The organism is Streptomyces sp. NPDC051738, from assembly GCF_044453205.1.
In the GTDB taxonomy this organism is placed as follows: Bacteria; Actinomycetota; Actinomycetes; order Streptomycetales; family Streptomycetaceae; genus Streptomyces.
Genome location: NZ_JBITCM010000019.1, coordinates 57,672 through 115,342 on the forward strand (window position 1 = coordinate 57,672; position 57,671 = coordinate 115,342).

General features: G+C 73.8%; 8 protein-coding genes (2 of these 8 cut by a window edge). All 8 read right to left on the bottom strand.

The features are described 5' to 3' along the window. Positions 1-11,511: the 5' portion of an SDR family NAD(P)-dependent oxidoreductase gene (locus ACIA8X_RS35630; RefSeq protein ID WP_399460028.1), read on the bottom strand. 1,086 nt of this gene lie to the left of the window's left edge; 11,511 of the gene's 12,597 nt are visible here — the first part of the coding sequence; its start codon is at positions 11,509-11,511; the stop codon falls past the left edge of the window. A gap of 45 nt (positions 11,512-11,556) precedes the next feature. Further along, a complete protein-coding gene (locus ACIA8X_RS35635) occupies positions 11,557-29,334 on the bottom strand; it encodes an SDR family NAD(P)-dependent oxidoreductase (RefSeq protein ID WP_399460029.1) in 17,778 nt (5,925 codons plus the stop codon). Between the two features lie 76 nt (positions 29,335-29,410). Beyond that, positions 29,411-51,520: a type I polyketide synthase gene (locus ACIA8X_RS35640; RefSeq protein WP_399460030.1), complete on the bottom strand. Its 22,110-nt coding sequence runs from the start codon at positions 51,518-51,520 to the stop codon at positions 29,411-29,413. 205 nt (positions 51,521-51,725) lie between these two features. Next, positions 51,726-52,934 (bottom strand): glycosyltransferase, encoded by a 1,209-nt coding sequence (locus tag ACIA8X_RS35645; protein WP_399460031.1) that lies wholly within the window; start codon positions 52,932-52,934, stop codon positions 51,726-51,728. 86 nt (positions 52,935-53,020) lie between these two features. Beyond that, positions 53,021-54,349, bottom strand: a complete 1,329-nt coding sequence (locus ACIA8X_RS35650) for a UDP-glucose dehydrogenase family protein (RefSeq protein WP_399460033.1) — start codon at positions 54,347-54,349, stop codon at positions 53,021-53,023. A gap of 35 nt (positions 54,350-54,384) precedes the next feature. Next, a complete protein-coding gene (locus tag ACIA8X_RS35655) occupies positions 54,385-55,923 on the bottom strand; it encodes a GMC oxidoreductase (RefSeq protein WP_393460568.1) in 1,539 nt (512 codons plus the stop codon). 75 nt (positions 55,924-55,998) lie between these two features. Then, positions 55,999-57,462: an NAD(P)/FAD-dependent oxidoreductase gene (locus ACIA8X_RS35660; protein ID WP_393460565.1), complete on the bottom strand. Its 1,464-nt coding sequence runs from the start codon at positions 57,460-57,462 to the stop codon at positions 55,999-56,001. A 95-nt stretch (positions 57,463-57,557) separates the two neighbouring features. Continuing rightward, positions 57,558-57,671: the final stretch of a DegT/DnrJ/EryC1/StrS family aminotransferase gene (locus ACIA8X_RS35665; RefSeq protein ID WP_393460562.1), read on the bottom strand. The gene runs 1,089 nt beyond the window's last position; 114 of the gene's 1,203 nt are visible here — the last part of the coding sequence; the start codon falls outside the window, past its right edge — the gene reads right to left on this strand; the stop codon is at positions 57,558-57,560.

Here is a 57,671-nt window from a genome sequence, read left to right on the forward strand (position 1 = left end):
ATCAACCCCGTCGAGTACAGCGGCCAGCGCCACTCGGTCGGAGACGTCACACGCCTCAACGCTGACCCGGGCCCCGAACTCCTCAAGCTCCGCGAGGAGTTGGGCGGCACCCGGAGCCTCGGGCCCGCGCCGGGAGACCAGCAGCAGGTCCCGTACTCCATGAGCGGTGACCAGATGCCGGGCGACCTCCGCGCCCAGGCCGCCGGTACCACCCGTGATCAGCACCGTGCCCTCGCCACTCCACGGCGACGGCACCGAGAGGACGACCTTCCCGACATGCTTGGCCTGCTCGATCAGCCGCAACGCCTGGCGAGCCCTGGCCAGGTCGTACGAAGTCACTTTCAACGGCCGCAGCACACCCTGGTCGAACAGCTCCAGCAGAGCCGCCCACATCCCGGCGATCCGGTCCGGACCCGCGTCGAGCGTGTCGAACGCCTGGTAGCTGACTCCCGGGTTGGCGGCTGCGACCTTGTCCGGGTCCCGGATGTCGGCCTTGCCCATCTCGACGAACCGGCCACCGGGCCGCACCAGCCGAAGCGACGCGTCCACGAACTCCCCGGCCAGAGCATCCAGCACCACATCGACACCCGGCCGGAACCGCTCCTCGAACTCAGTCGTCCGCGAGGAGGCGATCCGCTCCTCCGGGACACCCAGCTCACGCACCACCGGCCACTTCGGCTCACTCGCCGTCGCGAACACCTCGCCGCCCAGATGCCGGGCCAGCTGCACGGCGGCCATGCCGACACCACCGGCCGCAGCGTGAATCAGGACGGACTCGCCTTCCTTGAGCCCGGCGAGGTCCACAAGCGCGTAGTAGGCGGTCAGGAACACGATCGGCACCGACGCCGCCTGCTCGAACGACCACCCCTCCGGCACCCGCGCCAACAACCGCGCATCAGTCACAGCCGACGGAGCGAACGCCCCGTCCAACAGCCCCATCACCCGGTCACCGACAGCAAGTCCGCTCAGATCCGGACCCACCTCGACGACCACACCGGCACCCTCATGCCCCAGCCGCCCCGCATCCCCCGGATACATGCCCAGCACATTCAGCACATCCCGGAAGTTCACCCCCGCCGCCCGCACCGCCACCCGCACCTCACCGGGGCCAAGGACACGCGGCTCCTCGGAGATCGGCGCCACGCCGTCCAGGCGACCGCGCTCCCCGACCTCCATGCGCCACGTCATCCCCGCAGGAACGACGGGCGGCACGAGGACGCCGCCGGTGGCCATCCGGACGAGGCGCGGTGTCCAGGCCTCGCCGTCGCGCAGGGCCAGTTGGGGCTCGTCGAGGGGGGAGAGCCGTTCGGCGAGGGCGCGGTACGAGGCCGCGGTGCCGTCGACGTCGGCGAGGGCGATGCGTCCGGGGTGCTCGCTGATCGCCGACCGGACCAGGCCCCAGGCGCCGGCGCCGGTCAGGTCCGGGGTCTCGGTGCCGGTGGCAGGGCGCAGGGCGACCGCGCCGGTGGTCAGTGCCACCAGCGGGGTGTCAGCCCATCGCTCGTGCGCGAGCCAGGTCCGCATGGCACCCAGGAGATCAGCAACCGGACTTGGGACTTCACCAGAGTTGGCCGTGACGGTCAGCCCGACGACCGAGGGCGCGGGCTCGCCCGCTTCGACCGCGGCGATGAGGGCGTCCAGGTCGGCGTAGTACCTCGTGGGCACGCCCGACTCGCGCCACGCCGTCATGTCGGGGGCGCCGACTACGGCCCAGTGGCCGGTGCGGGCGGTCTCGGGGCGGTTGGTGGGCGTGGGGACCCAGTCGAGGCGGTACAGGTCGTCCGGGCCGGTGGCGGCCAGGGTCAGGTCGGCTGCGGACACGGGGCGCAGCACCAGCGAGTCGACCACGGCGACGGGGCCGCCCGCCGCGTCGGCGACGTGCAGTGTGTACGCGTCGGATCCGCGCGGTGTGAGCCGGGCCCGTACGGCGCTCGCGCCGACGGTGTGGAAGGAGGCACCCGACCACAGGAACGGCAGCAGCGCGCCCTCTCCCTGCTCCGCGCGCAGGGCGAGGGCGTGCAGCACGGTGTCGAGAAGCGCCGGGTGGAGCCCGAAGGCCGTCGCCTCGCCCGCGGCCGGCTCGGGGAGGGCCGCTTCGACGAAGAGGTCATCGCCGGACGTCCACACACGGGCCAGGCCGCGGAAGGTGGAGCCGTAGGAGAGTCCGGACCGGTGCAGCTGCTCGTAGAGGTCGTCGAGGGGGAGTTCGCGGGCTCCGGCGGACGGCCAGGTGCGCAGTTCGGCGGCCTCGGCGGGGGTGGCCGCCGCGTTGTCGAGGCGGCCGGTGGCGTGCAGGGTCCAGGGCAGGCCGGGGGCCGCCTCGTCGGGCCGGGCGTACACATGCAACGCGCGGCCTCCCTCGCCGTCCGCCGCCGGGGGCTCGACGGTGATCTGCACGGCGACGCCCGCGTCGGGCGGCAGGACGAGCGGCGCCTGGAGGGTGAGTTCGGCCAGTCGGCCGCAGTCGGCGCGGTCGCCGGCCTGGAGGGCGAGTTCGACGAACGCCGTACCCGGTACGACGACGTTGCCGGCCACGACATGATCGGCGAGCCACGCATGGGTACGGACTGACAGGCGGGACGTCAGCAGCAGTGTGTCGGAGCCCGCCACGGTGACGGACGCGCCGAGCAGCGGGTGCTCCGCGGCGGCGAGACCGAGGCCGCCTGCGTCGGCGGCGGCACGGGCCGGTTCCAGCCAGTACCGCTGCCGTTGGAAGGCGTACGTCGGCAGCGGCACCCGGTGCGCACCACTGCCCTCGAACAGGGCGGCCCAGTCGACACGAGCCCCCCGGACGAAGAGTTCGGCAAGGGCGGTGACCAGCGTCTCGGCCTCCGGGCGCCCCTTGCGCAGCACGGAGAAGGACCGCCCGGCCGCCGGGTCGACGAGCCCGCTCAGCACCGGATCGGGGCCGATCTCCAGCAGCCGCCCCGCGCCGAGCGAGCCGGTGGCGGTCCGCAGCGCGTCGTGGAAGAGGACGGGACGGCGCACTTGCTGGACCCAGTAGGAGGGGGAGGTCCAGTCGGTCTCGCCGACGGTCTCACCGGTGACCGACGACGCGGCCGCGACGACGGGACGCCGGTAGGTGATCTGCTCGGCGATCGCGGCGAACTCGTCGAGCATCGGCTCCATCAGCGGGGAGTGGAACGCGTGCGACACGCGCAGGCGGGTGACCCGGCGACCACGCTCGCGCACGGCGGCCATGACCCGCTCGACACCCTCCTCGGTGCCGGAGACAACGACGGCGGCCGGTCCGTTGACGGCGGCGATCGACACGTCGTCGGAGCTCAGCAGCTCGGCGATCTCCTCCTCGGCCGCCTCCACGGCGGCCATCGCACCACCCTCCGGCAGCGCCTGCATCAGACGTGCCCGAGCAGCCACCAGCCGTACGACGTCCGGAAGTTGGAAGACCCCGGCCGTGTACGCGGCAGCGTACTCACCGATCGAATGGCCCAGCACCACATCCGGAGCCGCACCCCACACTCGCAGCAGCTCCACCGACGCGACCTGCACCGCGAACAGGGCTGCCTGTGCATAGCCCGTGCGGTCCAGGAGAGCGGCCGCCTCGGAGCCGTCCTCGGCGAACAGCACGTCCCGCAGCGGGAGCGGGAAACCGTCCGCGCCGGCCAGCTCGGCCTCCAGCAGCGCGACCGTCCCATCGAAGACGCGCGCGAACCGCGGATACTGCGCGTGCAGTTCACGCCCCATCCCCAGGCGCTGACTGCCCTGACCCGTGAACATCCACGCAGTACGACCCTCGCTGACGACCCCCCTCACGGCAGGCTCCGCGAGCCCCGACCGCAGGGCGTCCCCGTCCCGCCCGAGAACCACCGCCCGGTGCTCCAGGGCCGCACGGGTCGTGGCCAGCGACAACCCGACGTCCGCGGGGGCGACGTCATGGGCATCGAGATGCGCGGCCAATCGCGCCACGCCGACGTGCAGGGCTTCGGCCGTACGGGCCGATACGACCCACGGAATCACCGGAAGGGCAGCCGGAGAGCCGGGCTTGCGGGGTGAAGGGGCGGTGGGGGCTTCTTCGAGGATGACGTGGGCGTTGGTGCCGCTGATCCCGAAGGACGACACACCTGCCCGACGCGGCCGCTCACCACGCGGCCACGCCCGCTCCTCGCGCAACAGCTCCACCGCACCCGTCGACCAGTCCACATGCGAGGACGGCTCATCAACATGCAGCGTGCGCGGCAGACGCTCACGGCGCAGCGCCATCACCATCTTCACCACACCCGCCACACCCGCCGCCGCCTGCGCATGCCCGATGTTCGACTTCACCGAACCCAGCCACAACGGCTCATCATCCGTCCGGCCTTGTCCGTACGTCGCCAACAGGGCCTGCGCCTCGATCGGATCACCGAGCCGGGTGCCCGTGCCGTGCGCCTCGACCGCGTCCACCTCAGCGGCATCGACTCCCGCGGCGGCCAACGCCTGCCGGATCACCCGCTGCTGCGACGGCCCGTTCGGCGCGGTCAGCCCATTGGACGCACCATCCTGATTGACCGCGCTGCCCCGCACCACCGCCAGCACCGGACGGCCACCGCGGCGGGCATCCGACAACCGCTCCAGGACGAGAACACCCCCGCCCTCAGCCCAACCCGTCCCATCAGCACTGTCGGCAAACGACTTGCACCGCCCGTCACCAGCCAGCCCACCCTGCCGCGCAAACTCCAGAAAGATGCCCGGCGTCGCCATCACCGTCGCGCCACCGGCCAGAGCCAGATCGCACTCACCCGAGCGCAGTGCCTGAACGGCCAAGTGAAGGGCGACCAGTGCCGACGAGCAGGCGGTGTCCACGGACATCGCCGGACCCTCCAGCCCCAGGGCGTAGGCCAGCCGACCGGACGCGACGCTGGGAGTGCTGCCGGTCAGCAGGTAGCCCTCAGTGCTGCCCTGCGGATCGTCAACCGTGCCGCTGCCGTAGCCGTTGGCGGAGACACCGGCGTAGACACCCGTCGACGTGCCACGCAGCGACATCGGGTCGATCCCCGCGTCCTCCAACGCCTCCCACGCCGTCTCCAACAGCAACCGCTGCTGCGGATCCATCGCGAGCGCCTCACGCGGCGAGATCCCGAACAACTCCGCATCGAACAACGCCGCGCCCTCGACGAAACCACCGACCGCCGCAAGCCCCTCCAACAAGGCAGGATCCCAACCACGATCCGCCGGCAACGCCGACAACCCATCCCGCCCCTCAGCGACCACACCCCACAACCCCTCGGCCGAAACCGCACCACCCGGGAAACGACACCCCATCCCCACAATCGCAACCGGCTCATCCAAAGCCGTACGCGTAGGCGGTTGTGAGGGAGCCTGCGCGGTGATCTCGCCGAGGACCTGTTCGAGGAGGTAGTCGGTGAGGGAGTTCGGGTTCGGGTGGTCGAAGACGAGGGTGGCGGGCAGTGTGATGCCGGTGGCGGAGCCAAGCCTGTTGCGCAGGTCGACGGCGGTCAGCGAGTCGAACCCGAGGTCCTTGAAGCTGCGGGTCTCGTCCACGGACGCCGCCGAGGCATGGCCGAGCGCTGTGGCGACCTGCGCCCGGACCAACTCCACCAGAGCCCTGCGCTGTTCGACCGGCGCCAGCCCGGCGAGCCGGCGGGCCAGTTCACCGCCGGCTGCGGTGGTTGTGCCGACGGTACGGCGACGTGCCCTTACCGGCACCAGCTCGTGCAGGACGGCGGGCAGGGCACCGTGGCCGGCCGCGCCGAGCGCCGAGGTGCGCAGGGCGACGGGGACGGCGATCGGCTCGTTCACGAGCAGGGCCGCGTCCAGCAGGGCCAGGCCCTCACTGGTGTCCAGCGCAGGGAAGCCCTGCCGCACCATCCGCTCCAGCTCGGCCTCGCCCAGCGTCCCGCCCATACCGTCGGCGTTCGCCCACATCCCCCAGGCCAGCGACACGGCGGGAAGCCCCTGAGCGCGGCGCGTGATCGCGAGGGCGTCCAGGACGTTGTTCGCGGCCGAGTAGGCGGCCTGACCGGCATTGCCCACCACCCCCGCGAACGACGAGAAGAGAACGAAGGCGGACAGATCACTGTCGACCGTCAACTCATGCAAATGCAGCGCCGATTCGGCCTTGGCCGCCAGCACGCCGGCCAACCGCTCCGGCGTCAGATCAGCGACCAGACCGTCATCGAGTACGCCCGCCGCATGCACCACGGCCGACAGGTCGACCCCGTCGAGCACGGCGGCCAGCGTCTCCCGGTCGGAGACGTCACATGCCCGGACTCGGACGCGAGCGCCCAACTCCTCCAATTCTGCGAGGAGTTCAGCAGCGCCCGGAGCCTCCAGCCCGCGCCGGGAGACCAGCAGCAGGTCCCGTACGCCGTGCGCGGTGACCAGATGCCGGGCGACCTCCGCGCCCAGCCCACCGGTACCACCTGTGATCAGCACCGTGCCCTCGCCGCCCCACGGCGACGGCACCCGCAGCACGACCTTCCCGACATGCTTGGCCTGCCCGAGCAGCCTTAGGGCCTCGGGAGCCCGCCCCATCTCAAACGCCGTCACGGGATTCGGCCGCAGCGCGCCCTGCTCGAAAAGCTCCAGCAGCGCCGCGAACATCTCCGCGATGCGATCGGGGCCCGCGTCGATGAGGTCGAAGGAGGTGTAGTCGATGCCGTGCTCGGCCCGCACCTGCTCGGCGTCGCGGATGTCGGTCTTGCCCATCTCCACGAATCGGCCACCGGGACGTACGAGCCGCAGCGAAGCGTCCACGAACTCACCCGCGAGCGAGTCCAGCACCACATCGACGCCCGGCCCGAACCGCTCCTCGAACTCCGTCGTACGGGACGAGGCGATGCGCTCCTCCGGGACCCCCAGTTCGCGCACCACCGGCCACTTCGGCTCACTCGCCGTCGCATACACCTCGGCCCCCAGGTGCCGGGCAAGCTGCACCGCAGCCATCCCCACACCACCGGCAGCGGCATGGATCAGCACCGACTCCCCCGCCTCCAGACCGGCCAAGTCCACCAGGGCGTAGTAGGCCGTCAGGAACACGATCGGCACCGACGCCGCCTGCTCGAACGACCACCCCTCGGGTATCCGGGTCAGCAGCCGGGCATCGGTGGTGGCCATCGGAGCGAACGCCCCGTCCAGCAGACCCATCACCCGATCGCCGACAGCAAGCCCGGTCACCCCAGGGCCCACCTCCACGACCACACCGGAACCCTCATGCCCCAGCCGACCGGCATCCCCCGGATACATGCCGAGGACGTTCAGCACGTCCCGGAAGTTCACCCCAGCCGCCCGCACCGCGACCCTCACCTCACCGGAGCCAAGGACACGCGGCTGCTCAGCGACCAGCCCCACACCATCCAGCCGCCCCTGAGCCACCACATCCATCCGCCACCCGACGCCCACCCCCACAGCGGGAAGGAGGACGTCATCGCCGGCCATGCGGGCGAGGCGCGGCACGCGTGCCGTGCCCCGACGGATCAGTACCTCACTGTGCGTCTCCGGGACGCCCGCGAGCGTCTCCCAGGACGCGGAGTCGAGGTCGAGGTCGGCGAGGGCGATACGGCCCGGGTGTTCGGTCGAGGCCGTGCGGATGAGGCCCCGGACGGCGGCCGCGGCCGGGTCGGTGAGGGGCTCCTCGTGGTCGGCCGGGCCGGAGAGCACGGTCAACAGGCGGGTTCCGGAGAGGCGGGGCTCCCGCAGCCACTCCTTGAGCGTGTCGAGTGCCTCGGTGACCGTCTCACGGACCGACCGTGCGGCTGTCTCGATGGGCAGGAGGACGGTGCTCGGCGGTTGCGTGCCGGCGTCGAGTGCTGTGCGAAGTGCGTCCAGGTCCGCGTACGACGTGCCGTACCGGGCTGTCCGTCCATCCGGCAGTTCGCCGAGGACACTCCAGTCGGCCGTTCGGGCCTCTCCGGGCTCGGTGAGGGGACGCCACTCCACTCGGAACAGCGCGTCGCGGACGAAAGTATCGGTGGCCTCCGGTTCCATGAGGGTGACGGGGCGCAGCAGGAGGCTGTCGATGGTGGCGAGGGGTTCGCCGTTCGCGTCGGCGACCCGAAGTTCGACCGTGTCCTCGCCTCGCCGCGTCACGCGGACGCGGACTGAGGACGCGCCCACGGCCGACAGCTCCACACCCGACCACAGGAACGGCAACCGGGCGACGCCGTCCTGCTCCCACAGGCCCAGGACATGCAGCACGGTGTCCAGGAGCGCCGGGTGCACGCCGAATCCCTCGCCGCCACCGGCGACCCCGTCGGGCAGCGTGGCCTGCACGAACCAGTCGTCCCCGGAACGCCATACCGCTTCCATGCCACGGAACGCCGGGCCGTACGAGAGTCCCGCCGTGTCCAACCGCTCGTAGAGGCCTTCGAGTTCGAGCTGTTCCGCTCCCCGCGGCGGCCACACGCGCAGGTCCCACGGCTCTCCCGACGGCGCGGCTTCGGTGATGGTGCCCGACGCGTACAGCGTCCAGGGCAGTTCGTCGGCCGTGTCGTGCGGGCGGGCGTGGATGCGCAGGGCTCGGTGGCCCGCGCCGTCCGGGGGCTCGACGCCCACCTGGAGTTCGACGGCCCGGTCGGCCGGGACGGCGAGTGGGGTGTGGAGGGTGAGTTCGTCGACGCGGTCGCAGCCGGCGCGCTCCACTGCGGCCAGCGCCAGCTCCAGCAGCGCCGTACCGGGGACGATCACCGTGCCCGCCACGACGTGGTCGGCGAGCCAGGGCTGGTCGGCGACGGACAGCCGCGCCGTCAGCAGCATGGTGTCCGTGTCGGCGACGGACACGGCGGCGCCGAGCAGCGGATGGCGGACGGGGCGCAGGCCCAGGCCGGCCGCGTCGACGGCGGTGCGCGGCGCTTCGAGCCAGTAGCGGCGGCGCTGGAACGCGTACGTCGGCAGGGGCACCTCGCGTGCCCCCGTGCCCGCGAAAACGGCCGCCCAGTCGACCGGCGTACCGCGTACGAACAGTTCGGCGACGGCCGCGAGGGTCGTCTCGCGTTCGTCCCGGTCACGGCGCAGCACGCATGCGGCGGGGGTCGTGTCCACCAACGCGGACAGGACGGGATCGGGGCCGATCTCGAGGAACCGTGCGACGCCCAGGTCATCGACGGCCGTGCGGGCCGCGTCGTGGAAGCGTACGGCCTCGCGGACCTGCCGTACCCAATAGTCCGGAGTCGTCCAGTCGTCGGCGTCGAGCGCGGCGCCGGTGAGGGTGCTGACGGCGTGGAGCGTCGGGCGGTGGTAGGTCGCCCGGGCGGCGATGCCGGCGAATTCCGTCAGCATCGGTTCCATGAGCGGGGAGTGGAAGGCGTGCGAGACATGCAGTCGGGTGGCCCGGCGGCCCTGTTGGTGTGCCGTCTCGACGAGTTGCCGTACGGCGTCCTCGTGGCCGGAGACGACGACGGACGTGGCGCTGTTCACGGCGGCGACGACGGCGCCGTCCGTGAGGAGTGCGGTGACCTCGCTCTCGGTTCCCTCGACCGCGGCCATGGCGCCGCCCTTCGGCAGGGCCCGCATGAGTCGCGCGCGGGCCGAGACCAGCCGTACGGCGTCGGGCAGTTCGAGGACGCCGGCCGCGTGGGCGGCGGCGAACTCGCCCACCGAGTGGCCCAGCACCACCTCGGGTCCCGTGCCCCATGAGCGCAGCAGCCGTATGAGGGCGACTTGCAGGGCGAAGAGGGCGGACTGGGCGTAGCCGGTGTCCTGGAGGGTTTGTTCGTCGTCGCCGAGGAGGACGGTGCGCAAGGGCTTTGCGAAGGCGAGTTCGGCGTCGAGTAGTTCACAGACTTCGTCGAGTGCGGTGGCGAACTCGGGGAAGGTGGCGGCGAGTTCTCGTCCCATGCCGGGGCGCTGGCTGCCCTGGCCGGTGAACATCCAGGCCGTACGGCCCTCGGTCGCGGCGCCCCTGATCACGGGTTCGGCGAGCTGGGCGCGGAGGCCGGTGAGGTCGTGGCCGAGGACGACGGCGCGGTGGTCGAGGGCGGCGCGGGTGGCCGCGAGGGAGAACCCGGTGTCCAGGGGGTCGGCGTCGACGGAGGCGAGGTGGTCGAGCTGGGCCCGCAGGGCGTCGGAGCATCGCGCGGTCACCACCCAGGGGATCACCGGCAGATCGACCGTCATGGCCGGGGTGGCCGGGGTGGCCGGTTCCTCGGCGTCCTCGGGGGAGGCGGAGGCAGGGGCGGGTGCCTCTTCGATGACGACGTGGGCGTTCGTCCCGCTGATGCCGAACGACGACACACCCGCCCGCCGCGGACGCTCGCCCTGGGGCCAGGCGCGCTCCTCGTGCAGCAGCCGCACCGCACCCGACTCCCAGTCCACGTGGGAGGACGGCCGGTCGGCGTGCAGGGTGCGCGGCAAGCGCTCCGCACGCAGCGCCATCACCATCTTCATCACACCGGCCACACCCGCTGCCGCCTGCGTGTGCCCGATGTTGGACTTCACCGACCCCAGCCACACGGGAGCACCGTCGCCCTCGCGCGCCTGGCCGTACGTGGCCAGCAGCGCCTGCGCCTCGATGGGGTCGCCGAGCCGGGTACCGGTGCCGTGCGCCTCGACCGCGTCCACCTCGGCCGCCGACACACCCGCGTTCGCCAACGCCTGCCGGATCACCCGCTGCTGCGACGGCCCGTTCGGCGCGGTCAGCCCGTTCGACGCACCATCCTGATTGACGGCCGTACCCCGCACCACCGCCAGCACCGGACGACCCCGACGGCGTGCCTCACTCAACCGCATCAACACCAGCACGCCCGCACCCTCGGCCCACCCCGTGCCGTCCGCCGCATCGGCGAACGCCCTGCAGCGGCCGTCGACGGCCAGCCCGCCCTGCCGGGAGAACTCCACAAACGTGGCCGGCGACGCCATAACGGTGACACCGCCTGCCAACGCCGTATCGCACTCCCCCGACCTCAGCGACTGACACGCCAGATGCAGCGCCACCAAAGACGACGAACACGCCGTGTCCACCGTCACCGCCGGGCCCTCCAAGCCGAACACATAAGCCACACGCCCGGAGAACACACTGCCCGCGTTGCCGTTGGCGAGCAGTCCCTCGACCTCGTCAGGGGTCGCCAGCAGGCGGGAGGCGTAGTCGTGGTACATCAGCCCCGCGAACACGCCCGTGCGCGAGCCGCGCAGCGACAGCGGATCGACCCCGGCCCGCTCCAGCGCCTCCCACGACGTCTCCAACAGCAACCGCTGCTGCGGATCCATCGCGAGCGCCTCACGCGGCGAGATACCGAACAGCCCCGCGTCGAACTCCGCCGCGTCGTGCAGGAAGCCGCCCTGCCGCGACGACGACTGCCCCGGGCCGTCCCCGAACAGGGCCGTCAGGTCCCAGCCACGGTCCACCGGGAAGCCCGACACACCCTCGCCACCGGACGCCACCAGGTCCCACAGCGCCTCCGGCGAGTCCACCCCGCCCGGGAAACGGCATCCCATTCCCACGATCGCGATCGGCTCGTGGTCCCTGGCCTCGACCTCGCGCAGCCGCCGCCGGGTCTGGCGAAGGTCGGTGGTGAGCCGCTTGAGGTACGTCAGAGTCTTGTCGTCAGTGGGCACGAGATTCCTGTCCCTTGTCACCTGGGGGCACGCCAAGGCCCGGCGTCAGCCCTCGAGTTCCCGATCGATGATCGCGAACATCGAGTCCAGCGAGGCGGAGTCGATGTCGTCGTCGTCCTGCTCGGTTCCTGCTGTGCTCGGTTCGTCGTCGAGGCGCGCCGTCATGGCCCGCAGTCGGTCCCGCAGTTCCCTGCGCACGGCCGCGTCCTGACCGGCCATCGCCAGGACGGCCGCCTCCCATCGGTCCAGGTCGGAGAGGCTCTGCTCGGCGCCGCCTTCGGCGCGGTCGAACTCGGTGCGCAGATGGGCGGCGAGGTCGGCCACGGTCGGGTGGTCGAAAATGAGGGTGGCCGGCAGCTGCAACCCGGTCACGGTCTTCAGGCGGTTCCGCAGATCCACCGCCGTCAACGAGTCGAAGCCCAGCTCCTTGAACGCCCGGGACGCGTCCACCGACCCGGCCGAGGCATGCCCCAGCACGCCGGCCACCTCGGCCAGCACCACGTCCAGCACCACACGGTCCCGCTCCACCGACCCCAGCCCGCGCAGCCGCTCGCCCAGGCCACCGCCACCGGCGGTGCCACCCGAGGCGGCGACTGCCCAGCGCCGACCCGCCCTCGGCACCAGGTCCCGCAGCACGAACGGCACCTGATCGCCCGCCAGCGCCGAGGTGCGCAGGGATACGGGCACGGCGTTCGGCTCGTTGACGACCAGCGCGGCATCGAGCAGGGCCAGTCCCTCGTCCGTCTCCAGTGTCGGGAAGCCCTGCCGCGCGAGCCGCTCCAAGTCGGCTTTGCCCAGCGTTCCGCCCATGCCGTCGGCGTTCGCCCACATGCCCCACGCCAGCGACACGGCCGGGAGGCCCTGAGCACGACGGGCCACCGCCAAGGCGTCCAGAACGTTGTTCGCGGCCGAGTACGCCGCCTGACCGGCGTTACCCACCACACCCGCGAACGACGAGAACAACACAAAGGCGGACAGCTCGCGGTCGGCCGTCAACTCATGCAAGTGCAGGGCCGATTCGGCCTTGGCCGCCAGCACGCCGGCCAACCGCTCCGGCGTCAGTTCGGCGACCAGGCCGTCGTCGAGTACGCCCGCCGCATGCACCACGGCCGACAGGTCGACCCCGTCGAGTACGGCGGCCAGCGCCTCCCGGTCGGTCACGTCGCATGCCCGCACATCGACATCCGCGCCCAACTTCTGAAGCTCCGCCTGGAGTTCGGCGGCAGCGGGAGCCTCGGGCCCGCGCCGGGAGAGCAGGAGCAGGTCCCGTACTCCATGAGCGGTGATCAGATGCCGGGCGACTTGCGCGCCCAGGCCGCCGGTCCCGCCCGTGATCAGCACCGTGCCCTCGCCACTCCACGGCGACGGCACGCGCAGCACCACCTTCCCGACGTGCTTGGCCCGGCCCAGCAGGCGCAGTGCGTCCGCGGCCCTGGCCAGGTCGAAGGACGTCACGTTCACCGGCCGCAACGCGCCCTGCTCGAACAGCTCCAGCAGCGCCGTCCACATCCCCGCGATCCGGTCCGGACCCGCGTCGATCAGGTCGAAGGAGGTGTAGTCGATGCCGTGCTCGGCCCGCACCTGGGCGGCGTCGCGGACATCGGTCTTGCCCATCTCCACAAACCGGCCACCCGGACGCACCAACCGCAACGACGCGTCCACGAACTCACCCGCGAGCGAGTCCAGCACCACATCCACACCCGGCCCGAACCGCTCCTCGAACTCCGTCGTCCGCGACGACGCGATCCGCTCGGCAGGGACCCCCAGCTCACGCACCACCGGCCACTTCGGCTCACTCGCCGTCGCATACACCTCGGCCCCCAACTGCCGCGCGAGTTGCACGGCCGCCATGCCGACGCCACCGGCCGCCGCATGGATCAGCACGGACTCGCCCGCCTTGAGCCCGGCCAGATTCACCAGCGCGTAATAGGCCGTCAGGAACACCACCGGCACGCTCGCCGCCTGCTCGAACGACCAGCCCTGCGGCACCCTGGCCAGCATCCGCGTATCCGCGACCGCTGTTGGTGCGAACGACCCGTCCAGCAGCCCCATCACCCGCTCACCGACAGCGAAGTCCGTTACATCCGGGGCGACTTCGACGATCACGCCCGCGCCTTCCAGGCCCATACGGCCCGCGTCGCCCGGGTAGGCTCCCAGCACATTGAGCACGTCGCGGAAGTTGACGCCGGCGGCGTGCACGGCCACCCGTACCTCACCGGCCCGCAGCGCGCGCGGCTCCTCGGGAATCAGCGCCGCGCCGTCCAGGCGGCCCCGCCGCCCGACGTCCATGCGCCACGACATCCCCTCTGCCATGACCGGCGGCACCAGCAGTCCGTCGGACGCCATCGTCGTCAGGGTGGGGAGCCAGACACGGCCCTCGCGGACGGCTAGTTGAGGTTCCTCGCCGCGAGAGAGGTGATGGGCCAGAGTCCGGTGGGAGGCGGGGTCGCCGTCCAGGTCGGCGAGGAGGAGACGGCCGGGGTGCTCGCTCTGCGCCGACCGGACCAGGCCCCGGACTCCGGCGCCGTTCAGGTCGTTCCCGCCGGAGTGCGGCGCAGGCCCGGCCGGGACCGCGTCGCGGGTCGTGACGACCAGACGCGTTCCGGTCAGGCGCTCGTCCGCGAGGCAGGTCCGCATGGCCCCCAGGAAATCAGTGATCGGCCTCAGGACTTCACCAGAGTTGGCGGGGACACCCCAGGAGGGCCTGGTGCCGTCTGGATCGCCGCCCGGTACCGCCAGAATCACGGCGTCGGGCACTTCGGTGCCCACGTCCAGGGCGGTGAGCAGGGCGTCGACGTCACGGTAACGGGTGACCGGGACACCTGCCGCGGCCCATGACTGCTCGGCGCGTGCGTCGGACGAGACCAGCGCCCGGCGTTGGCCGTGGTCGAGTTCGTCGATGTCCGGCGCTTGGGCGGCGGGAGTCCAGGCCAGGCGGTACAGGTGGTCGATTCCGGCCGCCGGAGTCCGCAGCTCGGCGGCGGACACCGGGCGCAGTACCAGGGAGTACACGACGGCCACGGGCGCGCCGACGGCGTCGGCCACACGCAGGGCGACCTCGCCGTCACCGGCCGGGAGGAGGTGCGCGCGCACGGTCGTGGCGCCGGCCGCCGTGACGGACACACCCGACCAGAGGAACGGCAGCATGGCCTCGCCGTCGTCCTGGCCGCGCAGGGCGAGCGCGTGCAGGACGGTGTCCAGCAGCGCGGGGTGCACCGCGTAGCCGGTGGCCTCGGCGGCGGCGGGTTCGGGCAGCGCGGCCTCGACGTAGAGGTCGTCGCCGTGGCGCCAGGCGCGGGTCAGCCCGCGGAAGGTGGGGCCGTAGTCGAGACCGGCTGCGGCCAGCCGCTCGTACAGGCCGTCCAGTGTCAAAGGTTCGGCGCCGGCCGGCGGCCACGCGCGCAGATCCCAGTCGGGCTCGGATTGCCGTGGGGCGAGGGTGGCGGTGGCGTGCAGGGTCCAGGGGGTGTCGGCGGAGGCGCTCTCGGGGCGGGCGTGAACGCGCAGGGCGCGGGTCTCGGCCTCCTGCGGTTCGACGGAGATCTGCAGGTGTGCGGCGCCGTCCTCGGGGAGGACGAGTGGCGCGTGCAGGGTGAGGTCGGCGACGTGGTCACGGCCCACCCGGACACCTGCCTGGACCGCCAGTTCGAGCAGCGCCGTGCCGGGGACGACGACGCGTCCGGCAACCATGTGCTCGGCCAGCCAGGGGTGGCTGTCGGCGGAGAGTCGCGAGGTGAGCAGCAGGGTGTCCGAACCGGCGACGGGCAGCGCCGCGCCGAGCAGCGGATGCCCGGGGTTCCCGAGACCGAGGCTGTCCGCGGCGGCACCGGAGCGGCTGGGCCGCAGCCAGTACCGCTGACGTTGGAAGGCGTACGTCGGCAGTGGGATGTTGTGCGCTCCGGTTCCGGCGAGGACGGCGGCCCAGTCGACGTCGGCGCCCCTGACGAAGAGCTCGGCGACGGCGCCGAGGAACGTCTCGGACTCGGGCCAGCCCTTGCGCAGGACGGACACCGCCGTACGCTCGGCGGCGGCTTCGACGAGACCGCTCAGCACCGGGTCGGGGCCGATCTCCAGCAGCCGGACGGCACCTTCCCGGGTGACCGCCTCGGTGGCGGCTTCATGGAACCGCACCGGCCGGCGGATTTGCCGCACCCAGTAGTCGGCGCTCGTCCAGTCGCCGTCGCCGACCCGAGCGCCGCTGACGGTGCTGAGTGCTGTGCACCGCGGGGTGCCGTAGTCGATCTGCTCGGCGATCGCGGCGAACTCGTCGAGCATGGGTTCCATCAGCGGGGAGTGGAAGGCGTGGGAGACGCGCAGGCGGGTGACCCGGCGACCGCGCTCGCGCACGGCGGCCATGACCCGCTCGACACCCTCCTCGGTGCCGGAGACAACGACGGCGGCCGGTCCGTTGACCGCGGCGATCGACACGTCGTCGGAGGTCAGCAGCTCGGCGATCTCCTCCTTGGCCGCCTCCACGGCGGCCATCGCACCACCCTCCGGCAGCGCCTGCATCAGGCGGGCCCGAGCAGCCACCAGCCGTACGACGTCCGGCAGTTGGAAAACTCCGGCCGTGTACGCGGCAGCGTACTCACCGATCGAATGGCCCAGCACCACATCCGGAGCCGCACCCCACACTCGCAGCAGCTCCACCGACGCGACCTGCACCGCGAACAGGGCTGCCTGTGCATAGCCCGTGCGGTCGAGGAGAGCGGCCGCCTCGGAGCCGTCCTCCGCGAACAGCACGTCCCGCAGCGGGAGCGGGAACCCGTCCGCGCCGGACAGCTCGGCCTCCAGCAGCGCGACCGTCTCATCGAAGACGCCCGCGAACCGCGGATACTGCGCGTGCAGTTCACGCCCCATCCCGAGCCGCTGGCTGCCCTGACCCGTGAACATCCACGCCGTACGACCCTCGCAGACGACCCCCCTCACGACAGGCTCCGCGAGCCCCGACCGCAGGGCGTCTCCGTCCCGCCCGAGAACCACCGCCCGGTGCTCCAGGGCCGCACGGGTCGTGGCCAGCGACAACCCGACGTCCGTCGGGTCGGGCTCGCGCGCGTCGAGGTCCTGCGAGAGTCGCGCGAGCTGGGCCCGCAGAGCTTCGGCGCTGCGGCCGGACACCGGCCACGGGACGACCGGTGGAGCCGTCAGCGTGCGCTGCTCCGGAGCATGGACGGGCGGGGCCTCTTCGAGGATGACGTGGACGTTGGTGCCACTGATCCCGAACGACGACACACCCGCCCGACGCGGCCGCTCACCACGCGGCCACGCCCGCTCCCGTGTCAGCAGCCGCACGGCACCGGAGTCCCAGTCGACGTGCGGGGAGGGTTCCTCGGCGTGCAGGGTGCGCGGCAGGGTCTCCTCCCGGAGCGCCATCACCGTCTTGACCACGCTCGCCACGCCGGCCGCGGCCTGCGGGTGGCCGAGGTTCGACTTGATCGAGCCGAGCCAGAGCGGATCCTCGTCGGACCTGGCCTGTCCGTACGTCGCGAGCAGGGCCTGCGCCTCGATCGGGTCGCCCAGACGCGTGCCGGTGCCGTGCGCCTCGACCGCGTCGACCTCGGAGGCGTCAAGGCCCGCGGCGGCCAACGCCTGCCGGATCACCCGCTGCTGCGACGGCCCGTTCGGCGCGGTCAGCCCATTGGACGCGCCGTCCTGATTGACCGCGCTGCCCCGCACCACCGCCAGGACGGCGTGGCCGTTTCGCACCGCGTCGGAGAGGCGTTCCACGACGATGATGCCCGCGCCCTCGGACCAGCCCGTGCCGTCGGCGCCGTCGGCGAACGACTTGCAGCGCCCGTCACCGGCGAGGCCGCCCTGCCGCGCGAACTCCAGGAACATCCCCGGATTGGCCATGACGGTCGCGCCGCCCGCGAGGGCCATGTCGCACTCGCCGGAGCGCAGCGCCTGGCACGCCAGATGCAGGGCGACCAGGGCGGAGGAGCAGGCGGTGTCGACGGAGACGGCCGGCCCCTCCAGGCCCAGCAGGTACGACAGTCGGCCGGAGGCGACGCTGGGAGTGCTGCCGGTGAGCAGATAGCCCTCGGTCTCGGCGGTCGTCTCGTGGAGGTGGCCGCCGTAGCCGTTGGCGGAGACGCCGGCGTAGACGCCGGTCGCGGTGCCGCGCAGGGAGGTCGGGTCGACGCCCGCCCGTTCAAGGGCCTCCCACGCCGTCTCCAGCAGCAGCCGCTGCTGCGGGTCCATGGCGAGAGCCTCGCGCGGGGAGATGCCGAACAGTTCGGCGTCGAAGTCCCCGGCCTCCGGCACGAATCCGCCGACGGCGGCGATGCCGTCCAGGGCACGGGTGTCCCAGCCGCGGTCGGTCGGGAACGGCGTGACCGCGTCCTTGCCGGTGACGACCAGGTCCCACAGCGCTTCGGGCGAGTCCGCGCCGCCCGGGAACCGGCAGCCCAGGCCCACGATCGCGATGGGGTCGTCGGTGTCGGAGAGCGCGCGGGCGCGGGTCATGCCGGGCGCGTCGGCCGTGTCGTCGTCGCCCAGCAGGTGGGCGCGGAGGTGGGCGGCGAGGGCGGTGGGCGTGGGGTGGTCGAAGACGAGGGTGGCGGGCAGCGCGATGCCGGTGGCGGTGCCAAGCCTGTTGCGCAGGTCGACGGCGGTAAGCGAGTCGAAGCCGAGGTCCTTGAAGGCGCGGTCCGGGTCGATCCGGCCGGGCGAGGCGTGTCCGAGGACCGCCGCGACCTGGGCGCGCACCGTGTCGAGCAGCAACCGTTCCCGCTCGTCGGGCCGCAACCCGCGCAGCCGGTCGGCGAGTTGGCCGCCCCCGGTGCCGAGCTGCCGGCGGGCGCCGCGCCGGCGTCGGGCGGCGGGGACCAGGTCGTGCAGCACGGCGGGCAGGGTGTCGTGACCGGCCTCGGCGAGCGCCGGGAGACGCAGGGCGACGGGGACGGCGGTCGGCTCGTCGAGCAGCAGCGCGGCGTCGAGCAGGGCGAGGCCCTGGCCGGTCTCCAGTGCGGGGTAGCCCTGCCGGGCCATGCGCTCCAGCTCGGCCTCGTCCAGCGTTCCGCCCATGCCGTCGGCGGTGGCCCACATGCCCCAGGCCAGCGACACGGCGGGCAGTCCCTGGGCTCGGCGGGTGGCCGCGAGGGCGTCCAGGGCGTTGTTCGCGGCCGCGTAGGCCGCCTGGCCCGGGTTGCCGACCACGCCCGCGAACGACGAGAACAGTACGAACGCGGAGAGGGGCCGACGACAGGTCAGTTCGTGGAGATGCCGGGCGGAGTCCGCCTTGGCGGCCAGGACGCGGGCCAGCCGTTCCGGAGTGAGGGCGGTGACGAGAGCGTCGTCGAGCACACCGGCCGCGTGCACCACGCCGTTCAGTTCGACACCGTCGAGCACGCCGGTAAGCGCCTCCCGGTCGGACACGTCACACGCCCGCACGCTGACGCGCGCACCCAACTCGCCGAGTTCCACCTGGAGTTCGGCGGCGCCCGGAGTGTCGGGTCCACGCCGGGAGACCAGCAGCAGGTCCCGCACTCCGTGCGCGGTGACCAGATGCCGGGCGACCTCCGCGCCCAGCCCACCGGTACCACCCGTGATCAGCACCGTGCCCTCACCACTCCAAGGCGACGGCACCGTAAGGACGACCTTCCCGACATGCCTGGCCTGACCCAGCAGCCGCAACGCCTCCGGCGCACGCGCGATCCCATACGCGCTGACCGGAGCGGGCCGCAGGGCACCCCGCTCGAACAGCTCCAGCAACGCCGCGAACATCTCCGCGATCCGCTCCGGGCCCGCGTCCATGAGGTCGAAGGAGGTGTAGTCGATGCCGTGCTCGGCCCGCACCCGCTCGGCGTCGCGGACGTCGGTCTTGCCCATCTCCACGAACCGACCACCCGGACGCACCAACCGCAGCGAGGCATCCACGAACTCACCCGCGAGCGAGTCCAGCACCACATCCACACCCGGCCCGAACCGCTCCTCGAACTCCGTCGTCCGCGACGACGCAATCCGCTCCTCCGGGACCCCCAGCTCACGCACCACCGGCCACTTCGGCTCACTCGCCGTCGCATACACCTCAGCCCCCAGATGCCGAGCCAGCTGCACCGCAGCCATCCCCACACCACCAGCAGCGGCATGGATCAGCACCGACTCCCCCGCCTCCAGACCGGCCAACTCCACCAGGCCGTAGTAGGCCGTCAAGAACACGATCGGCACCGACGCCGCCTGCTCGAACGACCACCCCTCCGGCACCCGCGCCAACAACCGCGCATCAGTGACGGCCGACGGAGCGAACGCCCCGTCCAACAGCCCCATCACCCGATCACCGACAACAAGCCCGGTCATCCCCGGACCGACCTCCACGACCACACCGGAACCCTCATGCCCCAGCCGCCCCGCATCCCCCGGATACATGCCCAGCACATTCAGCACATCCCGGAAGTTCACCCCCGCCGCCCGCACCGCGACCCGCACCTCACCGGATTCCAGGGGCCGTCGTGCCTCCGGAACGAGCGCGACACCGTTGAGGCGTCCTTGGGCGACGACGTCCATGCGCCATCCGTCGCTCGACCCGGCGGGCGGCAGCAGCACGTCGTCGGTGACCGCGCGGACGAGGCGCGGGACCCGCGCATCGCCGTGGCGGACGAGCAGTTCGCCCTGATCCGGGCGGCCGGCCAGGGCCCGGTAGGACTCGGCGGAGCCGTCGAGGTCCGCGAGCCGGAAACGTCCCGGGTTCTCACCGGCCGCGGAGCGCACCAGCCCCCAGACCGTCGCGCCGGCGATGTCCGCGACGTCGTCGCCGACGGCTCGGGAGGTGAGGAACATCAGGTGCGAGCCGGCGAGCCGCGGGTCGGCGAGCCAGCCCTGGACCAGCGCCAGGGTGGCGGCGGCCACGTCGGTGACGGAACGGCCGGTCGTGGCGACGAGTGCGAACACCGTCTCCGGCACCTCGTCCCCGGCGTCGAGTGCCGCGCTGAGAGCGTCGAGGTCGGCGTAAGCGCGGGCGGGTGCGTCGGGCAGGGTGGCGGAGTCGCCGAGCACCGTCCAGGTACCGGTCGACGCGGGAGCTGTGTCGGGCAGGCGCTGCCAGTCGAGGCGGAACAGGCTGTCGCGGAACGCGCCGTCGGATGCGGTGAGGGCTCCGGCGGACAGGGGGCGCAGTGTCAGGGCGTCGGCTCGGGCGACCGGCTCGCCGGTCGGGTCGGCCAAGTGGAGCGTGACGGTGCCGTCGCCGCGGCGCGAGATCCGGACGCGGAGCGCGGAGGCGCCGACGGCCGACACTTCGACGCCGGACCACAGGAACGGCAGCATCGCGCCCTCTTCGTCGCGCTTCCACAGCCCCAGCGCGTGCAGGACGGCGTCGAACAGGGCGGGGTGGACCCCGAACCCCTCGGCGCCTCCCGCCACGGACTCCGGCAGCGCGGCCTGCACGAACCAGTCGTCGCCGGAGCGCCAGACGCGTTCGAGTCCGCGGAACGCTGGGCCGTACGACAGTCCGGCCGAGCCCAACCGCTCGTACAGGCCGTCCAGTTCCACCGGTTCGGCGCCCTGTGGCGGCCAGGTACGCAGGTCCCAGCCCTCGTTCGAGGGCTCGCCCGCCGCCAGGATGCCGGAGGCGTGCAGCGTCCAGGGGTCGTCGGTGGTGGTCTCGGGGCGGCCGTAGACGTACAGCTGCCGTCGGCCGTCGGTGCCGGGGGCCTCGACGTTGAGCTGGAGGTGTACCGCGCTCGTGTCGGGCAGCACGAGCGGGACGTGGAGGGTGAGTTCCTCGACGCGGTCGAGGCCGACGCGTTCCCCGGCGGCCAGCGCCAGTTCCAGGACGGCCGTGCCCGGCAGGATCACCGAGCCGCCCACGGTGTGGTCCGCGAGCCAGGGCTGGTCGGCGGTGGACAGCCGTGCCGTCAGCAGCACGGCGTCCGATCCGGCGACGGGCACGGCGGCGCCGAGCAGCGGGTGTCCGGTGCTGCCGAGGCCGAGGTCACCGGCGGCCACGGTGGCGCGCGGGGCGTCGAGCCAGTAGCGGCGGCGCTGGAACGCGTACGTCGGCAGGGGCACCTCACGTGCTCGGGTGCCCGTGAAGACGGCCGCCCAGTCGACCGGCGTGCCGCGCACGAAGAGTTCGGCGACGGCCCGCAGCAGGGTCTCCGATTCCGGTCGGTCCTTGCGCAGCGTCGCGGCGGCGTGTGAGTCATCGGCCAGCGCGGTCAGGACGGGGTCGGGCCCGATCTCCAGGAAGCGGCCTGCGCCTTGGGCGCGGGCCGCGGTGAACGCGTCGTGGAAGCGGACGGGGCGGACGATCTGATCGGCCCAGTAGGCGGGCGTCGTCCAGTCGTCCTCGGCGAGCGGGGCGCCAGTCACGCTGCTCACGGCGGCGACCTGCGGGGTGCGGTAGGTGATCGAGGCGGCGACCTCGGTGAACTCGGCGAGGACGGGCTCCATCAGCGGCGAGTGGAAGGCGTGCGACACGCGCAGGCGCGTGGCCCGTCGGCCTTCCGCACGGGTCTGCTCGACCACCGCGGCCACGGCGGCCTCCGTGCCCGAAACGACCACCGAGGCGGGCCCGTTGACCGCCGCGAGCACCGCGCCGTCCGGCAGCAGACCGGACAGCTCCGCCTCGGCCGACTCGATCGCCGCCATCGCGCCGCCCTCGGGCAACGCCTGCATCAGGCGGGCGCGCGCCGCCACCAGCCGTACCGCGTCCGGCAGTTCGAAGACCCCGGCGGCGTAAGCGGCGGCGTACTCGCCCACCGAGTGGCCGAGTACGGCCTCCGGGGCCATCCCCCACGACCGCAGCAGCGCGACCAGCGCCACCTGCACCGCGAACAGCGCCGACTGCGCGTATCCGGTGGCGTCCAGCGGACCGGCGCCGTCCGCGAGCAGCGCGTCCTTCAGGGTCCGGTCGAAGCCCAGCTGTGCGTCCAGCAGGCCGCACACCTCGTCCAGTGCGGTGGCGAACACGGGGTGGGTGTCGTACAACTCCCTTCCCATACCTTGCCGTTGACTGCCCTGGCCGGTGAACATCCAAGCCGTACGGCCCTCGGTGACGGCGCCGGTGATCGCGGGCTCGGCGAGCTGCGCGCGCAGGGCGTCCAGGTCGGGGCCCAGCAGGACGGCGCGGTGTTCCAGTACCGCTCGCGTCGCCGCCAGCGACAGGCCGGTGTCCAGCGGGTCCGCGTCCACGGAGGCCAGTCGGGAGAGTTGGGCGCGCAGTGCGTCGGCCGAGCGTGCCGAGACCACCCACGGCACCGTGGGCAGCCCATGGTCCGGTCGCGGCGCCGGGGCGGGGTGCTGAGCCGGGGCCTCTTCGATGACGACGTGGGCGTTGGTGCCGCTGATGCCGAAGGACGACACACCCACCCGGCGCGGACGCTTGCCCTGCGGCCAGGCGCGTTCTTCGGTCAGCAGCCGCACCGCACCGGATTCCCAGTCCACGTGGGTGGAGGGCTGGTCGGCGTGCAGGGTGCGCGGCAGGCGCTCAGCGTGCAGCGCCATCACCATCTTGATGACTCCGGCCGCACCCGCTGCCGCCTGCGTGTGCCCGATGTTGGATTTCACGGCGCCCAGCCAGAGCGGCTCGTCGCGGTCCTGGCCGTAGGTGGCCAGCAGCGCCTGCGCCTCGATGGGGTCGCCGAGCCGGGTACCGGTGCCGTGCGCCTCGACCGCGTCCACCTCGGCCGCCGACACACCCGCGTTCGCCAACGCCTGCCGGATCACCCGCTGCTGCGACGGCCCGTTCGGCGCGGTCAGCCCGTTCGACGCACCATCCTGATTGACGGCCGTACCCCGCACCACCGCCAGCACCGGACGACCCCGACGGCGTGCCTCACTCAACCGCATCAACACCAGCACGCCCGCACCCTCGGCCCACCCCGTGCCGTCCGCCGCATCGGCGAACGCCTTGCAACGGCCGTCGACGGCCAGCCCGCCCTGCCGGGAGAACTCCACAAAAGTGGCCGGCGACGCCATAACCGTGACGCCGCCTGCCAACGCCGTATCGCACTCCCCCGACCTCAGCGACTGACACGCCAGATGCAGCGCCACCAAAGACGACGAACACGCCGTGTCCACCGTCACCGCCGGGCCCTCCAAACCGAACACATAGGCCACCCGCCCGGAGAACACACTGCCCGCGTTGCCGTTGGCGAGCAGTCCCTCCACCTCGCTGGGCACGGTGTGTAGACGCGCGTGGTAGTCGTGGTACATCAGCCCCGCGAAGACACCCGTGCGCGAGCCGCGCAGCGACAGCGGATCGACCCCGGCCCGCTCCAGCGCCTCCCACGACGTCTCCAACAGCAACCGCTGCTGCGGATCCATCGCGAGCGCCTCACGCGGCGAGATACCGAACAGCTCCGCGTCGAACTCCGCCGCGTCGTGCAGGAAGCCGCCCTCGCGTGTGGCGGAGCTGCCGGGACCCTGGCCGTGGAGGGCCGTCAGGTCCCAGCCACGGTCCACCGGGAAGCCCGACACACCGTCGCCACCGGACGCCACCAGGTTCCACAGCGCTTCGGGCGAGCCCACTCCGCCCGGGAAACGGCATCCCATCCCGACGATCGCGATGGGCTCGTCCGTGCCGGCCGTCGTGCGGGCGGTCATGGTGGGGAGGTGCGCCGCGCCGAGGAGTTCCGTACGGAGGTGGGCGGTGAGGGCGAGAGGGCTCGGGTGGTCGAAGACGAGGGTGGCGGGGAGTTGGAGGCCGGTGACGGTCTTGAGGCGGTTGCGGAGGTCGACTGCGGTCAGGGAGTCGAAGCCGAGGTCCTTGAAGGCGCGGGCGGGGTCGACGGCCGCGGTGCCGGTATGGCCGAGGACTCCGGCGACCGCTGTCTGCACGAGGTCGAGCAGGAGCCGGTGCTGTTCCTCGCCGGGCAGGGCGAGCAGGCGGCGGGCCAGGGCGCTGCCGGTGTCGGTTGCGGTGCCGACGGCGGCTTGGCGGCGGGCCATCGGCAGCAGGCCGTGCAGGACGGCGGGGGCGGTGTCGCGGTACGCGGCGAGGGCCGTCGTGTCGAGCGCGAAGGGCAGGGCGACGGGGTGCTCGGAGCGCAGCGCGGCGTCGAAGAGGGCGAGGGCCTCGTCGGTGGGCAGGGGCGGGAAGCCGTGGCGGCGCAGGCGTGCAACGTCGGCCTCGGCCGTGCGGCCGCCCATGCCGTCGGCCGTCTCCCACATGCCCCACGCGAGGGACAGCGCGGGCATGCCCTGGGCGTGGCGGGCGGTGGCGAGGGTGTCCAGCACCGTGTTGGCGGCGGCGTAGGCGGCCTGGCCCGGGTTGCCGAAGACGCCTGCGACGGAGGAGAACAGCACGAAGGCGTGCAGGTCCTGATCGGCCGTCAGCTCGTGCAGGTGCAGGGCGGCGGTGGCCTTGCTGTCGAGCACACGGGCCAGCCGGTCGGGGGTGAGGTCGGTGAGGAGCCCGTCGTCGAGCGCGCCGGCCGCGTGGATCACGCCGCTGAGCCGTACGCCGTCCAGGGCTGCGGCCAGAGCGGTCCGGTCGGCGGCGTCGCACGCGACGACGCGGGCGAGGGCCCCGGCGGAGGTGAGGTCGGCGACGAGGGCGTCGGCGCCCGGGGCTTCGAGGCCGCGACGGGACATGAGCAGCAGGTCGCGCACGCCGTGCGTGGTGACGAGGTGCCGGGCGATGAGCGCACCGAGGCCGCCGGTGCCACCTGTGATGAGGACGGTCCCGGTCTCGGGCCAGGGGGTGGCTTCGGTGGCCGCCGGTTCGGCGGTGCGGGTGACGCGCGGTACGCGGACCTGTTCGCCGCGCACGACGAGTTGGTCGGTGTCGAGGGATTGGTCGGTGTCGAGGGAGGCGAGAGCGGCGACGAGGGTGCGCCGGGCCTCCGGGGTGTCGTCGGTGTCGGCGACGGCGAAGTGCCCGGGGTGTTCGTTGGCGGCCGTGCGCAGCAGACCCCATACGGCCGCGCCCGCGGGGTCGGTGGCGTCGGCACCGGCCGCTCTCGTGGTGACCGGCACCAGGCGGGCGTGCGCGAAGCGCTCGTCGGCGAGCCATGCGTGCACGGCGGCCAGGACGTCGGCGGCCGTGTCGGAGCCGACCGGGAGGAGAACCGTCGCCGGGTTCGTCGCAGCGAGGGAGTCGAGGGTGACGCCGTGGACGATCGCCGGGTCGGCGGCGGTCCACGGTGACGGGTCGTCGGTCAGTACGGCCAGGGCGGGTTCGGTCTTCTCCCCGCCGCCGGACGTCGTGGGGGTGAGCGGGGTCCACTCCAGCCGGAAGAGGCTGCCCGCGCGTGGGGTGTCGTCGCTCAGGGACGACAGGGGGCGCAGGACGAGGCCCTCGACGTCGGCGACGGGTGCGCCGGTCTCGTCCGCCGCGTACAGGGCGACGGTGTCGTCGGTGTGCCGGGTGAGCCGTACGCGGAGGCTTGCGGCACCGACGGCGTGCAGGCGTACTCCGCTCCACAGGAACGGCAGCCGTGCCCTGTCGGCCGTGTCCTGCGGCAGGGCGAGGGCGTGCAGGGCGGTGTCGAGGAGGGCGGGGTGCAGGCCGAAGGCGGTGGCGTCGCCGGTGGCGTCCGGCAGGGCGGCCTCGACGAGGAGGTCGTCGCCGTCCCGCCATGCGGCGGTAAGGCCTCGGAACGCGGGGCCGTACTCGAGACCGGCCGCTGCCAGCCGGTCGTACAGGCCGTCCAGCGTGAGGGGTTCGGCGTCGGCGGGGGGCCAGGCCCGCAGGTCCCAGGAAGGGGAGGGACCTGCGGGAGCGAGGATGCCGGCGGCGCGCAGCGTCCACGGCACGTCGGCGGGTGCGCCGCTGCGGCGGGCGTGGACGCGGACGGCGCGGGTGCCGTCGGCCGCGGCGGGTTCGACGGCGATCTGGAGGTGTGCGGTGCCGTGTTCGGGCAGCACAAGCGGGGTGTGCAGGGCGAGTTCGGTGAGCGTGCCGCAGCCGGCCTGGTCGCCGGCCTGCACGGCGAGTTCGACGAGCGCGGTGCCGGGCACGACGACGCGTCCGGCGACGGTGTGGTCGGCGAGCCACGGCTGGGTGTCGGCCGACAGGGCGGCGGTGAGCAGGACGGTGTCGGTTCCGGCGGGGCGCAGGGTGGCGCCCAGCAGAGGGTGGCCGACGCTGCCGAGGCCGCCGACGTCGGTGACGGTGCGGGTGGGTCGTAGCCAGAACCGCCGGTGGTGGAAGGCGTAGGTGGGCAGGTCGACGCGGCGTGCGCCGGTGCCCTCGAAGAGGGCGGCCCAGCCGACGGCCGCCCCGTGCACGTACATCTCGGCCAGCGCGGTGAGCAGCGACTCGGGTTCGGGGGTGCCCTTGCGCAGGACGGAAGCGGCGGGGGTGTCGCCTGCCGTGCGGGCGAGGCCGGTGAGGACGGGGTCCGGACCGACCTCCAGCAGGCGGCTCGCGGACTGGCGGCCGATGGCGGTGGTGAGGGCGTCGTGGAAGCGGACGGGGCGGACGATCTGGTCGGCCCAGTAGGCGGGCGTCGCCCACTCGGAGGCGGTGACCGGGGCCCCGGTGACGGTGCTGACGGCGGCGAGCGTCGGCGGGCGGAAGGTGACGCCCTCGGCGACGCGGGTGAACTCGGCGACGGCCGGGGCCATGTGGGGCGAGTGGAAGGCGTGCGAGACACGCAGCCGGGTGACGCGCCGGCCCTGGTCGCGGGCGGCGGCCATGACCCGCTCCACGGCGTCCTCGGTCCCCGAGACGACGACCGCCCGGGGCCCGTTGACGGCGGCGACCGTGACATCGGCGGTGTCGCGCGGGGCCCCCGCGGCGGTGTCGAGCAGTTCCCCGTCGGCGGTGGCGAGCAGCTCCACGACCTCGGTCTCGTCGGCCTCCACCGCGGCCATGGCGCCGCCTTCGGGCAGCGCCTGCATGACGCGGGCGCGGGCGGCGACCAGGCGCGCCGCGTCGGCGAGGTCGAACACCCCGGCCACGTAGGCGGCGGCGTACTCGCCGATGGAGTGGCCGAGGACGACGTCGGGCCGGGTGTCCCAGGAGCGGAGCAGCTCGGCGGTGGCGGCCTGCAGGGCGAACAGGGCGGTCTGGGCGTAGCCGGTGCGGTCGAGGAGGGCGGCCTCGGGGGTGCCCTCGGCGGCGAACATGACGTCGCGCACGGGCAGTTCGAATCCGGGGGCGCCGGCGAGGGCGGCGTCGAGGGTTTCGCAGACGACGTCCAGGACGGCCGCGAACATCGGGTGCGCCTCGTACAACTCCCTTCCCGTGCCGGGGCGTTGGCTGCCCTGCCCGGTGAACATCCACGCCGTACGGCCGTCGAGGACCGTACCTGTGAAGATGCCGGGGTCCGGGGTGCCGTCGGCAAGGGCGGCGGTGCGGGCGCGCAGGACGCCGGGGTCGGTGCCGAGGACGACGGCGCGGTGGTCGAGGCGGGCGCGGCCGGTGACGAGGGACAGGCCCGTGTCGGTGGGGTCGGCGTCGTCCGGGTGACCGGCGAGGCGGGCGGCCTGGGCGGTCAGGGCGTCGTGGCCGCGGGCCGACAGCACCCAGGGTATGACCGGTGGCGCGGTCAGGGTGCGCGGTTCGGGTTCGACGGGGGCCGGGGCCTCCTCGACGATCACGTGGGCGTTGGTGCCGCTGATGCCGAAGGCGGAGACACCGGCCCGGCGGGGGCGTTCGCCGCGCGGCCAGGGGCGGGCCTCGGTGAGCAGGCGGACGTCGCCCTCGGTCCAGTCGACCCGGGTGGAGCGGGCCTCGGAGTGCAGGGAGCGGGGCAGTAGTTCGGCGTGCAGCGACAGGATGGTCTTGATGAGGCCGGCGACTCCGGCGGCGGACTGGGTGTGGCCGATGTTGGACTTCACGGAGCCGAGCCACAGGGGCTCGGCGCGGTCCTGCCCGTAGGTGGCCATGAGGGCCTGGGCCTCGATGGGGTCACCGAGCCGGGTGCCGGTGCCGTGCGCCTCGACGGCGTCGACGTCGGCGGGGGTGAGGGCGGCGGCGTCGAGGGCGGCGCGGATGACGCGCTGCTGGGAGGGGCCGTTGGGCGCGGTGAGGCCGTTGGAGGCGCCGTCCTGGTTGACGGCGCTGCCGCGGATGACGGCGAGGATCGGGTGGCCGAGTCGCTGGGCGTCCGAGAGGCGTTCGAGGACGAGGACGCCGGCTCCCTCGGACCATCCGGTGCCGTCGGCGTCGTCGGCGAACGACTTGCAGCGCCCGTCGCCGGCGAGGCCACCCTGCCGTGCGAACTCCAGGAACATCCCCGGATTGGCCATGACGGTCGCGCCGCCCGCGAGGGCCTTGTCGCACTCGCCGGAGCGCAGCGCCTGGCAGGCCAGGTGCAGGGCGACGAGGGCTGAGGAGCAGGCGGTGTCGACGGTGACGGCGGGGCCTTCGAGGCCGAGGGTGTAGGCGACGCGGCCTGAGGCGACGCTGGGGATGCTGCCGGTGAGCAGATAGCCCTCGGTCTGCGGGGTGGCCTCGTGGAGGTGGCCGCCGTAGCCGTTGCCGGAGACGCCGGTGAACACGCCGGTGCGGGAGCCGCGCAGCGAGGTGGGGTCCATGCCCGCCCGCTCCAGAGCCTCCCAGGACGTCTCCAGCAGCAGGCGCTGCTGCGGGTCCATGGCGAGGGCCTCGCGGGGGCTGATGCCGAACAGGTCCGGGTCGAACTGGGACGCGTCGTGGAGGAATCCGCCGGCCGCGGTCGTGTCGCCGAGGGCGCTCAGGTCCCAGCCGCGGTCCTCGGGCACGGGCGTGATGCCGTCCCGTTCGCCGACGACGAGCTTCCACAGCGCCTCGGGCGTGGTGGCGTCGCCGGGAAAGCGGCAGCCCATGCCGACGACGGCGACGGGTTCCCGGGACGCCGTGACGAGGTCCTGGTAGCGCTGCCAGAGCCGGTCGTTCTCCTTGAGGGACTCCCGCAGGGCTTCGACGAGCTCTTCGGAGGATGCAGTCATGTCCTTCTCCACGGTCGCGATGAGCAAGCTGGGCCGGGCCGGGGTGCCGGCCGGTGCGGGCCGGCGGGCACCCCGGTCACGCCGGCCGCCGCACTCGCTTCAGGGCCATCTGGACGAGGCTGTCGGCGCCCATCGAGTCCAGGGATTCGGGGTGTCGGGGCTGTTCGGCGGGGGCGGCGGGGCGCGGGTCGTCGGGGCCGGTGGCGGCAGGTCGCTCGGCGAGCCTGCGCAGCATGTCGAGCACGCCGGACTCGCGGAGCCGGGCCATCGGGATCGCGGTGAGCAGGTCCCGTACCTGCGGGTCGACGCCGTCGTCGGCAAGGGCGGCCGGTGCCGGCGCGGCGGTGTCGGCGAGGAGCCGGTCGCGCAGCAGCCGTACCAGGTCCTCGGGGGTGGGGTGGTCGAAGACGAGCGTCGCCGGGAGGGTCAGGGCGGTGGCGGCGCCGATCCGGTTGCGCAGGTCGACGGCGGTGAGCGAGTCGAAGCCGAGGTCCTTGAAGGCGCGCGTGGGTTCGACCGAGGCGGGCGAGGAGTGACCGAGTACGGCGGCCACCTGGGTACGCACCAGGTCCAGCAGGAGCTGGTCCTGCTCGGGGGCGGTCAGTGCGGCGAGCCGGCCGGTGAGGTTCTCGGCCGTGCCGGACGCGTCGCGTGCGGCGGCCCGGCGCCTGCGGGTCGTCGCGGGGACGAGGTCGCGCAGTACGCCGGCCAGGTTGTCGGCGTGTTCGGCGAGGCCGGCCGGGCGCAGCGCGACGGGGACCGCTACGGGTTCGTTGACGCGCAGGGCGGCGTCGAGCAGGGCGAGGGCCTGGTCGCCGGGCAGGGCGGGGAAGCCCTGGCGGCGCATGCGGGCGAGTTCGGCCCGCGACAGGGTGCCGCCCATGCCCGCCTCGGTCTCCCACATGCCCCAGGCCACGGACACGGCGGGCAGCCCCTGGGCGCGGCGGGCGGCGGCGAGCGCGTCGAGGGCGGCGTTGGCGGCGGCGTAGGCGGCCTGGCCGGCAGAGCCGATGACTCCGGCGACGGACGAGTACAGCACGAAGGCGTCCAGGGTGTGCCCGGCCGTCAGCTCGTGCAGGTGCCGGGCCGCGTCGGTCTTGGCGGCCAGCACGCGGGCCAGGCGCTCGCCGGTGAGGCCGGTGAGGATGCCGTCGTCGAGGACGCCGGCCGTGTGCACGACGGCGCTCAGCGGGACGCCGTCGAGGGCGGCAGCGAGCTGGTCGCGGTCGCCCACGTCGCAGGCGACGATGTCGGCACGGGCTCCCGACTCGGCTAGCGCGGCGCGCAGTTCGCCGGCGCCGGGCGCATCGGGTCCCCGCCGGGACAGCAACAGCAGGTCGCGGACGCCGTGCCGTTCGACGAGATGGCGGGCGAGCAGCGCGCCGAGGCCACCGGTGCCGCCGGTGATCAGCACGGTGCCCGGTCGGGACCAGGGCGCGGGCACGGTCAGGACGACCTTGCCGACGTGCTTGGCCTGCTGGAGCAGCCGCAGCGCCTCGGGCGCCCGGGCGATGTCGAACGCGGTCACCGGGACGGGACGCAGCACACCCTGCTCGAACAGGTCCAGGAGCGCCGCGAGCATCTCGCCGATGCGGTCGGGACCGGCCTCCACGAGGTCGAAGGCGCGGTACGACACTCCATGCGCGGCGGCGACCTCGTCGGCGTCGCGGATGTCGGTCTTGCCCATCTCGACGAACCGTCCACCGGGCCGCAGCAGCCGCAGCGAGGCGTCCACGAACTCACCGGCGAGCGAGTCCAGCACCACATCGACACCCGGCTGGAACCGCGCCTCGAACCCGGTGGTACGGGACGAGGCGAGGCGGTCGGCGGGCACGCCGAGCTCCCGCACGGCCGACCACTTGCCTTCGCTCGCCGTCGCATACACCTCGGCCCCGAGATGCCGGGCGAGCTGTACGGCGGCCATGCCGACGCCACCGGCGGCGGCGTGGATCAGCACCGACTCGCCCGCCTGGAGCCCGGCGAGGTCGACCAGGGCGTAGTAGGCGGTGAGGAACACGATCGGCACGGACGCGGCCTGCTCGTACGTCCAGCCCTTCGGGACCGGCGCGAGCTGCCGGGCGTCGGCCACGGCGGTGGGGCCGAAGGCCGCGTCGAGCATGCCCAGCACCCGGTCGCCGACGGCCAGGCGGTCCACGCCGGGGCCGGTCTCCACGATGATCCCCGCGCCCTCCAGGCCCATCCGGCCGGCGTCCCCGGGGTACATGCCGAGCACGTTCAGCACATCGCGGAAATTGACGCCGGCCGCACGCATCGCGACCCGGACCTCGCCGGGGCCGAGCGGACGCCGCTCCTCGGGGACGAGGGCGATGCCGTCGAGCCGGCCCTGGTCGACGATGTCCAGCCGCCACGCGTCACCGGCACCGGCCGGCGGGGCCAGCACGCCGTCGCCGGCCATCCGGACGAGGCGCGGCAGCCACACCCGGCCCGCACGCACCGCGAACTGCGTTTCGTCGGTCGCCCGCAGGGCCGATGCGAGGGCGTGCGGGGAGGCGGGGTCGTCGTCGAGGTCGGCGAGGGCGAACCGGCCGGGGTTCTCACTGATCGCGGAGCGGACCAGACCCCACACGCCGGCCGCGGCGACATCCGGCGCCGCCCCGTCACCGGCGGTCTCGACCCGTACGGCTCCGGCGGTCAGCACGACGAGCCGGGACGCGGCGAATCGCTCGTCGGCCAGCCACGCCTGGAGCCGGGTGAGGACGGGGGTGACCGTGGCGGCCACGTCCTCACCGTCGTCCGGGGTGACCGGCAGCAACACCGTGTCGGGTACGTCGCCGGCCGCGGCCAGTGCGTCGAGGTCGGGGTGCACGGTGGCGGGGACACCGGCCGGGGCGGTGCCGAAGGCCGTCCACACCGTCAGAGCCGGTACGGCCTCCTGCTCCGGGGCCGGGGTCCAGTGCAGCCGGTACAGGTCGTCGGGTCCGGTCACGGCGGTGAGACGGTCCGGGGACAGGACGCGCAGCACGAGGGAGTCGATCTCCGCGACCGGTTCGCCCGTCGCGTCCGCGATGCGCAGGGCGACGTCCCCGGCGCCGCGCGGGGTGAGCCGGGCCCGCACGGTGCCCGCGCCCACAGCGGTCACGCGGACGCCCGACCACAGGAAGGGCAGCGAGCCTTCGGTGGTCTGCGCGTGCAGGCCGAGGCCGTGCAGGACGGTGTCCAGCAGGGCGGGGTGCAGACCGTAGGACGCGGCGTCGCCCGCGACGGACTCAGGCAGTTCGGCCTCCACGTACAGATCGCCCTCGTGCCGCCACACCCGCCGCAGCCCACGGAAGGCGGGGCCGTAGCCGAGGCCGGCCGCGGTGAGCCGGTCGTACAGGTCGGCGAACTCCACGGGCTCGGCACCTGCGGGCGGCCAGGCCGTCAAGTCCCAGTCGGGTACGGCCGGTTCGGCGGTGTCCAGGGTGCCCGAGGCATGCAGCGTCCAGGGCTCGTGGGGGCCGGCCTCCTGCGAGCGGGCGTAGACGCGGAGCGTACGGCCCCCGTCCGGCGCGTCCTCGGCGTCCTCTGCGTCCTCGGCTCCTACGGCGATCTGGAGCTGCACGGCACCGTGCTCGGGCAGCACGATGGGGGTACGCAGGGCCAGCTCGGCCAGCTGCCCGGCACCCACGCGCTCTCCGGCCTGAAGCGCCAGCTCGACCAGGACCGTCCCGGGCACCACGACGGAACCGGCCGCGGTGTGGTCGCCCAGCCAGCGATGCGTCCGCACCGACAGGCTCGAGGCGAGCAACACCGCGTCCGAACCGGCCACCGGCACGGCGGCACCCAGCAGCGGGTGACCGGTCCGGGCCAGGCCGAGACTGTCGGCGTCGGAGGGAGCGGGCGGGGCGTCGAGCCAGTAGCGCCGGCGTTGGAAGGGGTAGGTGGGCAGGTCGACGCGGTGGGCGCCGGTTCCCTGGAAAAGGGCGGACCAGTCGATGTCGGCGCCCCGGACGAAGAGTTCGGCGCACGCGGTGAGCAGGCTCTCCGGCTCCGGACGGTCCTTGCGCAGCGTCGCGGCGGCCGGAATGTCGCCGGCCAGCGCGGTCAGGACCGGGTCCGGGCCGATCTCCAGGAAACGGACGGCACCCAGGCCACGGGCGGAACTCAACGCGTCGTGGAAGCGGACGGGCTTGACGATCTGCTCGGCCCAGTACGCGGGGGTCGTCCAGTCGCCTTCGCCGAGAGGCACACCCGTCAGCGTGCTGACCGCCGCCACGGTCGGCCGGTGGTAGCTGACCTGCTCGGCCACCGCCGTGAACCCGGCCAGCATCGGCTCCATCAACGGCGAATGGAACGCATGCGACACCTTCAGCCTGCTCGTACGCCGTCCCGCGTCCCGCGCCCGCTCGGCAACCACCTCAACCGCCGTCTCCGTACCGGATATCACCACCGACGTCGGCGCGTTGACGGCCGCGACCACCGCGCCGTCCACCAGCCAGCCTGCGGCCTCCGCCTCGGAGGCCTCCACGGCCGCCATGGCACCGCCCGCCGCAAGCGCCTGCATCAACCGCGCCCGAGCCGCCACCAGCCGTACCGCATCGGCGAGTTCGAACACCCCAGCCGCATACGCGGCGGCGAACTCACCCACCGAATGCCCCAACACCACACCCGGGGCCATCCCCCACGACCGCAGCAACGCCACCAGCGCCACCTGCAACGCGAACAACCCCGACTGCGCATACCCCGTGGAGTCCTCCGCCTCCTCGGCGAACAACACCTCCCTCAACGGGCGTTCAAAACCAAGCTCGGCATCCAGCAGCCCGCACACCTCATCCAGCGCGGCGGCGAAGACAGGGAACGCCCCATACAACTCCCGCCCCATACCGGGCCGCTGACTCCCCTGCCCCGTGAACATCCACCCCGTACGCCCCTCAGCCACCGATCCGGTCACCACGGGATCGGTGAGTGCGGCGCGAAGGGTCTCGTCGTCGGGGCCCAGGACGACGGCCCGGTGTTCGAGCTTCGCCCGTGTGGTGGCCAGGGAGAGGCCGATGTCGAGCGGGTTTCCGGTCGCGGACGCCAGGCGTTCGGTCTGGGTGCGCAGGCCGTCGGCCGTGCGGGCGGAGACGATCCAGGGGATGAGTGGGAGTCCGGTCGCCGGGGTGGTGTCGGGCGTCTGAAGGGCGACCGGGGGTTCCTCGACGACGACATGGGCGTTGGTGCCGCTGATGCCGAAGGAGGACACTCCGGCCCGGCGCGGCCGCTCGCCGCGCGGCCACGGGCGTTCCTCGGTCAGCAGTTCAACGGCGCCGGCCTCCCAGTCGACGTGTGAGGAGGGGTCGTCGACGTGCAGGGTGCGCGGCAGGCGCTCGGCGTGCAGCGCCATCACCATCTTGATGACGCCCGCGACACCGGCGGCGGCCTGCGTATGCCCGATGTTCGACTTGACCGACCCGAGCCACAGGGGTTCGTCACGGTCCTGGCCGTACGTCGCCAGCAGGGCCTGCGCCTCGATCGGGTCACCCAAGCGCGTACCGGTGCCGTGCGCCTCGACCGCGTCCACATCACCGGGCCGCAGACCCGCCGCGGCCAGCGCCCGCCGGATCACCCGCTGCTGCGAAGGACCGTTGGGAGCCGTCAGTCCGTTGGACGCACCGTCCTGATTGACGGCCGTGCCCCGGATCACGCCCAGCACCCGGTGGCCCCGGCGGCGGGCCTCGGACAGCCGCATCAGCACCAGCACACCGGCGCCCTCGGCCCAGCCCGTACCGTCGGCGCCGTCCGCGAAGGACTTGCAGCGGCCGTCGGCGGCCAGGCCGCGCTGGCGGGAGAACTCCACGAAGGTCTGCGGGGTGGCCATCACGGTCACGCCACCGGCCAGCGCGGTGCCGCACTCGCCGGACCGCAGCGCCTGGCAGGCCAGGTTCAGGGCGACGAGGGAGGACGAGCAGGCGGTGTCGACGGTGACGGCCGGCCCCTCGAAGCCGAACACGTAGGCGATACGGCCGGAGAAGACGCTGCCCGCGTTGCCGTTGCCGAGGTAGCCCTCGATCTCGTCGGGCACCTTGTGCAGACGGGCCGCGTAATCGTGATACATGAGGCCTGCGTAGACGCCGGTGTCCGTGCCGCGCAGCGAGGTCGGGTCGATGCCCGCGCGCTCCAGGGCCTCCCAGGACGTCTCCAGCAGCAGCCGCTGCTGCGGGTCCATCGCCAGGGCCTCGCGGGGGGAGATGCCGAACAGTTCGGCGTCGAACTCGGCGGCGTCGTGCAGGAAGCCGCCTTCGCGGACGTACGCCGTGCCCGGCCGGTCGGGGTCGGGGTCGTAGAGCCCGTCGAGGTCCCAGCCACGGTCGGTCGGGAAGCCGGTGATGCCGTCGCCTCCCTCGGCGACCAGCCGCCACAGGTCCTCCGGGGAGGTGATGGCGCCCGGGTAGCGGCAGCCCATGCCGACGATCGCGATGGGCTCGTCCCCGGCGGCCGGCCGCGCGGTCGCGGCGGGCGCGAGGGCCGGTTCCTCGCCGAGGAGTTCCCGGTGCACGAACGCGGCGAGGGCGGCGGGGCTCGGGTGGTCGAAGACGAGGGTCGCCGGGAGGCGCAGGCCGGTCGCGGTGCCGAGGTGGTTGCGCAGGTCGACAGCGGTCAGCGAGTCGAAGCCGAGGTCCTTGAAGGCGCGCGAGGGGTCCACGGAAGCTGCGTCGGCGTGGCCGAGCACGGCCGCGACCTGCGTCTGCACCAGATCGAGCAGGATTCGGTCCTGCTCGGGGCGGGGCAGGCCGCGCAGTCGGGCGGCGAGCGGCACGTCCGCGGCGCCCGAGGTGCGGTGGGCCGAGCGCCTGCGGCGGGCTGCGGGCACCAGGCCGTGCAGCACGGTGGGCAGTGCGTCGCCGCGCACGGCCAGGGCCGCGGTGTCGAGGGCGGCCGGCACGAGGGTCGGTTCGCCGGTGCGCAGCGCGTCGTCGAGGAGGGCGAGGGCGTCGTCGGTGGCCAGCGCCGGGTAGCCGAGGCGGCGCATGCGGGTCACGTCCTGGTCCGTCAGGCGGCCGCCCATGCCGACTGTGTGCTCCCACATGCCCCAGGCCAGGGACGTGGCCGGCAGGCCGCGCGCGTGGCGGTGGGCCGCGAGGGCGTCGAGCGCGGCGTTGGCGGCGGCGTAGGCGGCCTGCCCGGAGGAGCCGACGACCCCGGCGACGGCGGAGAACAGCACGAACGCGCTCAGGTCGCGATCGGCGGTCAACTCGTCGAGGTGCAGGGCCGATTCGGTCTTCGCAGCGAGTACGCGTGCCAGCCGCTCAGGGGTGAGGTCGGTGAGCACGCCGTCGTCGAGGACGCCGGCCGTGTGCACCACGGCGCTCAACGGCACACCGGACAACGCCGCCTCGAGTGCCACGCGGTCGGAGACGTCGCAGGCGGTGACGGTGACCCTGGCCCCGTGGGCGGTGAGTTCACGCACCACCTCGTCGGCGCCGGGCGCCTGCGCACCGCTGCGCGAGAGCAGCAGCAGATCGCGTACGCCGTGCGAGGTGACGAGGTGGCGGGCGACCAGGGCGCCGAGGCCGCCGGTGCCGCCGGTGATCAGTACGGTGCCGTCGCCGGACCAGTCGGGATCGCCGGTCGCGGCGTCCGTCACCCGGGCGAGGCGGGGCTCCAGCACCTGGCCGTCGTGGAAGGCGAGTTGGGTCGCTCCCCTCTCGATGAGGGCGGTGAGCCGTTCGGTGAGCGTCTGCCACGACTCCGGTGTGCCGTCGGTGTCGGCCAACGCGAACCGATCCGGGTGCTCGCTGATCGCAGTGCGGACCAGACCCCATACGGCGGCGGCCGCCGGGTCGGAGAGCGCGCCGCTCGTGACGACGACCAGCCGACTCGTGCCCAGGTCGGGTTCGGCCAGCCAGTCCTGGAGGGCGGTGAGGACGCCGGACGCGGTCTCGGCCGGGGCCCGCCCGGCGGGGACGGGCAGCAGGACGGTCGCGGGAGCCGTCTCGGTGCCGGTCAGAGCCGGCAGGTCGGGGAACACGGTGACCCCGGCCGGGAGGACGGAGGCGTCACCGACCGCAGCCAGGTCCGCGGCCGCCCCGGTCGGCGCCCCCGGGACGGAGGTCCACCGCATCCGGTACAGGTGCCGGGCGCCGGTGGCGCCGACCTCACCGGCCGCCACCGGACGAAGCACCAACCGGTCGATCTCGGCGAGCGGTTCACCGACGGCGTCGGCGATCCGCAGGGCGACCTCGCCGGGAGCGCGGACGGTCAGCCGGGCCCGTACGGCGGACGCCCCGACGGCCGGCAGGGACACCCCGGACCACAGGAAGGGCAGCAACGCCTTCCGGCGCCCCTCCCCCGCCTCCGCGTCGGCCCCGGTGTCGTCGACGCCGAGCGCGTGCAGCACGGCGTCGAGGAGAGCGGGGTGCAGGGCGAAGGCGGATGCGTCGTCGGCCGTGGGCTCGGGCAACTCCGCCTCGACGTACAGGTCACCGCCGGCCCGCCACAGGGAACGCAGCCCCTGGAAGGCCGGGCCGTACACCATGCCGGTCTGGGCGAGACGCGCGTACAGACCGTCGACCGCGACGGGCTCGGCCCCGGCGGGCGGCCAGACCCGCAGGTCCCAGTCGTGCCCGGTCGAGGGGGCAGCGAGGGTGCCGGTGGCGTGCAGGGTCCACGGCTCGTCGTCGGGCGCGCCGCCCGGCCGGGCGTGGACGCGCACGCTACGGGTTCCCTCTCCGTCGGCCGGATCGACCGACGTCTGCACCTGTACGGCACCGTCGTGCGCCAGCACCAGCGGGGCGCGCAGCGTCAGGTCGTCCACACCGTGGAGACCGGCGTGTTCGGCGGCCTGGACGGCGAGTTCGAGCAGCGCGGTACCGGGGACGACGACCGTGCCGTCGACGGTGTGGTCGCCGAGCCACGGGTGCGTGCGCACGGACAGCCGCGACGTCAGCACGGCGGTGTCGGAACCGGCCAGCCGTACGGCCGCACCGAGCATCGGATGCCGGGTCGCGCCGAGGCCGAGTCCGCCGGCGTCGAGGACGGGGCGGGTGGGTTCGAGCCAGTAGCGCCGGCGTTGGAAGGGGTAAGTGGGCAGGTCGACGCGGTGAGCGCCGGTTCCCTCGAAAAGGGCGGACCAGTCGATGTCGGCGCCCCGGACGAAGAGTTCGGCGCACGCGGTGAGCAGGCTCTCCGGCTCCGGACGGTCCCTGCGCAGGGTGGATGCGGCCGGAATGTCGCCGGCCAGCGCGGTCAGGACCGGGTCCGGGCCGATCTCCAGGAAACGGACGGCACCCAGGCCACGGGCGGAACTCAACGCGTCGTGGAAGCGGACGGGCTTGACGATCTGGTCGGCCCAGTACGCGGGGGTCGTCCAGTCGCCTTCGCTGAGCGGCACACCCGACAGCGTGCTGACCGCCGCCACGGTCGGCCGGTGGTAGCTGACCTGCTCGGCCACCGCCGTGAACCCGGCCAGCATCGGCTCCATCAACGGCGAATGGAACGCATGCGACACCTTCAGCCTGCTCGTGCGCCGTCCCGCGTCCCGCGCCCGCTCGGCAACCGCCTCAACCGCCGTCTCCGTACCGGATATCACCACCGACGTCGGCGCGTTGACGGCCGCGACCACCGCGCCGTCCACCAGCCAGCCTGCGGCCTCCGCCTCGGAGGCCTCCACGGCCGCCATGGCACCGCCCGCCGCAAGCGCCTGCATCAACCGCGCCCGAGCCGCCACCAGCCGTACCGCATCGGCGAGCTCGAACACCCCAGCCGCATACGCGGCGGCGAACTCACCCACCGAATGCCCCAACACCACACCCGGGGCCATCCCCCACGACCGCAGCAACGCCACCAGCGCCACCTGCAACGCGAACAACCCCGACTGCGCATACCCCGTGGAGTCCTCCGCCTCCTCGGCGAACAACACCTCCCTCAACGACCGCTCGAAACCGAGCTCGGCATCCAGCAGCCCGCACACCTCATCCAGCGCGGCGGCGAAGACAGGGAACGCCCCATACAACTCCCGCCCCATACCGGGCCGCTGACTCCCCTGCCCCGTGAACATCCACCCAGTACGCCCCTCAGCGACCGATCCGGTGATCGCCCCGTCGCGCACGCCGAGCACGGCTCGGTGTTCGAGCGTGGCGCGGCCGGTGGCCAGGGACAGGCCGATGTCGAGCGGGTCGGCGTCGAGCGAGGACAGCCTTTCGATCTGGGCCCGCAGGGCGGTCGCGGTCCTCGCGGACATCACCCACGGCACGACGGGCAGCCTGCGCTCTTCCGCCTGCTCCGGCGCGGAGGCCGCCGGGGCCTCTTCGAGGATCACGTGCGCGTTCGTGCCGCTGATGCCGAAGGAGGAGACACCGGCCCGGCGAGGGCGCTCGCCACGCGGCCAGTCGTGGTCGTCGGTGAGCAGACGGACCGCGCCTTCGGTCCAGTCGACGTGCGAGGACGGCACGTCGACGTGAAGAGTGCGGGGAAGGCGTTCGGCCTGCAGCGCCATCACCATCTTGATGACGCCGGCGACACCGGCAGCGGACTGAGTGTGGCCGATGTTGGACTTCACGGAGCCGAGCCACAGGGGTTCGTCACGATCCTGGCCGTACGTCGCCAGCAGGGCCTGCGCCTCGATCGGATCGCCCAGACGGGTACCCGTGCCGTGCGCCTCGACCGCGTCCACATCACCGGGCCGCAGACCCGCCGCGGCCAGCGCCTGCCGGATCACCCGCTGCTGCGAAGGACCGTTGGGAGCCGTCAGACCGTTGGACGCACCGTCCTGATTGACGGCCGTGCCCCGCACGAGCGCCAGTACCCGGTGCCCAAGCCGTTCGGCCTCGGACAGCCGCATCAGCACCAGCACACCGGCGCCCTCGGACCAGCCCGTACCGTCGGCCGCCTCGGCGAAGGGCTTGCAGTGGCCGTCGGGGGCGAGGCCGCGCTGGCGGGAGAACTCCACGAATGCCGTGGGGTTGGCCATGACGGTGGCGCCGCCCGTGAGGGCCGTGTCGCACTCGCCGGAGCGCAGCGCCTGGCAGGCCAGATGCAGGGCGACCAGGGCGGAGGAGCACGCGGTGTCCACGGACACCGCCGGGCCTTCGAGGCCGAGGACGTAGGAGAGGCGGCCCGAGGCGACGCTGGGGGTGCTGCCCGTGAGCAGGTAGCCGGCGGATTCGCCGTCGGCCTCGTGAACGGAGCCGCCGTAGCCGTTGGCGGAGACGCCGGCGTAGACGCCGGTCGCGGTGCCGCGCAGGGAGCTCGGGTCGATGCCCGCCCGTTCAAGGGCCTCCCACGCCGTCTCCAGCAGCAGCCGCTGCTGCGGGTCCATGGCGAGAGCCTCGCGGGGGGAGATGCCGAACAGTTCGGCGTCGAAGTCCCCGGCCTCCGGCACGAATCCGCCGCGTCCGGCGAACGGGGTGCCGAGAGCCGTGGAAGTGGTCTCCAGCAGGCCGGGGATGTCCCAGCCGCGGTCGTCGGGGAACGGCGACATGCGGTCCTCGCCCGCCGTGAGGACGTCCCAGAGGTCCTCGGGGGACTGGATACCGCCGGGGAAGCGGCAGCCCATGCCGATGACGGCGATGGGTTCGTCGTGGGCGGCCCTGGCGGCCACGGCCACGACTTCCGCGCCCGTGCCCGCGCCCATGCCAAGGAGGCGGTCGCGCAGGTGCGTGGTGAGGGTGGCCGGGGTGGGGTGGTCGAAGACGAGGGTGGTGGGCAGGGTGAGTTCGGTGCTCGCCGCGAGCCGGTTGCGCAGGTCGACGGCAGTGAGGGAGTCGAACCCGAGGTCCTTGAAGGCGCGGTCCGGATCGATGCCGGCCGGGGAGGCGTGGCCGAGGACGGCGGCGACCTGGGACTGTACCAGGTCGAGGAGCGTGCGGTCCTGTTCGGTGGGGGGCAACGCGCGCAGGCTGCGCACGAGTTCGCCCTCGGGGACGTCGGGTGCCTCGGTTGTCGCGGCCTGGGCGGCGGTGACGTCCGGCAGGTCGGAGATGAGCGGGCTGGGCCGGGTGAAGGTGAAGGTGGGGGCGAAGCGCTTCCAGTCCACGTCCGCGACGGTGACGCAGGTGCGGTCGGCCAGGAGCGCCTGCTCCAGTGCCGTGAGGGCGCTGTCAGGCGCGAGGAGGGCGAGGCCGCGCTCGGTGAGGTGCTCGGCGACGCCCTCGTCGGCGGCCATGCCGCCGCCGTTCCACGGGCCCCAGGCGACGGAGGTGGCGGGCAGGCCGAGGGCGCGGCGGTGCTGGGCGAGGGCGTCGAGGTAGGCGTTGCCGGCGGCGTAGGCGGCCTGGCCGCCGCTGCCCCACACGGCCGCCACCGACGAGAACAGCACGAACAGCTCGAGGTCGAGGCCGGCCGTCAGCTCGTGGAGGTGCCTCGCCCCGGTGACCTTGGCGGCGACCACCTGGGCGAGGCCGTTCGGGGTGGTGTCGGTGAGCGGCGTGTTCTGCGGAAGGCCGGCCGTGTGGACGACGCCGGTCAGGGGCGTCTCGGCGGGGATCGCGGCGATCAGCTCGGCCAGGGCGTCGCGGTCGCCGACGTCGCAGGCAGCGAGGGTGACGCGGGCGCCGCTCGCGGTGAGTTCGTCGCGCAGTGCGGCGGCGCCCGGGGCGTGCGCGCCGCTGCGCGAGACCAGCAGCAGGTGCTCGGCGCCGAGGGCGGCGAGGCGCCGGGCGACGTGGGCGCCGAGTGCGCCCGTGCCGCCGGTGATCAGCACGGTGCCGACGAGTGCCGGGAGCGCAGCGGCGGTGTCGCTCCGGGTGTCGCGGGCCAGGCGGGCGGCGTGGACGCCTGAGGCGCGGACGGCCAGCTGGTCCTCCGGGCCGGGTGCGGCGAGGACGGCCGCGAGGCGCTGCCAGGCATCGGGGCCGGCGTCGTCGGGGAGGTCGACGAGACCGCCCCACAGGTGGGGCAGTTCGAGGGCGGCCGTGCGGCCGAAGCCCCAGATCTGCGCCTGGTCGGGGTGGGTGAGCGGTTCGCCGGACGCGACGGCGACGGCGGACCGGGTGACGGCCCACACCGGGCTCTCCAGTCCGGCGGCGGTCAGGGACTGGAGGAGGTTCAGGTGGAGGGCGGGGAGGGCGCCGTCGCCGGCGGCCAGGACAACGATGCCGTCCGGGCCGTACGCGCGGACGCGGGCGGCGAGTTCCCCGGCCTCCGGCGAGTCGGCCACGGTGAGGAGTTCGGCGTCGGCACCCGCGGCGCGCAGGGCGTCGAGACAGACGTCGGTGTCCTGTGCCCCTGCCGGGGCGGCGATCAGCCAGCGGCCCGTCAGGCGGGCCGCGCGCGGCATCGGCACCGGCTTCCACACCACGCGGTAGCGCCACCGGTCCAGCGTGGCGCGTTCCTCGTGCCGTCGCCGCCATCGCGTCAGGGCCGGGAGCAGCGCGTCCAGCGAGGCGCCCTCGGGCAGGCCCAGTTCGTTGGCCACGCCGGCCGGGTCGGCGGTGTCGAGCAGCTGCCAGAACTCGTCCTTGGAGCCCTCGGCGGCGGGCTGGTGGGCGGTTCGGTCGGGCAGCCAGAAGCGCTCGCGCTGGAAGGCGTACGTGGGCAGGTCGGTCAAGTGGGCGTCCGTGTCGCGGAAGACCCGCGCCCAGTCGACGCGGGTGCCGCGTACGAACAGCTCGGCCACCGCGGTGAGCAGGGTCTCCGGCTCGGCGCGGCCCGCGCGCAGGGCGGCGACGGCCACGGTCAGGTCGGGGGCGGTCCGCTGGGCGAGGGCGGCGAGGACCGGGTCGGGGCCGAGTTCCAGCAGGCGGGTGGCACCGAGTTCGCCGGTCGCGGTCCGGACGGCGTCGTGGAAGAGGACGGGCTGCCGCACTTGGCGCACCCAGTAGTCGGCGCTCGCCCAGTCGTCGTCGAGGGGCCGGCCGGTGACGGTGCTGACGGCCGGTATCCGGGGCCGTCGGTAGGCGAGGTCGCCCGCGACAGCGGCGAACTCGGCCATCATGGGCTCCATCAGCGGCGAGTGGAACGCGTGCGACACGCGCAGCCGCGTCGCGCGCCTCCCCTGCTCGCGCGCGGTCGTCAGTACGGCATCCACGGTGGTCTGCGTGCCGGAGACCACCACGGCGGCGGGTCCGTTGACGGCGGCGATGACCGCGTCGTCGGTCAGCCAGGGCGCGATCTCCTCGGGGTCCGCTTCGACGGCCGCCATGGCGCCGCCCTCGGGCAGCGCCTGCATCAGCCGGGCCCGGGCGGCCACCAGCCGTACGGCGTCGGGGAGTTCGAGGACGCCCGCGGTGTGGGCGGCAGCCAGCTCGCCGATGGAGTGGCCGACGAGCGCGTCGGGGGCGAGTCCCCAGGAGCGCAGCAGTTCGGCGAGCGCCACCTGAAGGGCGAACAGTGCGGTCTGCGCGTAGCCGGTGCGCTCCAGCAGGGCTGCCTCGGGGCTGTCCTCCGGGGCGAACAGCACGGTGCGCAGCGGCGTGTCGAATCCGTCGGTGCCGGAGAGTTCGGCGTCGAGCAGGGCGCAGGTTTCGTCGAGGGTCTGCGCGAACTCCGGGTGGGCGTCGTACAGTTCGCGGCCCATGCGCGGGCGCTGGCTGCCCTGTCCCGTGAACGCCCATACCGTGCGGCCCTCGCCCGCCACGCCCGCCACCGAGGTGACGAGCGCGGTCGTATCGCCGTCGGCGAGCGCCGCGGCGGCCGCCGTCAGGGTCTGGGGATTGTCGCCGACGAGGACGGCGCGGTGGTCGAGGGCGGCGCGGGCGGTGGCCAGGGTGCGGCCCACGTCGGCCGGGGCGAGACCGGGCCGGTCGGCGAGGTGGGCGACGAGTCGGGCGGCCTGCGCGCGCAGGGCCTGGCGGGTCCGGCCGGCGAGGACCCAGGGCACTGTGCCGGCAGGGCGAGCCGGGGCCGGGACCTCGGCGGCGGGGGGCTCCTCCAGGATGACGTGGGCGTTGGTGCCGCTGATGCCGAAGGCGGACACGCCGGCCCTGCGAGGGCGTTCGCCGCGCGCCCAGGGCTGTGCCTCGGTGAGCAGGCGTACGGCACCGGCGTGCCAGTCGACGCGGCTGGAGGGGGCGTCGACGTGCAGGGTGGGCGGGAGTTGTCCGGCGCGCAGGGCCAGCACCATCTTCATCACGCCGGCCGCGCCCGCCGCCGCCTGGGTGTGGCCGATGTTCGACTTCACCGAGCCGAGCCACAGGGGCTCGTCGCGGTCCTGGCCGTAGGTGGCGAGCAGGGCCTGCGCCTCGATCGGGTCGCCGAGGCCGGTGCCGGTGCCGTGTGCCTCGACCGCGTCGACTTCACCGGGTCGCAGTCCGGCCGCGGCCAGCGCCTGCCGGATCACCCGCTGCTGAGAAGGCCCGTTGGGAGCCGTCAAGCCATTGGAGGCGCCGTCCTGGTTGACGGCGGAGCCGCGCAGCACGGCGAGCACGGGGTGGCCGGCGCGGCGCGCGTCGGAGAGCCGTTCCAGTACGAGGACGGCGGCGCCCTCGGACCAGCCGGTGCCGTCGGCGCCCTCGGCGAAAGCCTTGCAGCGGCCGTCGGCGGACAGGGCGCGCTGCCGGGAGAACTCGACGAAGATGCCCGGCGTGGCCATCACGGTCACACCCCCGGCGAGGGCGGTGCGGCACTCGCCCTGGCGGATGGCCTGCGCCGCCAGGTGGAGCGCGACCAGGGCCGAGGAGCAGGCGGTGTCGACGGTGAGGGCGGGGCCCTCCAGGCCGAGGGTGTAGGAGATGCGGCCGGACAGGACGCTGGCGGCCGAACCGGTGGCGACGTAGCCCTCGACGTCGCCCTGGGCGTGAGCGGTCTCGCGGTAGTCCTGGCCGTTGGTGCCGGCGAACACACCGGTGTCGGACCCCCGCAGCGACAACGGGTCGATGCCCGCGCGCTCGAGGGCCTCCCACGCCGTCTCCAGCAGCAGCCGCTGCTGCGGGTCCATCGCGAGCGCCTCGCGCGGGGAGACGCCGAACAGCTCGGCGTCGAAATCGGCGGCGTCGTGCAGGAATCCGCCGAGGCGTGCGTAGGTGGTGCCGGAGTGGCCGGGGTCCGGGTGGTAGAGGCGCCCGACGTCCCAGCCGCGGTCCTCGGGGAACGGCGTGAGGCCGTGCGCGCCGGAGGCGAGCAGGTCCCACAGCTGGTCGGGGGTGGTCACGCCGCCGGGGAATCGGCAGCCCATGCCGACGATCACCACGGGGTCCTCGTCGGCGCCGACGGGGGCGAGGGCGGGGCCACCGCGCTCGATCTCGTCCGTCGTGACGCCGAGGACCTGGGTGCGCAGGAATGCCGAGAGCGCGCTCGGGGTGGGGTGGTCGAAGACGAGGGTCGCGGGCAGGGACAGCCCGGTGGCGGCCGCGAGCCGGTGGCGCAGGGCGACGCCGGTCAGCGAGTCGAAGCCGAGGTCCTTGAAGGCGCGGCCGGCGTCCACGGCGGTCCGGTCGGAGTGCCCGAGGACGGCGGCGACCTGGTCGAGGACGACGTCGAGCAGCAGCCGGTCCTGCTCCGAGGGAGTGCGGCCGGACAGTTCGGCGCCGAGGGTGCCCGCGGCCGGTGCGGCCTGCCCGGTGCCGGCGGGTGGCGGGGCGGCCTCGGACAGGTCGGCGAGCAGCGGGCGCGGGATGTACGCGGCGGCTGCGAACCGCTGCCAGTCGACGTCGGCGACGGTCGTGCAGGTGACGTCCTCGTCGAGAGCGCGCTGGAGGACGTCGAGGGCGCGGGACGGTTCGAGGGGCCGTATGCCCTGGCGGCTGAAGTGCTCGGCGACCGTCTCGTCGGCCGCCATGCCACCGCCGCTCCACGGGCCCCAGGCGACGGAGATCGCGGGCAGTCCGGCGGCGCGGCGGTGCTGGGCCAGCGCGTCGAGGCGGGCGTTGGCGGCGGCGTAGGCGGCCTGCCCGGCGTTGCCCAGCACTCCGGTGATGGACGAGAACAGGACGAAGGCGTCGAGTTCCCGCTCCCGCGTCAGGTCGTGGAGATGCTGGGCGGCCTCGGCCTTCACCGCGAGGACGCGGGCCAGGCGCTCGGGGGTGAGGTCGGCGGCAAGCCCGTCGTCGAGGATGCCCGCGGCGTGCACGACGGCGGCCGGCTGGTGGGCGTCGACGACGGCCGCGACGGTCTCGCGGTCGGTGACGTCGCCCGCTACGAAGGTGACGGCCGTTCCCGACTCGCCGAGATCCGCGGCGAGTTCGGCGGCGCCCGGGGCGTCGGCGCCGCGCCGCGACATGAGCACGAGGTGTTCCGTGCCGGCGGTCGCGAGCCACCGGGCGAGGTGCCCGCCGAGGGCGCCGGTCGCGCCCGTGAGCAGGACGGTGCCGTTCGGGCGCCAGGGCCGTGCGGGACGTGCCGAGCGGTCGTGCACCAGCCGGGCCGCGTGGACGCCCGTCGCGCGCACGGCGAGCTGGTCCTCCCCCGCTCCCCCGGCGGCGAGCACGGCCATGGCCCGCTGCCAGAGCCGGGGGTGCGGATCGTCCGGCAGGTCGATGAGTCCGCCCCAGCGGTCGGGCTGCTCCAGTGCCACGACCCGGCCGAGTCCCCAGACGGCGGCCTGCTCCGGGTGTGTGGGGCCCTCGCCGCCGGATACGGCCACGGCGCCGAAGGTCACGCACCACAGCCGCGTCCGCGGGTACGCCTGCGTCAACGCCAGCACCCGCGCGGGGTCGGTGAGCAGCGACAGCACGCCCGTGTACGCCGCCTCGGGGCCGGCGGCCGGTCCGGTCACGACCGTCACCTCGGCACCGGCTGCCCGCAGCGCGCTGTCGGCCGCCTCGACCCGTTCGGCGGGCGTGTCCTCGTCGGCCGCGAGCAGCCACGCCCCGTCCAGGGTGCCCGAGGCCGGCGTACGGACGGGCCGCCAGGCGATCCGGTATCGCAGCCCAGCCAGCAGCGCCTCCTCACGGCGCTGGCGACGCCAGTCGGCGAGCACCGGCAGCACCGCGTCCAGCGGGGCGCCGCTGTCCACGCCCAGTTCTCCGGCGAGCGAGTCGGCGTCGCCCTGGTCGACGAGTTCCCAGAACCCTCCGTCGGCGACGCCGTCGCTCTGCGCCCGGCGTCCGGGGCGGGCGTGGTCGGGCAGCCAGTACCGCTGCCGTTGGAAGGCGTACGTGGGCAGATCGACACGGCGGGCGCCGGTCCCCTCGAACAGCGCGGACCAGTCGATCTCCGCGCCCCGGACGAAGAGTTCGGCGACGGCGGTCAGCAGCGTCTCCGCCTCCGGGCGGTCCTTGCGCAGGGTCGCGGCGGCCGGTACGTCACCGGCCGACGCGGTGAGCACCGGGTCGGGGCCGATCTCCAGGAAGCGCCCGGCACCCAGGTCACGGGCGGCGGTCAACGCCTCGTGGAAGCGGACCGGCTTGACGATCTGCTCGGCCCAGTAGGTGGGGGTGGTCCAGTCACCGTCGGACAACGCAGCGCCCGTCAGCGTGCTGACGGCGGCCACGGTCGGCCGGTGATAGGTCACCCGCTCGGCCACCGCCGTGAACTCGGCGAGCACCGGCTCCATCAGCGGCGAGTGGAAGGCGTGCGACACCTTCAGCCGGGTCGTGCGTCGTCCCGCGTCCCTGGCCCGCCCGGTGACGGCCTCGACCGCTGCCCCGGTGCCGGAAACCACCACCGACGTCGGCGCGTTGACGGCGGCGATCACCGCACCGTCCGCGAGCCACGCGGCGGCCTCGGCCTCGGAAGCCTCCAGCGCCGCCATCGCACCGCCCTGCGGCAGCGCCTGCATCAACCGCGCCCGAGTCGCCACCAGGCGTACGGCGTCGGCGAGTTCGAACACACCGGCCGCGTGCGCTGCGGCGAACTCGCCCACCGAGTGCCCCAGCAGCAGCTCCGGCCGCATGCCCCAGGATCGCAGCAACGCCACCAGCGCCGACTGCAGGGCGAACAGGGCCGGCTGCGCGTAGCCGGTGCCGTCCTCCGCCTCTTCGGCGAACAGCACCTCCTTCAACGGCCGTGCGAAGCCGAGCTCGGCGTCGAACAGCTCGCACACCTCGTCCAGCGCCGCCGCGAACACCGGGAACGTCTCGTACAACTCCCGGCCCATGCCGGGACGCTGACTGCCCTGACCGGTGAACATCCACGCCGTACGGCCCTCCGACACCGGCCCGGTGACGAGGGGGCCGGGGTGAAGGGCGACGGCGCGGTGCTCGAGGGTCGCGCGGGTGGTGGCCAGGGACCGGCCGATGTCGAGCGGGTCGGCGTCGAGTGCGGTCAGGCGGTGCAGTTGGTCCCGCAGTGCTTGCTCGGTGCGCGCCGACACGGCCCACGGCACCACAGGCAGGTGCGTGGCCGGGTCCTCGGCCGGGTCCGGCTCCTCGGTGGCGGGGGCCTCTTCGATGACGAGGTGGGCGTTGGTGCCGCTGATGCCGAAGGAGGAGATGCCGGCCCGGCGGGGTCGTTCCCCGCGCGGCCAGGGGCGCTCCTGCTGAAGCAGCCGCAGCGTTCCGTGCGACCAGTCGATGTGCGGGGAGGGCTCGTCGGCGTGCAGGGTGCGCGGCAGCCGCTCCTCACGCAGGGCCATGACCATCTTGATGACGCCGGCGACACCCGCGGCGGCCTGGGTGTGGCCGATGTTGGACTTGACCGAGCCGAGCCACAGCGGCCGGTCGCGGTCCTGACCGTAGGCGGCGGTGAGGGCATGTGCCTCGATCGGGTCGCCGAGCCGGGTGCCGGTGCCGTGTGCCTCGACGGCGTCCACGTCCGCAGGGGACAGGCCCGCGTTGGCGAGGGCTTGGCGGACGACGCGCTGCTGGGCGGGGCCGCTGGGTGCCGTGAGACCGTTGGAGGCGCCGTCCTGGTTGATGGCGCTGCCACGGATCACCGCGAGCACTTCGCGGCCCTGGCGCCGGGCCGCGGCCAGCGGCATCAGGACCAGCATCCCGGCGCCCTCGCTGAGCGAGAACCCGTCGGCCCGTGCGGAGAAGGCCTTGCATCGGCCGTCGGGTGCGAGGGCCCGCTGGCGGGAGAACTCGGCGAACATCTCCAGGCTCGGCAGGACGGTCGCGCCGCCGGCGAGGGCGGTCGTCGCGGCGCCGCCGCGCAGGGCCTCGCAGGCGAGGTGGAGGGCGACCAGGGAGGAGGAGCAGGCGGTGTCGACGGTGAGGGCGGGGCCCTCCAGGCCGAGGGTGTAGGAGATACGGCCGGAGGCGACGCTGACGGCGTTGCCGGTGAGGAGGTGGCCGGCGACGTCGGTGGCGGCGGTGGCGGCCGCGCGGTCGTAGTCGACCGTCATGAGGCCGAGGTAGACGCCGGTGGCCGTGCCGCGCAGCGTGGTCGGGTCGATGCCCGCGCGCTCCAGCGCCTCCCAGGTCGTTTCCAGCAGCAGCCGCTGCTGCGGGTCCATCGCGAGCGCCTCGCGTGGGCTGATCCCGAAGAAGGCGGCGTCGAAGTCGGCGGCGTCGCGCACGAATCCGCCCTCGCGCTGGAGGAAACCGCCGGCTGCGGTGCCGCTGGGGTCGTGGCGTCCCTCGATGTCCCAGCCGCGGTCGTCGGGCAGGGGTGTGACGGCGTCGGTGCCGTCCAGGAGGAGCTGCCACAGGGCCTCGGGCGAGTCGGCGTCGCCGGCGAAGCGGCAGGCCATGCCGACGACGGCGATGGGCTCGTCGGAGTGCGCGTGACCGCTCGTGCCGGCCGGGGCGGTGGAGGTGGTGCCGTGGAGCTGGTCGTACAGGTGGTGGCCGAGGGCCGCCGGGGTCGGGTAGTCGAAGGCGAGGGTCGGGGCGAGGGGCAGTCCGGTCGCGGCGCGCAGGCGGTCGCGGAGGGCGACGGCGGTGGCCGACTCGAGGCCCTGGTCGCGGAAGGAGACATGGGCGGGCGCGCCGTCGGGCCGTTCGAGCAGGTCGGCCACCTGGGTGCGGACGAGGTCGACGAGGGCGGTGCGCCGGTCGGGTTCGGGCAGGTCGGCGAGGCGGTCGCGGAGGGCGGCCGCCTGGACGCCTACGGTCGCGCCGATGGTGTCGGGGTCCTCGACGGCGGCGGCGTCGGCGAGGCCGGCGGGCAGGTGGGCCGGGTCGGTGGCGTGGTCGTGCAGGGCGGCCCAGTCGGGTTCGCCTCCGCCCGTCCAGTACTCGGCGACGGCGCGCTGGAAGCGGTCGGCGCCTCCGGCGTCGCGGCGCAGGGTGGTGTGGACGGTGCCGGTGACGCCCGCGCCGGTGAGGACGGTCTCGATGCCGGGCGCGAGCAGGGGATGCGGGCTGATCTCCAGGAAGTGGCGGTGGCCCGCGTCGAGCGCGGTGCGGACGGCGGCGACGAACTCGACGGTGTCGCGCAGGCAGGCGGCCCAGTGGTTCCCGTCGAGGGTGACGCCGTCGAGGGCCGTGCCGGCGGAGGCCGCGTAGAAGGGGACGCGGGCCGCGCGGGGGGTGAGGCCGGTGAGGTCGGCGCGGATGAGGTCGGTGATGTCGTCGATGTGCGGTGAGTGGGCGGCGACGCCGTAGTCGACGGTGCGGGCGCGAACGCCCTCGGCGGTCAGCTCGGCGAGGAGTTCGGCCGCGGCGTCGGCGTCGCCGGAGACGACGCCGTTGTCGGGGCCGTTGACGGCGGCGAGGACGAGCCTGCCGTGCCAGGGCGCGAGGCGTTCCCGCAGTCGTTCGACGGGCATCAGCACGGACACCATGTCGCCGCGGCCGTGCAGGGCGCGCTGTGCCGTGCCCCAGCTCGCGGCCGCGCGGGCCGCGTCATCGAGGCTCAGGGCTCCCGCGACGCAGGCGGCGGCGATCTCGCCGAGGCTGTGTCCGACGACCGCCGCGGGCCGTACCCCGGCGCTCTCCCAGAGGGCGGCCAGCGACACCATCACGGCGAACAGGGCGGGCTGGGCGACCTCGGGCGTGTCAAGGGCGGCGGCCCCGCGCAGGACGTCCACGATGTCGTGGTCCAGGTGCGGGGCGAAGGCGTCGGCGCACTGCGCCATGCGGCGGGCGAACACCGGTGAGGTGTCGAGGAGTTCACGGGCCATGCCGGGCCACTGGGAGCCGTGGCCGGGGAAGACGAAGACGGGTCCGCTGTCGCGGGCGACGGCACGGCCCTCGGTGACGTGGTCGCAGAGGGTGCCCTCGGCCAGGGCGTCCAGGGCCGCGGCGAGGTCCTCGGGGGTGGTCGCGGTGACGGCGGCGCGACAGGGGTGGGTGGGGTCGGCGCTGTTCAGCAGGGCCGCCGCGATACGGTCCGGCGCTCCGTCGCGGGCGAGGGTCCGCAGGATGCGGGCCTGCCCCCGTACGGCCCGGGTGCCCCGTCCGGTCAGGAGCCATGGGCGTGGGGTGCCCGCGAACGGGCGGGTGGCCGAGGTGGAGCGAGCTTGTTCGGACACGTTTCTCTCCCGCGGATGACTCGTCGCCACGTTTTCGGAAACCGGGCCGGACCTGTGGGGCGTCGGGCGCGCGTCGGCCGGGAAAGTGGGGGGTGTGGCCTGATTCGTTCGCGCTGCTGGTTCGATTATTCGGACAGTCGACTGGGGGAATCACAAGGACTGGACCGCGCCCCGGAATCACGACGGCGCCGACGGGCCGCTCGGGGGCGTCGGCGGAGCTGTTCGGAAGGGCTCGTCACATGACGGCCAGGCGCTCCAGGTGCGTTACGGCCGCGTCGATGCCCGGCAGGGCGAGCATCTCCTTCTGGGCGCGTCGCGCCTCGTCGGCGACGGTCTCGTCGGCCAGCAGGCGACGGCAGGTCTCCACCATGGGTGCGGCGCCGCGGGCCGCGATGTGTTCGCCGAGTCCGAGAGCGGCGACGCGCAGCGCGTTGTACTGCTGGTCGCCGAACATGGGCCGTACCGCCATCGGGACGCCGGCCCGCACGGCCTCGCGGATGCTGTTGTAGCCGCCGTGGGTGACGAACAAGTCGGCGTGTTCGAGCAGGAGTTGCTGCGGGAAGCGGTCGACGACGCGGACGTGGGGCGCGGCCCTGGTGGTGTCGACGGGCATGCCGAGCGTGGAGACGACGGCCGCGCAGTCCATGGCGGAGAGGGCCTCGACGACCGTGTCGAGGGGTTCGGCGGGGTCGTACACGGGGATGGGGGCGCCGAACTCGCGGGCCTTGTCGAGGAATTCGAGGACGGTAGCGGGCAGTCCGGTGCCGAGGGAGGCGAGCACGAGAGGCCGGTCGGCGGGCAGTTCGGCGAACCAGTCGGGCAGGCTCTCGCCGCGGGTGACGGTGCGGGGCTGGCGGTAGGCGACGGCGTCGGGGGCGCCGGGGCGGGCGAAGGTGTAGGGAGTGGGCATGCAGTCGAACCGTCCGTGCCGGTAGACGGCGCCCGGGTCGTCGGTCTCGGGCAGGCCGAGCTCGCGGCGCCGGTCGTTCAGCAGCGGGAGCAGCAGCGCCGGGTCCAGGAACTGGCCCGAGCCGGAGGGTGCGGGCACGTGCGGCACGCCGAGGGTTTCGGCGACGAGGAGCGCGGCGAACTCGTAGCCGTCGCGAAGGATCACGTCGGGGCGGAAGTCACGGGCGAGGGGCAGCAGCAGGCCGTAGGCGTCGGCGAGTTGGGGGCCGCAGCCGAGGGTGGCCCACAGCTCGTGGGCGAAGCGGCTGAACTCCTTGGGGATGGGCAGCCTGCCCTCGAACAGCAGCCGCATGCCCTGGGCGGTGATGTCGGGGTAGACGCCCTCGACGCGGGCCCGCTCGCCCGTGAGCACGGGTGCGAGTTTGTCGGCCGTCACGACGAGGACGTCGTGGCCGGTCTCGCCGAGGGCCCGCACGAGCGGCAGGCAGGCACGCGCGTGGGAGGGCGAGCCGGTGATACTGCACAGCACCCGCATGGCGAGGGACCTTTCTGTTCGAGGGCGGGACGGGATGTCTTGCGCCCGTTCGGGGAGTTCTTCTCCACGCCGGTCGCGGCGGACATCTATACGGCGGTCAGGGCCGGCTCGACCGGGCTGGTGCCGGTGCCGTGCCAGGCGAGCCCCGCGGCGCTGAGGGCGGCCGGGTCGAGGTGGTTGCGCGTGTCGACGACGAGAGGGCGGTGCAGGTCGGCCGCGACGCGGGTCCAGTCGAGGCCGTGGTAGTGCGGCCACTCGGTGCACAGGACCAGTACGGAGGCTCCCTCGGCCACCTGGTGGGGGTCGTCCACGACGGTGATGTCGGCGGGGAGTTCGGTGTGCCGGGTGACGGGGACCGCCGGGTCGTGGGCGGTGAGTTCGGCCCCGCGGCGGGCGAGTTCGGCGGCGAGGGCGAGGGCCGGTGAGTCGCGCAGGTCGTCGGTGCCGGCCTTGAACGTGAGCCCGAGCAGCCCGATCCGTACGCCGGCGAGGGATCCGTCGCCGGCGCCGCACAGCCGGGCGATCTTGTCGGCGATCCGGGTCCGCTGGTGGGCGTTGGTGTCGATGGCCGCCCGCACGAGCGGGAAGTCCACGCCGAGGGCGTCGGCGGTGCCGAGTAGGGCGCGGGTGTCCTTGGGCAGGCAGGAGCCGCCCCAGCCGGGTCCGGGCCGTAGGAACGCGCCGCCGATGCGGTGGTCCTGGCCGAGGGCCGTGGTGACCCGGCCGATGTCGGCGCCGACCTCCTCGCACAGCTCGGCGAGGGCGTTGACGTAGGACAGCTTGACGGCGAGGAAGCAGTTCGCGGCGTACTTCACGAGCTCGGCGCCGGCCGCGTCGGCGATGACGACGGGCGCGTCGACTCCGGCGTACAGCTCGGCGACCTGGGCGGCGGCCCAGGGGCTGTCGGAGCCGATCACGACCCGGTCGGGCTGGAGGAAGTCGCTGACGGAGGTGCCCTCGCGCAGGAACTCGGGGTTGCTGACGACGCCGACGTCGGTGCGGCCGAGGGCCGCGGTGACACGGGCGGCGGTGCCGACCGGCACGGTCGACTTGGTGACCAGGACGCTGTCGGGTTCCAGCAGGGTGCGGATCTCCTCGACGACGGCGTCCACGGCGGTCAGGTCGGCGCGTCCGTCGGGACCGGTGGGGGTGCCGACGCAGATGAACACGGTGCGGGCGCCGCGTACGGCGTCGGCGGCGCCGACGACGAAGCGCAGGCGGCCCGCGTCGAGCCCGGCCCGCACCAGCTCGGGCAGGCCCTCCTCCAGGATGCGCACTTCGCCGCGGTTGAGTTCCGCGACCTTGACCGGGTCCAGGTCGGCGCAGACCACCCGGTGTCCGAGCGACGCCAGGCAGGCTCCGGCGGTGAGTCCGACATAGCCGGTGCCGATGACGGCGATGGTGTGGCGGTGCACGGCAGCCACCTCGATTCTCGCTAACTTCGCTGCGGTCAGAGGCCGATGAGCCGTGCGCTGATGGACGCGGCGGCCCGGACGGCCAGGGCCACGCTGTACAGCGTCGGGTTGACGGCGGTGGCGGTCGGGATGACCCCGTTGCCGCCGACGTAGAGGTTGTCGAAGCCCCAGACGCGGCTGTCGGTGTCGCACACCGAGGTGCCGTCGTCGACGAGGCCCATGCGCACGGTGCCCTGGTAGTGCTTGGAGCTTCCGGCGGGGAACAGCTCGGGTCGCTCCAGGAAGTCGCCGCCGAGGGCCTCGGCGACGGCGTCCTGGTCCGCGCGGGCCTGTTCGGCACCCGCGAGGTCGCGTGCGGTGAGGTCGTAGTGGACGGTCATGTCGGGCATGCCGTAGGCGTCGGCCTCGCTGGTGGAGAACTCGATACGGTCCTCGGCGCGGATCTCCTTGGCGCCGTACCAGACCATGCCGACGAACAGCGCCGGGTCGACGCCCTCCAGCGGTGAGGTGTCGATGGTCATGACCTGGCCGTGGTTGCGGCGGCCGGGGTCGGCGAACGGCACCCAGAAGCGGCCGGTCTCCAGGTCGCGGATGTCGCCCCCGAACTCGACCGTGCCGCGGGCCGCGGGCCCGGCGACGGGGCCGTCCTTGACGTGGACGGAACTGACGGTCTTGGGCTGGTCGTTGAGGTAGCGGCCGAGGGCGTCGGGGCGGATGCCGGAGGCCCACAGCAGCTGCGGGGTGCGCAGCGCGTCGGCGCAGACAGCGACGGCGGAGACGCGGACGGCGAACTCGGTGCCGGTCGGCAGGTGTTCGAGGAGGGCACCGGTGACCTTGCGGCCGGTGAACAGCAGTCGCCGGCACATGGTCTCGTCGGCGATGCGGAAGCGTCCGTCTCCCGCGGTGGCGCCGGCGTTCGCGAGCGGGCCGAGGACGGTGTCCGGTCCGGCCCACAGCGGGCGGCGCCCCGGGCGGGGGGTGCAGGCGAGCGGCATGGTGCCGACGCCGCGGCCGACCGGGTAGTCGTCGTCGAAGAGCTGGCCGAGCGTCTTCAGGACGAGCTCGCCTGCCTCCGTGGCGGGGTAGGCGTCGCGAGTGACCCTCAGCAGGTGCTCGGCGACGGACAGGGCGGCGTCGAGGTCGTCGCCGGGCAGGAACGGCAGCCGTTCGGTGTCCAACGGGCGGGGGGCGGTGCAGGCCCAGTGCACGCCCATCCCGCCGAGGTTGCTGGACATGACGGCGGCCGGCATGCCGAACTGCTCCGGCTCGTCGTCGCGGCGGGCCCGCAGCAGATGGGTGCCGCGGTCCGCGTACTTCTTCACCAGGGCGCCGTCCTCACCGGGCGCCGTCTCGGGATCGCGCCCCTGGGAACGGGCCTGGGCCGCGGCCCGCTCCGCTGCGGGCAGGTTGCCGAGGTGCAGCCCGGCCTGCCCGGTCAGGCGCGGCCCGAGGTCGGCCATCAGGATCCGGGCGTGCGGTACGGCGTCGTACACCCGGCGGGCGATGGCCGACCCCACCGGGCCGCTTCCGACGACGAGCAGGTCGACCGTCGGCGGAAGTTCGGGACAGCTCATGGTGGCGCGACTCTCCTTCTGTGGGTGCGGGTGCGGTGGGGGTCAGGGGGCGACGTGCCCGCCGTGTCCGTCAGGTCACAGGGCCGCGCGGCTCGCGGCGTAGTAGTCGCGGACCTGCTGGGCGAAGGCCGGATTCATCTGGGCCTTGGCGAGGATCTCGGCGGGCGGGGTGAACTCGTCGTCGAGGGCGTTGGCGAACTTGGCGAAGCCGGCGCGCAGTTGGGCCTCGATGACGGCGGGCCAGGCGTTGGGGATCTTCCACTCGTCCTCGTAGCCGGTGGCGAGGAGGTGGGTGACGGCGGTCTCGACGACGTCGGTGCGGCTGTGGGCCTGGGTGGGCCTGCGGACGGGCTGGAACACGGACAGGTCGTGCCGGGTGTCCTCGCCGAGGATGCGGCGGGCCATCTCGTCGGCGAGCAGTGGCGACAGGTGCAGTCCGTCGCGGTAGGTGCCGGTCATCATCCACAGGCCGTCGAGGCCGGCGCCGCCGACGAGCGGGAAGCCGTCGAAGGCTACGGGCCGGTTGCCGACCTGGATCTTCTCGATGCCGGCGGTGTCGAGGTCGCGGCGCAGCTGACGCAGGGCGCAGCCGAGCAGGAAGGTGGCGTCGCGGATGGACGGCACGTCGGCGGGCTCGGGCTCGATGGCGTTGGTGGCGCCGAGGTAGACGTGGCCCTGGCCGCGCGGCACCAGGTGCAGACCGCAGGCGAAGGCACGGTTCGGGGTGCGCAGCACGCTGGTCGGGCCGGGCACGTCCGGGTTGACGCGGGCGACGACGGAGACGCCGACGCCGGCGCACAGCCGCGGGATGCTGCCGTTCAGGGCGGGCACGGTGTCGAGGAGGGTCTGGGAGGCGGCGCCGGCGGCGAGGACGACGTGGCCGGCGGTGAGCGTGTCGCCGCTGGTGAGCTTGACGCCGGTGATGCGCTCGCCCTCGGTGATCAGGCTCTCGCCGAAGCCGTCGAGGAGGGTGGCGCCGGCCTTCAGGAGCGCGCTCTGCAGCCGGGCCAGCAGACGGCCGGCGTCGACGGCGTGCTCGCCGGGGATGAACATGCCCATCAGGGGCCGGGCCAGCGGGTCGGGGTCGAGCCAGCCGAGCTCGGCCGGGTCGATGTCCTCGTACGGCTCCTTGTAGTCGTCCAGGGTCTTGCGGATGGCGGCGTAGTTGGCGGAGTCGATGCCGGGCACGCCCACCGAGTTCAGCAACATCACGGTGCCGTCGGCGCAGCGCAGGTCCTCGTCCTCGCCGGTCTCCTCGGACAGCTGGTCCAGCCAGTCGTCCCACAGGCGGGTGGCCTGGACGCCGAGGTCGAGCTTGGCGCGTCCCTGCTCGCTGGCGACGAGGGTGGAGGTGACCTCGCCGAAGGTGCCGAGCATGGCGCCGGCGGCGGTGGAGGCGGCCCAGGGCCGGTCGGTGCGGCCGAGGACGGCCACCTTGGTGCCACGGCGGGCGAGGGTCAGGCCGAGGGACAGGCCGAGCACACCGTTGCCGACGACGAGGACCTCGAAGGTCGAGCCGGCCGGGTTGTCGCTGGTCATCGCTTTCGTTCCCATCCTGTGAACCGCCGCGCCGGGCGCGGGGTGCGCGAAGTCGGTGTCGGGTTCGCTGTCGGGGTCGTCGGGTTCCGGCGGCGTCAGGCGGCCGGGGAGGTGCCGGTGCGGGGCAGTTCGGTCAGGACCTTGGCCACCGCGGTGGCGACGTCGTCGACGTCCTGGCGGGTGCCGAGCAGGGCCTGGTGGCCGATCAG

Excerpts from the sequence above, each read along its gene's own strand:
- ACIA8X_RS35635 (WP_399460029.1), bottom strand. The coding sequence starts at position 29,334 with ATGACTGCATCCTCCGAAGAGCTCGTCGAAGCCCTGCGGGAGTCCCTC.
- ACIA8X_RS35645 (WP_399460031.1), bottom strand. The coding sequence starts at position 52,934 with ATGCGGGTGCTGTGCAGTATCACCGGCTCGCCCTCCCACGCGCGTGCC.
- ACIA8X_RS35655 (WP_393460568.1), bottom strand. The coding sequence starts at position 55,923 with ATGAGCTGTCCCGAACTTCCGCCGACGGTCGACCTGCTCGTCGTCGGA.
- ACIA8X_RS35660 (WP_393460565.1), bottom strand. The coding sequence starts at position 57,462 with ATGACCAGCGACAACCCGGCCGGCTCGACCTTCGAGGTCCTCGTCGTC.